General features: G+C 55.5%; 45 protein-coding genes, 5 tRNA genes and 1 other RNA gene. 31 read left to right on the plus strand and 20 right to left on the minus strand.

Annotated elements, in window-relative coordinates; all coding sequences use genetic code 11:
* The first annotated feature begins 167 nt into the window (after window positions 1–167).
* The 4 genes from Q4D85_RS14530 (at window position 168) to Q4D85_RS10505 (ending at window position 2716) form a co-directional block, all read left to right on the plus strand.
* Window positions 168–245: a hypothetical protein gene (locus Q4D85_RS14530; protein WP_368502293.1), complete on the plus strand. Its 78-nt coding sequence runs from the start codon at window positions 168–170 to the stop codon at window positions 243–245.
* Between the two features lie 165 nt (window positions 246–410).
* A complete protein-coding gene (locus Q4D85_RS10495) occupies window positions 411–638 on the plus strand; it encodes a hypothetical protein (protein ID WP_303200268.1) in 228 nt (75 codons plus the stop codon).
* Between the two features lie 159 nt (window positions 639–797).
* On the plus strand, window positions 798–1505 hold the full coding sequence (locus tag Q4D85_RS10500) for a 7-cyano-7-deazaguanine synthase (RefSeq protein WP_303200269.1): 708 nt from the start codon (window positions 798–800) through the stop codon (window positions 1503–1505).
* Window positions 1505–2716: an MFS transporter gene (locus Q4D85_RS10505; protein WP_303200270.1), complete on the plus strand. Its 1212-nt coding sequence runs from the start codon at window positions 1505–1507 to the stop codon at window positions 2714–2716. Before Q4D85_RS10500 ends, Q4D85_RS10505 begins: the two co-directional genes overlap by 1 nt.
* A 67-nt stretch (window positions 2717–2783) precedes the next feature.
* On the opposite strand, the gene Q4D85_RS10510 is transcribed toward Q4D85_RS10505, so the two are convergent.
* The 5 genes from Q4D85_RS10510 to Q4D85_RS10530 all read right to left on the minus strand — a co-directional run bounded on the left by Q4D85_RS10510 (window position 2784) and on the right by Q4D85_RS10530 (window position 10721).
* Entirely contained in the window at window positions 2784–6104 is a 3321-nt protein-coding gene (locus tag Q4D85_RS10510; RefSeq protein ID WP_303200272.1) for an arabinosyltransferase domain-containing protein, read from the minus strand.
* Window positions 6101–8110 carry a galactan 5-O-arabinofuranosyltransferase gene (locus tag Q4D85_RS10515; protein ID WP_303200273.1) on the minus strand — a complete coding sequence of 670 codons (2010 nt, stop codon included), beginning with the start codon at window positions 8108–8110 and terminating at the stop codon, window positions 6101–6103. The genes Q4D85_RS10510 and Q4D85_RS10515 overlap by 4 nt, the downstream gene beginning before the upstream one ends.
* 72 nt (window positions 8111–8182) lie before the next feature.
* The gene (locus Q4D85_RS10520; RefSeq protein ID WP_303200275.1) at window positions 8183–8944 is read right to left on the minus strand and encodes a decaprenylphospho-beta-D-erythro-pentofuranosid-2-ulose 2-reductase; all 762 of its coding nucleotides are present in this window, start codon (window positions 8942–8944) and stop codon (window positions 8183–8185) included.
* Between the two features lie 18 nt (window positions 8945–8962).
* Entirely contained in the window at window positions 8963–10390 is a 1428-nt protein-coding gene (locus Q4D85_RS10525) for an FAD-binding oxidoreductase (RefSeq protein WP_303200276.1), read from the minus strand.
* Window positions 10391–10496: 106 nt separating this feature from the next.
* Window positions 10497–10721 carry a hypothetical protein gene (locus Q4D85_RS10530; RefSeq protein WP_303200278.1) on the minus strand — a complete coding sequence of 75 codons (225 nt, stop codon included), beginning with the start codon at window positions 10719–10721 and terminating at the stop codon, window positions 10497–10499.
* 276 nt (window positions 10722–10997) lie between these two features.
* On the opposite strand from Q4D85_RS10530, the gene Q4D85_RS10535 reads away from it, so the two are divergent.
* On the plus strand, window positions 10998–11816 hold the full coding sequence (locus Q4D85_RS10535) for a hypothetical protein (RefSeq protein WP_303200279.1): 819 nt from the start codon (window positions 10998–11000) through the stop codon (window positions 11814–11816).
* On the opposite strand, the gene Q4D85_RS10540 is transcribed toward Q4D85_RS10535, so the two are convergent.
* Window positions 11813–12526: a hypothetical protein gene (locus Q4D85_RS10540; protein WP_303200282.1), complete on the minus strand. Its 714-nt coding sequence runs from the start codon at window positions 12524–12526 to the stop codon at window positions 11813–11815. The two genes, Q4D85_RS10535 and Q4D85_RS10540, sit on opposite strands and share 4 nt — an antisense overlap.
* Between Q4D85_RS10540 and Q4D85_RS10545 the strand changes: the two genes are divergently transcribed.
* Together Q4D85_RS10545 and Q4D85_RS10550 are read left to right on the plus strand one after the other, a co-directional pair.
* The gene (locus Q4D85_RS10545) at window positions 12525–12695 is read left to right on the plus strand and encodes a hypothetical protein (protein WP_303200284.1); all 171 of its coding nucleotides are present in this window, start codon (window positions 12525–12527) and stop codon (window positions 12693–12695) included. The genes Q4D85_RS10540 and Q4D85_RS10545 overlap by 2 nt on opposite strands.
* 34 nt (window positions 12696–12729) lie before the next feature.
* A complete protein-coding gene (locus Q4D85_RS10550) occupies window positions 12730–13185 on the plus strand; it encodes a GtrA family protein (RefSeq protein WP_303200286.1) in 456 nt (151 codons plus the stop codon).
* Between the two features lie 24 nt (window positions 13186–13209).
* Here Q4D85_RS10550 and Q4D85_RS10555 read toward each other — a convergent pair whose 3' ends face one another.
* Entirely contained in the window at window positions 13210–14127 is a 918-nt protein-coding gene (locus Q4D85_RS10555; RefSeq protein ID WP_303200288.1) for a glycosyltransferase, read from the minus strand.
* Window positions 14128–14356: 229 nt separating this feature from the next.
* Between Q4D85_RS10555 and Q4D85_RS10560 the strand changes: the two genes are divergently transcribed.
* The 4 genes from Q4D85_RS10560 to Q4D85_RS10575 are packed head-to-tail and all read left to right on the plus strand — an operon-like array spanning window position 14357 to window position 17752.
* Complete coding sequence (locus Q4D85_RS10560) at window positions 14357–15301, plus strand: metal ABC transporter solute-binding protein, Zn/Mn family (RefSeq protein WP_303200289.1); 945 nt, start codon at window positions 14357–14359, stop codon at window positions 15299–15301.
* 8 nt (window positions 15302–15309) lie between these two features.
* Window positions 15310–16023 carry a metal ABC transporter ATP-binding protein gene (locus Q4D85_RS10565; protein ID WP_303200291.1) on the plus strand — a complete coding sequence of 238 codons (714 nt, stop codon included), beginning with the start codon at window positions 15310–15312 and terminating at the stop codon, window positions 16021–16023.
* Window positions 16023–16892: a metal ABC transporter permease gene (locus Q4D85_RS10570; protein WP_303200293.1), complete on the plus strand. Its 870-nt coding sequence runs from the start codon at window positions 16023–16025 to the stop codon at window positions 16890–16892. The genes Q4D85_RS10565 and Q4D85_RS10570 overlap by 1 nt, the downstream gene beginning before the upstream one ends.
* Window positions 16889–17752, plus strand: a complete 864-nt coding sequence (locus Q4D85_RS10575) for a metal ABC transporter permease (RefSeq protein ID WP_303200295.1) — start codon at window positions 16889–16891, stop codon at window positions 17750–17752. The genes Q4D85_RS10570 and Q4D85_RS10575 overlap by 4 nt, the downstream gene beginning before the upstream one ends.
* On the opposite strand, the gene Q4D85_RS10580 is transcribed toward Q4D85_RS10575, so the two are convergent.
* From Q4D85_RS10580 to Q4D85_RS10590, 3 genes are read right to left on the minus strand one after another with little or no spacing between them, the layout of a single operon-like run.
* A complete protein-coding gene (locus tag Q4D85_RS10580) occupies window positions 17749–20481 on the minus strand; it encodes an IucA/IucC family protein (RefSeq protein WP_303200296.1) in 2733 nt (910 codons plus the stop codon). The two genes, Q4D85_RS10575 and Q4D85_RS10580, sit on opposite strands and share 4 nt — an antisense overlap.
* Window positions 20478–21221: a cyclase family protein gene (locus Q4D85_RS10585; protein WP_303200297.1), complete on the minus strand. Its 744-nt coding sequence runs from the start codon at window positions 21219–21221 to the stop codon at window positions 20478–20480. Before Q4D85_RS10585 ends, Q4D85_RS10580 begins: the two co-directional genes overlap by 4 nt.
* 32 nt (window positions 21222–21253) lie before the next feature.
* The gene (locus Q4D85_RS10590) at window positions 21254–21988 is read right to left on the minus strand and encodes a cyclase family protein (RefSeq protein WP_303200298.1); all 735 of its coding nucleotides are present in this window, start codon (window positions 21986–21988) and stop codon (window positions 21254–21256) included.
* Between the two features lie 105 nt (window positions 21989–22093).
* Between Q4D85_RS10590 and Q4D85_RS10595 the strand changes: the two genes are divergently transcribed.
* Window positions 22094–22786 carry a GNAT family N-acetyltransferase gene (locus Q4D85_RS10595; protein ID WP_303200300.1) on the plus strand — a complete coding sequence of 231 codons (693 nt, stop codon included), beginning with the start codon at window positions 22094–22096 and terminating at the stop codon, window positions 22784–22786.
* A 36-nt stretch (window positions 22787–22822) separates the two neighbouring features.
* Here Q4D85_RS10595 and Q4D85_RS10600 read toward each other — a convergent pair whose 3' ends face one another.
* A complete protein-coding gene (locus tag Q4D85_RS10600; protein WP_303200302.1) occupies window positions 22823–23629 on the minus strand; it encodes an ABC transporter ATP-binding protein in 807 nt (268 codons plus the stop codon).
* A 15-nt stretch (window positions 23630–23644) separates the two neighbouring features.
* Entirely contained in the window at window positions 23645–24514 is an 870-nt protein-coding gene (locus tag Q4D85_RS10605) for an ABC transporter permease (protein WP_303200335.1), read from the minus strand.
* 141 nt (window positions 24515–24655) lie between these two features.
* Here Q4D85_RS10605 and Q4D85_RS10610 point away from each other — a divergent pair, with 141 nt between their 5' ends.
* Window positions 24656–25843, plus strand: coding sequence for an aminotransferase class V-fold PLP-dependent enzyme (locus Q4D85_RS10610; protein ID WP_303200304.1), 1188 nt, complete (start codon window positions 24656–24658; stop codon window positions 25841–25843).
* Between the two features lie 55 nt (window positions 25844–25898).
* Here Q4D85_RS10610 and Q4D85_RS10615 read toward each other — a convergent pair whose 3' ends face one another.
* Entirely contained in the window at window positions 25899–26849 is a 951-nt protein-coding gene (locus tag Q4D85_RS10615) for an NAD(P)H-quinone oxidoreductase (RefSeq protein ID WP_303200305.1), read from the minus strand.
* Between the two features lie 72 nt (window positions 26850–26921).
* On the opposite strand from Q4D85_RS10615, the gene Q4D85_RS10620 reads away from it, so the two are divergent.
* A tRNA-Ser gene (locus Q4D85_RS10620) sits at window positions 26922–27006 on the plus strand.
* A gap of 42 nt (window positions 27007–27048) precedes the next feature.
* On the opposite strand, the gene hisC is transcribed toward Q4D85_RS10620, so the two are convergent.
* Entirely contained in the window at window positions 27049–28089 is a 1041-nt protein-coding gene (gene hisC, locus Q4D85_RS10625) for a histidinol-phosphate transaminase (protein WP_303200307.1), read from the minus strand.
* Window positions 28090–28209: 120 nt separating this feature from the next.
* Between hisC and Q4D85_RS10630 the strand changes: the two genes are divergently transcribed.
* From Q4D85_RS10630 to Q4D85_RS10640, 3 genes are all read left to right on the plus strand, one after another.
* Window positions 28210–28298, plus strand: a tRNA-Ser gene (locus Q4D85_RS10630).
* A gap of 487 nt (window positions 28299–28785) precedes the next feature.
* Complete coding sequence (locus Q4D85_RS10635) at window positions 28786–30363, plus strand: DASS family sodium-coupled anion symporter (RefSeq protein WP_303200309.1); 1578 nt, start codon at window positions 28786–28788, stop codon at window positions 30361–30363.
* A gap of 104 nt (window positions 30364–30467) precedes the next feature.
* Window positions 30468–30540, plus strand: a tRNA-Arg gene (locus tag Q4D85_RS10640).
* Between the two features lie 804 nt (window positions 30541–31344).
* Here the strand turns inward: Q4D85_RS10640 and Q4D85_RS10645 are convergent.
* Window positions 31345–32385, minus strand: a complete 1041-nt coding sequence (locus Q4D85_RS10645) for a prephenate dehydrogenase (RefSeq protein WP_303200311.1) — start codon at window positions 32383–32385, stop codon at window positions 31345–31347.
* Between the two features lie 38 nt (window positions 32386–32423).
* Here Q4D85_RS10645 and Q4D85_RS10650 point away from each other — a divergent pair, with 38 nt between their 5' ends.
* From Q4D85_RS10650 to Q4D85_RS10665, 4 genes are all read left to right on the plus strand, one after another.
* Entirely contained in the window at window positions 32424–32903 is a 480-nt protein-coding gene (locus Q4D85_RS10650; protein ID WP_303200312.1) for a tRNA adenosine deaminase-associated protein, read from the plus strand.
* Between the two features lie 75 nt (window positions 32904–32978).
* The gene (locus tag Q4D85_RS10655) at window positions 32979–33410 is read left to right on the plus strand and encodes a nucleoside deaminase (RefSeq protein ID WP_303200337.1); all 432 of its coding nucleotides are present in this window, start codon (window positions 32979–32981) and stop codon (window positions 33408–33410) included.
* An 87-nt stretch (window positions 33411–33497) separates the two neighbouring features.
* Window positions 33498–33737 carry a CsbD family protein gene (locus Q4D85_RS10660; RefSeq protein WP_047260905.1) on the plus strand — a complete coding sequence of 80 codons (240 nt, stop codon included), beginning with the start codon at window positions 33498–33500 and terminating at the stop codon, window positions 33735–33737.
* A gap of 90 nt (window positions 33738–33827) precedes the next feature.
* A tRNA-Ser gene (locus tag Q4D85_RS10665) sits at window positions 33828–33918 on the plus strand.
* 394 nt (window positions 33919–34312) lie between these two features.
* Here the strand turns inward: Q4D85_RS10665 and Q4D85_RS10670 are convergent.
* Window positions 34313–35482, minus strand: coding sequence for a type II toxin-antitoxin system HipA family toxin (locus Q4D85_RS10670; protein ID WP_303200313.1), 1170 nt, complete (start codon window positions 35480–35482; stop codon window positions 34313–34315).
* On the minus strand, window positions 35483–35710 hold the full coding sequence (locus Q4D85_RS10675) for a type II toxin-antitoxin system Y4mF family antitoxin (RefSeq protein ID WP_303200314.1): 228 nt from the start codon (window positions 35708–35710) through the stop codon (window positions 35483–35485).
* A 315-nt stretch (window positions 35711–36025) separates the two neighbouring features.
* On the opposite strand from Q4D85_RS10675, the gene Q4D85_RS10680 reads away from it, so the two are divergent.
* The 3 genes from Q4D85_RS10680 (at window position 36026) to Q4D85_RS10690 (ending at window position 40977) form a co-directional block, all read left to right on the plus strand.
* Window positions 36026–38497, plus strand: coding sequence for an MMPL family transporter (locus tag Q4D85_RS10680; RefSeq protein ID WP_303200316.1), 2472 nt, complete (start codon window positions 36026–36028; stop codon window positions 38495–38497).
* A 5-nt stretch (window positions 38498–38502) separates the two neighbouring features.
* On the plus strand, window positions 38503–39762 hold the full coding sequence (gene tgt, locus Q4D85_RS10685) for a tRNA guanosine(34) transglycosylase Tgt (RefSeq protein WP_303200318.1): 1260 nt from the start codon (window positions 38503–38505) through the stop codon (window positions 39760–39762).
* A gap of 186 nt (window positions 39763–39948) precedes the next feature.
* A complete protein-coding gene (locus tag Q4D85_RS10690) occupies window positions 39949–40977 on the plus strand; it encodes an ATP-binding protein (protein WP_303200319.1) in 1029 nt (342 codons plus the stop codon).
* Between the two features lie 138 nt (window positions 40978–41115).
* On the opposite strand, the gene Q4D85_RS10695 is transcribed toward Q4D85_RS10690, so the two are convergent.
* Entirely contained in the window at window positions 41116–41769 is a 654-nt protein-coding gene (locus Q4D85_RS10695) for a queuosine precursor transporter (RefSeq protein ID WP_047260911.1), read from the minus strand.
* 23 nt (window positions 41770–41792) lie between these two features.
* Here Q4D85_RS10695 and gluQRS point away from each other — a divergent pair, with 23 nt between their 5' ends.
* Complete coding sequence (gene gluQRS, locus Q4D85_RS10700; protein ID WP_303200323.1) at window positions 41793–42689, plus strand: tRNA glutamyl-Q(34) synthetase GluQRS; 897 nt, start codon at window positions 41793–41795, stop codon at window positions 42687–42689.
* Here gluQRS and Q4D85_RS10705 read toward each other — a convergent pair.
* Together Q4D85_RS10705 and Q4D85_RS10710 are read right to left on the minus strand one after the other, a co-directional pair.
* On the minus strand, window positions 42677–43858 hold the full coding sequence (locus Q4D85_RS10705; RefSeq protein WP_368502292.1) for a glycosyltransferase: 1182 nt from the start codon (window positions 43856–43858) through the stop codon (window positions 42677–42679). The two genes, gluQRS and Q4D85_RS10705, sit on opposite strands and share 13 nt — an antisense overlap.
* 21 nt (window positions 43859–43879) lie before the next feature.
* A tRNA-Ser gene (locus tag Q4D85_RS10710) sits at window positions 43880–43965 on the minus strand.
* 118 nt (window positions 43966–44083) lie between these two features.
* Here Q4D85_RS10710 and ffs point away from each other — a divergent pair.
* From ffs to Q4D85_RS10740, 6 genes are all read left to right on the plus strand, one after another.
* Window positions 44084–44180, plus strand: an RNA gene (ffs, locus tag Q4D85_RS10715) — signal recognition particle sRNA small type.
* A 311-nt stretch (window positions 44181–44491) separates the two neighbouring features.
* Window positions 44492–46393 (plus strand): VWA domain-containing protein, encoded by a 1902-nt coding sequence (locus Q4D85_RS10720; protein ID WP_303200326.1) that lies wholly within the window; start codon window positions 44492–44494, stop codon window positions 46391–46393.
* A gap of 212 nt (window positions 46394–46605) precedes the next feature.
* A complete protein-coding gene (locus tag Q4D85_RS10725; protein WP_303200327.1) occupies window positions 46606–47874 on the plus strand; it encodes an aminotransferase class I/II-fold pyridoxal phosphate-dependent enzyme in 1269 nt (422 codons plus the stop codon).
* 3 nt (window positions 47875–47877) lie between these two features.
* Window positions 47878–48444, plus strand: a complete 567-nt coding sequence (locus Q4D85_RS10730) for a suppressor of fused domain protein (RefSeq protein ID WP_303200329.1) — start codon at window positions 47878–47880, stop codon at window positions 48442–48444.
* Window positions 48445–48489: 45 nt separating this feature from the next.
* Window positions 48490–51159, plus strand: a complete 2670-nt coding sequence (locus Q4D85_RS10735; RefSeq protein ID WP_303200331.1) for a DNA polymerase III subunit gamma and tau — start codon at window positions 48490–48492, stop codon at window positions 51157–51159.
* A 72-nt stretch (window positions 51160–51231) separates the two neighbouring features.
* A complete protein-coding gene (locus Q4D85_RS10740; RefSeq protein ID WP_303200332.1) occupies window positions 51232–51543 on the plus strand; it encodes a YbaB/EbfC family nucleoid-associated protein in 312 nt (103 codons plus the stop codon).
* Window positions 51544–51963: the final 420 nt, after the last annotated feature.

Genomic DNA, 51963 nt, shown 5'->3' on the forward strand with positions numbered 1-51963 from the left:
CGTTTGGCGGGTGTGTGCGGTAAAAGCAAAGGTAAAACCCCGATCACCACCCGTACAGGCACCAAGCAGACACCCGACCAGACGTGGTTAACCGTAACTTCACAGCCAGTTGCCCTAACCGGTTATGGGTTGCTGATATTACCTATGTACTAACCACGAAAGGGTTTGTGTACACCGCTTGTATCACCGATGTGTTCTCCCGCAAGATCATCGGCTGGGCTTTATCAGATTCACTGCGTACGTGAGGCTTTGCCGTTGCAGGCTCTTAACCAGGCTATTGCTTTAGCGAAGGAAACTACTGGGCTGATTCACCATACAGGCCATGGCACACAGTACGTCAGTGTTGTTTACAATCAGCGGCTGAGAGAATCGGGGATTACCGCATCAACCGGCACAGCAAAAGGATTCTTATGACAATGCCCTCGCGGAAAATGTCAACGGCTCCTTATAAGAATGAACTCATCAATGCCCACAGATGGGTTGATGCTGTAGAAGTTGAAATCGCCACGTTCTGTTGGGTTACTTGGTGGAATGAAACCAGACTCGAAGAAAACCTAGGCTACCGCACACCAGTCGAAGTCGAAACGGAATATTGGAACACCCAACCACCAACAAGAAAAATTAAGGAAACAAAGTAAACGCCTAGGAACAAAACCTACGGCAGTTCAAAATTTTTCCATTTGAGAGATGTTTTAAGATAAAAATGGCAAAAGTTATTGAAAAATGTATCGATGTTGATTTAAAGTAGTAAATGTTCCACTCCATTTATTCATTTCACTACATATATTAAGGAGATTATGGATATGGAAAATCCTGTTGTTATTCTCTTATCAGGAGGGCCGGACTCTTCAACACTTGCCTACGACCTAGTCAAACGTCAAGGGAAGAAAGTTCTTGCGATTACCTTTGATTTTGGGGAGCGGGAAGCTAATGCGGAAATCGCTGCAGCAAAGAAAGTCGCAATGGATCTTGGCATTGAGCATCACATAGTCGACTTTTCCGCCCCCATGCGCGAGTTGTACGGCCTCCCTTTCCCTCAGTACCTTCGGAAAGCGGCAGGGCCGATTTTGACCAGTGAGCATGCCCCTGACCAATCGAAAGATGTGCAGCCATTTGGTTCCGCAATAGCACTGCTTATGGCAGCGTCATGGGCCCTGAAACAAGGTGCAAGCTCAGTTTATTACGGTGTACATTTCAACGACACCGTGTATAAAGATAACAATTCAAGCTACTTTGAATTGTTGGAAAAGGTCACGTCATCATGCGAAGGTGAAAGCTATGCGGTTCAATTTAAGACTCCATACTTGGAATTAATGAAGAGCGACGTAGTTGCATTAGGTCACTCACTTGGACTGCCGTTGGGAGATACCTGGAGTTGTGCTGCTTCAGACGAAACCCATTGCGGGCAATGCGATCCTTGTGTTGACAGGATTGAGGCATTTAAGCAATCTGGAATTGAGGATAGTACCGAATACGCAATGGATCTGTCGGCTACGGCTAAATAATGTTGCATAGATTTTCTTGGTCGTTTTGGTACCTAGTGATAGGGCAAGCGCTTCAGTCGCTTGCCCTATCAGCATTTTCATTAGGGTTGATTTTTCTTGGGTTTGAGGAATCGAACCCGACTGGAATCGGACTTGTTTTAGCGATGCGTACGTTGCCTACCATGATGATATCGCTAGTCGGAGGTGTAATTGCAGATAAATATGATCGGGTTAAACTTGCCAGTCGTACTTTAATAGTAAGCGCATTACTGCAGTTTATTCTTGCTTTTTGCTTGTTGCGGTATGGGCTGGGTTGGCAAGTGTACGTAATTTCTTTTATCACTGGTCTGGTAAGTGCCTTTGGTGCGCCTAGTTTATATGCGCTTTTGCCATCCATAGTGCCAGCAGAAAACAATGTGCGAGCGAATGCTATAGCACGCGGTAGTCGGAATGTAATGTCAGTGATTGGACCATTATTAGTAGGCATCACTATCCCAACATTTGGACATAATTTCTTATTTTATATGGTGGCAGTATTGATGGGAGTATCTGGCGGCTTTATTAATAGTATCCGACTAACATCACCGTTAGGTATAAAACAAGGTTCTGACGAAGCCGTTCCTTGTCAAAAGCTAGGACTTTCTGGACTTAATAAAAAGTACCCATGGTTTGTTTTAGCAATCTGCTTTTGGTCAGCGTTGCTTTTTCTGGAATCGGGAGCGGCCGCTGTAACATTACCGTTTGTATTTTTAGAAACCTGGACTCAATCCCAATGGGCGTTGACTTTGTCAGTAACATCCTTGGGGTACATTATTGGTGCTATATACTTGTTGCGTTTTCCGGCTAGAAGTCAGTTGCTGTCGTTATCATTTTTGGTCTTTCCACTTTCAATTTTTCCATTCCTTGCGGTTTATTTGGAACTTTCGTTTCCAATAATTCTTGTTTGCTGCTTAATTGCCGGTATAGGTTTGGAAGTATCTGGTTCATTGTGGGGTTCTGTACTGCAAACGCATGTGAGTCAATCAGAAATTGGTCGAGTCTCTTCGATAGATTACGCGATTTCCTTTGGGTTGGTACCAGTTGCTTATATTGTTTATGGGATGCTTAGCGACGTCTACTCAGGTGATATAGTATTGGTTGTTTCAGCTGGTGTGATAGGTATACTTAGTTGCAGTGCCGCATGGTGCGGCAGGGAAAGTCGTTTATTGGATTTTTCCTCCCGCAAACCGTAGAAAAGCACAAACAAAAACCGCCTGGCCACGGCAATCAATCATCGTGACCAGGCGGTGTTTGTGGTGGTTAGTTGTATTCCTTCTTATCGGTATCGATATTTTGGTGACCTGGGTTCCACAACCCGGAGCGGGTTATAGATTCGTGGTCGATGATTGCGCCATCCGGAATATCGCCCACCGAATTCGGGCGGATCTGGTAGCGTTCAATGGAACCCCAATCCCGCAGCCAGTCGTCCTTGGCGTAGGCCGGGATTTCATAGGAATAGTTCACGGTCTCAGCTGTGCCCAAGACGCCACCGCCGTGATAATCCTGGAAGCTGGTGCCGCTGCGCTTGCCCTTGTAGTCCGGGATAATGCGGTACGTCGGGATTTCCGCCACGCCCGCATAGTGGTTAAATGGCCGCTGACATGGGAATTGCAGCGGAACCGACCAGTCGAGCAGGCCAGGTGCTTCCGAACCGACCGTATTGCTTAAGGTATCGAGCTTCGGCACCCGAGGTGGGGTGAATGCCAACCATTGCTCCTCGTCAAGGGAGGAATCGACGGCATGGATGCGGATAACGTCCGCTTCATCCGGCAGGTCGGATAGCGGAAGCCTGAGGTTACGCCACTTGCGCATCGGCCCGATGTCGAGCATTTGGGTTTCGCCGAGCTTTTCGACGCTACCATCAGCGTTCGACTTGCCGTATTGCAGCACAAGTTTCTGGCCCTCTTGCTCCACCCCGTCCGCGTCGACACCCTCGATGATGCCAGCCGCAGATACGACCACCAGCGGAGACTCCTCAGTTTCTTCCGGAAGCTTGTACCAATCGGTAGTGGTCTGGGCGTAGAACTGGCGGCCCTGCGTATAGGAACCGACCACCGGGACGGTGTCCGGGTCGAGATTAAACGGCAATGTCCACGTGGAGCCGTTAACACCCTTCTCGCTGCGCCGCCCGCCGTCAACATTGAGCAGCTCCGCGGAACTGACCAAATTAGGGAGCTGGTTCGTGCCCAGCTGCGGCAAACGATTCGGTTGGAACCCTCGGGTTTTATCGTTGGTGAGGGAACTGCCCAGCGAACTATTCAGCGGGCTTAAGAAGGACTCATTGGTGTTGGTTTCCACCAGCACATAGTCAGCCAAACCGCAGGCCTTATTGGCCACGCTACGCACATTGCCCAGGCCGACCGAATACGCCGGATACTGGTCAATGAACGCCTTGGCGAAGGAAGCGAGGGAGAACAACACCGCGATCGCGCAGAAGAAGGCGATTGGGGCGGCGAAGAGATTCGCGAACCGGCTCGGACGTCGATCTTTGCGCTTGTAGGCGGTGGAGGCGTCGACAAGCTCAGTGGCCAAACCGCTGCGGAACGACTGCACCACGCCGATAATCAAAACAACCAACGACACAACCATTAGCACGGTCGAAGCCTCGATAGCTTTGAACTGAATCGACTTATCCCACCACGGAATGCCGTAACTAGAGACGTACCAGAATCCGTTGGTGCCGGATAACGCGAAAGCGAACACAAAGAGCAGACCACCGAGCACCAAAGTACGGGCATGGCGGGAACGGGTGGCGATTTCGCTCAACGCGATCGCGCCCAATGCGCCCAGTGCGGCGGCGATCCCCGCCCACACGCCGAAGTGGTGGGTCCACTTGGTGGGGGTGAAGCTCATGAAGAATAACGTGCCGAGGAAAACCATCATCAGCCGCAGAGCCGGGCCCTTGTTCGAGCCGGGAACCTTGCCGTTTTTCAGCATGGAAGAGAAGATGAAGATCACGCTCAAAAACGCCATGAGCACCGCGAAGCGGCGCGAGAACGAACCGTCAACCGCCTGCTGGAACAATACTTCGTAACGTACCCACTCCTGGTACCACTGCAAACTAGGGCCCTTATCGCCACGAACGTGGATCGACTCCAAAACCGTCATTAAGGTTTGATCGCCGAAGACAGCTAGGAAAACCGCAGTACCGGCAGCCGCAAACGGAGCAAGCAACGCCGTCCACCCAGCAATGAGAGCGCCGCGCGGCGACGCATCCGTTATGCCGAAGTACCGCAACCTACGGTGCATCACGCGAATAAGACTGGACAAACTCACCAGCAACGCCGCAACCGCCATCAAACCCGTCGGGCCACAGGCTAGCGTGAACGCGGCGACGATGGTTCCCACCGCAGCCGGGAAGAGCCGGTGCTGTTCAATTGCACGCTCGAACGAAACCCACGCAACCAACGTGCCAAGCGCGATGATCGGTTCCGGCCGCAGGCCGTTGTTATAAGGCAACCAGAACGCCAAGAACATCAACGCCGCGGTCCAATGCGCCGCCTTGCGGGCATTGATGCCGTCACCCAGACGCGGCAAAATCTCGCGGGAAACGACTAGCCAGATCAAAATGCCCGAAATGAGCGAAGGCAACCGCATCCAGGTAGAGGCGGTGGACACCGTGGTCATCAACGCCAAGAAATCGTAATACGGCGCACCGAACGGTGACTCCGGAACACCAAACCACCGGTAATAATTCGCCATGTAATCCGATTCCAGCGACACCCGAGCCATGGTCATAATGAAGCCGTCATCGGAAGTATTGGCGCCGAAGAAATACCACGCCACCAAGACGCCTAAAACTACGCCATCAACCAGGCGGGGTTTAAAGAAACCGGCGGGCCAGAACTTATAGCCCCCTTCGCCATCAAGCCGGTCAAGCCGATACAAAGCAACCAGTGCGATGAGCAGGAAAAATGCGCCGCCGAACATGGTTGCGTACTTCCACATAGTCGGGGAAGAGGTGTAGCGGGAATTGATCTCAACATCGACGGTGAGCCCGGCGTCGATAAGCGACTTAGCGTCACCTTCTAACTCCGTATAAATGCCGGTGATCTGCGGACGCTTATCCTCTTCTTCCTCGCTGGTCACGTACAGCGGCTCGCCTTCCGCGTCCACCGCGCCGGGGATTTCCACCGTCGTGGTCTTCAGCCCGGAGGTGATATTCAGCACCGAATCAGGAGCTAAAGCAGCTACCTCTTCCGCCTCCAATTGGAAATACACCGTGTCACGCACCAAAACATCGATGGCGCCGTCGAAAGAGCGGACAAACAAGCCGCGTGACGTCGACTTTTCGCTATCCGGCGGCAAGGTACCCACCAGTAGATTTTCGTCTTCCCGCAGCGAGTTAATCGCGGAAATCGGAACGCTCAGCCTGATTTTCTCCGGCGCGTAAGACTCCAACGGGGCGTTGACGGAATTCAAGGAATCATTCTGCGGCCAATGCAAGGAGGATTGCACCTGGCTGACCGGCATAAACGGGGTGAGGATAAACAGCAGAAACCCCATGATGCCGCTGACAATGGCGATATTGCGTAAACCGCTGTGCGTAGTCGCCCGGGCAGGCGTCGTGGTAGTGGTCATGACCGGGTCACCACCACGAATGGGCCGATCTGGGTGGCATCCCACATGGTGCCCGATCCGAGGAATACCTCCGGATTAAACCGAACACCATGGAACCGAACATTGGGGTTATTAGGATAAATATCCTCCGCTAGGTCGAAAACCCAGCCAGTGCTGTCTTTACTACTGTTCATATCTTCGATTGTTGATTCAAGATCGGCGCGGAACACGAATGCCTCGGGGGCCTTCCATTCCGCTTCGTCGAGCTTTTCGACGAACGATTGCGGGGTCTTAAACTTATTCCAGCTACCCAACGCCCAGCTGGTGATCGCCTCGTTTCGACGATCAAACTCACCCAACGGATTCGCATAATGGCTGGTAAAGGCCTGGAAACCTCGGAATGGGTGATAGGACATGAAGTTGCGTTCATCCGTCAAGATCACGGTGTCGCGCGGCAGCTTGCCCCGCTTCTTAGCGATATGATCCGCCACTTCCGCGTAATACTGGGTGGAATCAGGTGGATACAGATCCGCCCGCTCGCCGTAACCATCCGTATCGGTATATGCCCGGTCGATAGCATCAGCATTATCGTTCGGGATATTCTGCGCATACGCTAACCCAGCCGCCATGAGAACCGCCACGAATACAACGGTGATGGTGCGCGACGTCTTAACATCGAACGCTTCCGGGAACAACCGGTGAATGCTGTAAATTCGCAGCTCGGCGAAACCTAAAACACCAGCGGTAGCTAACTGTAAGGCCACCACCACGTCCAACCGGAAGCCCAGCAACGTGGTGCCCGTGACGGTAAAGGCCATGGATAATGCGACCCAACCGTAGAACACCATGAGGCCGATGCCTAACATGCGCACGTCGTAATTGCTGGCCCGCATGATCATGTACACCAAACCCACCAGGCATAAAATGCCAATCAGTGTGGGCGCCAACATCGGTAATGGAACCTGGGTTCCCTCCAACGGCAAATAATGAGCCGCAGTGGCACCGGAGGCAGGATGGCCGTCCAGGATCGCCAAAACGTATGGCCCCCACCAGATCGCAGCGATGGCCATCGATGCCACACCAATAATTATCAATCGGATAATCGGAGTGGCGGACTTCATCAAAACAGCAGCGTAAAGCGCGGCGATCACGATGGTGCTCAAGGCAACGACGGCCGTATATAGCGTGTAGGCGGAAGCCGACATGCCAAGGTAAATAATCAACCCAACCATGGCCAGGTTGCGGCCAACCAGGGCGCGGCGCGCCAGAATGCACGCGGCAGGCACGCCCAATGCGATGATCGCCGCATAGGGTTCCTCCGCGCTCATGACCAAGGTGATGGCGACGCTGACCAAGGCGATACCGGTCGCTACAGGCAGGCTACCGACAAGGCGTTGCCACACCGGCACCAATACGCAACCGGCTGCCGCGATAGACATCAGTGACCACGGTTGGAATACTTCCCAGCCGGGAATGTCCAAAACATTGGCGACACGCCCACCGAACCAGAACCACATTCCTGGATAAAAGGTGGGCAGGTCGATGTAATTCATGTCCGATAAGGCCCAGGAATCAGCCAACCTGGTCATGAACTGGGTGCGGAAACCCTGGTCAACCGTAATGCCATCCAAGTACAGCCGAGTCGCCGATAGCGGAATAGCGGTGGAAGTGACCACCAAACCAGCCGGGGAGAGATAACACAACACGTAGGTAAGCGCGGTGCGCCAGAACGGTCGCTGTGTTTTCTTTTTCTCATCCATCACCCACAACACGACCACCGTGGCGACCGCGGCCAATAAGATGATGGTGCTAAAAGTCGCCAACGCGCGGCTGACCATGGATGGGCCGAACGCCGGCAAATTGGTGGTCTTGAGGACAAACCAGCAAGCCAAAGTGAAAACCAGGCCGCCCAAAGCCGCCACCACGATCCCTAGCAGCGTGTGTTTCACGCTGGGCAAATCGGGGTGGTACTCATCACGATGCGTGATGGCTCCTGGTTGCTCGTGACTTGATTCCTGAACAGTCATACCCATAAGTCTCCCATATCACACAGGCCAAAGCCCCCTTGGACAATGCCAAAGGGGGCGAAGAAACCGAAACTAGAACGGAAGTTTGCGGAAAATTGCCTGTGGAATGAACTTGAATGCCAACGAAACGTACTGGAAAAGGGGGTGCACGAAGATGGCGTCTTTCTTATTCAATACGGCGGCGACTACGGCCTTGGCTACGTCGTCACGCTCGACAGTCAGCGGTGCCTCGCCCGCATCGGCGGACATCTTGGTGCGAACCTGGCCCGGGCGAACCACGAGGACATTCACGCCGTGTTCGCGCAGCGCCTCACCCAAATTCACGTAGAAACCATCCATGCCAGCTTTCGCCGCGCCGTAGACGAAATTGGAGCGGCGAACCCGCTGGCCAGCGACTGAGCTAAGCGCAACGATGCTGCCGTGGCCTTGAGCCTTGAACTTTTCGCCCAACAGCACACCAACCGACACCGGTGCCGTGAAGTTTGTCTCAGCGGAGTCAACAGCAAGCTTCTGGTCCTGCCACAACGCTTCCTGGTCGCCGAGCGTGCCAAAGGCCACGATGGCGACGTCCACATCGCCGTTGGCGAAGGCCAAGTCGATGGTTTCTGGGTGGGAAGCGAAATCGGTGGCGTCGAAATCGATAACCTCGACGTCCGAAGCGCCAGCGGTTTTCACCTCAGCAACAGCGCTTTCGATCCGGGGGGAATCCGGACGGGCTGCCAGGATAACCTTGGCTGGCCCGTTTTTAAGAAATTCGGTGACGATGGACAGGCCGATTTCGGAAGTGCCACCGAGCAGAAGAATATTTTGGGCTTGGCCCACAGCGTTCAACATAAGGAGAAAACCTTTCTATTAATGCAGCTCAAGGCGGCGAGACATGTCGGAGGCGAAAACGCCGGTCGGGTCGATGTCGTTACGAATCTTGAGCCAGTCGGCCATGCCCGGATACATCTTGTGGAAGTTCTCGGCAGAGGTGCGGGACTCTTTAGCCAGATACAACCGGCCACCGAATTCCATGACCCGGCGGTCAAGATCATCAAGGAAATGGCCAAGACCCCGCTTGATGGGGAAGTCCACGCACACATTCCAGCCAGGCATTGGGTAGCTCAGCGGCGCACGGTTACCGGGGCCGAAAAGCTTGAACACGTTAAGCGCGGAATAGTGGCCGGAGCGTTGAATGTCCCGAATGATGTCCTTAAACGGTTCCACCGCATCCATAGGCACGACGAATTGGTACTGCAAAAAGCCCTTGGAACCATAACCCCGGTTCCACTCGCCGATGAGATCCAACGGCTGGTAGAACTGGGTGAGGTTTTGTACCTGGTTGCGGTAGGTGCCCGATTTCAGCCACCACAATTCACCAATAGCCATCATGGAGAGCTTGTTCATAGTGAACGATGGGAAAATATCCGGCACGGTGACCAATTGCGGCGCATTGAATTTCAGCGGGTCTTTAGCCAGCTTCGGATTTAATTCCTCCAACTGGGCCAGGGTTGCCAGCGAACCACGCGAGATGGCGGAACGGCCAAGCTTTGGCTCCGGCGAGATGGCGTCGAACCATGCGGAAGAATATGTGTAATTGTGCTCCGAACCGTCGGAGTGGAACTCGATGGTTTCGTCCAGATTGGCGGTCAGATCGCCGTCCGCGATGAAATAGGCGGTTTCGGTCTTGGTCATCTTGATCCGGGCCCGCAGGATAATACCGGTCAAGCCCATGCCGCCGACGGTTGCCCAGAACAGCTCGCCGGTTGGGTCGTCGTCGGAACCTTCCGGCTCAAGGTGCAGCACGCGGCCGTCGGCGACCAGCAATTCCATGGACACGACGTGATCGCCGAAGGAACCTGCCGAGTGGTGGTTTTTACCGTGAATATCCGGGCCGATAGCGCCGCCGATGGTGACCTGCCGGGTGCCGGGTAGTACTGGTACCCACAACCCATAGGGCAGGGCGGCTTTCATCAGCTGATCCAGGGTGACGCCGCCATCGACATCCACGATGGCCGTTTCCGGGTCGATGGAGTGGATGTTATTGAGCTGCTGCATGTCGATGACAAGGCCGCCCGCGTTTTGGGTGGGGTCGCCGTATGAGCGTCCCATTCCGCGTGCGATGACGCCGCGTTTGAGGTAGTCCGGTTTATCGGCGTTGTCCTCGGCGACGAGCGCGACAGCGCGGATGATTTCCTCCACATCTGGGGTAGTGAGAACCTGCGCGGTGGTGGGGGCGGTGCGGCCCCAACCAGTTAATTTCTGGGCGCTGGTTACAAGTGGGGAGTTTTTGGTCATGAGGGTTTTATCCACCTTCAAATCTGGAAAATGGTTAGAAACTTATCTCGCTCAACCCTACCGATATTTGGTGTGCGACTGGGAAAGAAGCGACGTTGCAAAACGGTTACAAATCCAACATTTCGCGTATTTCCGCTGGTAATTCCTCTTGGCTCGTGATGGTCGGGCCATCATACGTGTTGAGTATCTCATAAACGCGCACCCGAGATGCTGAGTCCAATAAGGGAAGCTCTTCTGCTATCAGCCGCGTCATGTGCTGGCTCATGGGTAGGTTGGTGTGCTCCGCCGCGATGTGGCCGGGGGTTTTCTTCTTTTTAAATAGACCGAACATGCATCAAGTCTATTTCAGTCACCAGGTGGGCGTCGATAACGGTATTTGCTTTTCGACGCGCTTCGGTTCCAACACACCAATCATTTCAAAGATTCCCAAACCCCGTCGCCCCTAGACATTCATCCATACATGCATGTAGCAGGGATGATATGCAACAGGGTATTTGGGTTTTTCAGGGAATTGTCACACGAATTATTAATTAATAAGCGCACGTTAAGAGGTATTTAACTTGTATCCGTCCGTCATAATTCAAAATTTACCGCTACCCTAGGGGCTATGTCCATGCCAGTCAAGAGCAATTTTTCTACCTCATTGGGTGCGCTACGTGCTAAGAAGGCGTTAATCCTTCAGGCAACGATCGCCACTCGCGGTGAGGAGATTATTCGTGATGTAGGCATTGGTGGCGATGCGACAATTGCCGACCTGGGGAAGACATTAAGCATTTGCTTTGGTCTATCTGAAAGTGAAAAAAGCTGCTGCTGTAAAAATGATGAAGAACTGATTGATGGAACCCGGTTGGACCGCTGCTGCCAGAACCAGGGCGATCAATTGCTATTCACCGTGCAGCGCCACGATATTGCCGTGCGGCTCGTGGACGTAGTGGACTGCGACGATAGTGCAATGTCCGCGCTGTGCCTGGGCGGAACGGGAAGCCTTTACCAACCATTTGAACTTACCGACATCAACGCGACGTTGACGGGTGGCGATACCATGGCGCTGATCCGCCCTGAAGTGGTTCGCCTGATTGAGGATTCAGGCATCGAAGACTTTGTGCCGCTGCTGCGGGCACTGGATTTCTCCCATGCCACCCCGGTCGCCCCGGATGTGGCGATGGTGTGCGCGGTGCTTCCCGTGGAGCGCTGCTTAGAAAGCCGAACCGCGTTTTGGGCAACCGTGTTAGCCCATAGCTGCATGTGCGACGATGAGCTCACCGATCGCATAATCGAAAGCATCGTTCGGGCATTGGGTTGGCGCAGCACCGCCGATGAGGTGCGGCATAGGTGTCGAACCTCACTCCGTCAGCTTTTTCAGATCGGCGGTATGCGCTGCCCGGTGGAACGCATCGATATTTATCGGGAATTATTGCGGCGCTAAAACTCCATTTTTTCCCAATCCAATTGGGCAAACTCCGGTGCGTTATCCAGCCAATACCGCATCATTTCGGCAACCTTCGCCCCACCCGTGACGAAGGTGCCGTAGTGATCGTCGGCACTACCTGCACGATATTCCAGCCGCCAGGAAACCTCATCGTGGTTGTTGGAAACTTCGTCGATGTCCTCCACACAGGTTTGGATATAGTTTTCATCATTGGTGGCGTCGGAGAGAATGAAATACGGATTCACAGCTTCGTTGTCCACAATGTAGTCGAAGTTGTATTCCAGGGCTGCCCGGGAAAGCGCCGGGACGCCCCATTCGGCCGCTTGGACGTGGTAGCGGGGGTCTTCGTCGCCGTAGAGCAGGACAAAATTATCGCTTGCATCCGCCAAACCCAGCCCATGTGTGAGTGCAATCTGAATGAGATAGCCGCGGGCGGCATCCTGCGAAGAATACGTCACCGGCACGCAGATCACTCGATCGCCCGCCACGCTGGCACTTTCAATGAGGGCGGCGTGGGGTTGGGTAGTTAGCTGTTCGATGTCGTTGGTTATCAGTGCTGCAACCGCATCAAGCTCCGGGGTGGAGTTCACGGTTTCTGCGAAATAGCGGCGCAGTAGCACCGGGTTGTGGGCAAGATCGCGGGGGCCAACGGCAACCTCGCCGTCATCTGTACGTTCCGGGGCGAAAAGGAAGAAATCGTAGCTCATGGCATTTATTCAAGCACAGCGGTCTAACATGGAGTTTTTTCTGCCGTTACCAGCGAAAACGGTAGAAAGCTCGGACTTTCGCTTTTCGACGCTTTCCGGCTATCGTGGTTGGTCGCTGAAATGGAATGACTGCGTTGGGCGAAGCGGCCGGGGAGACGTCGAAAAGTAATCATTGCGCGGGGATACTGCTAGGGTGTGTTTTCATGACTGATGCTGCAACATCACAAAATTCGTCGTCGTTGAAAACCCAGTTATCGCGTTTTATCGCGGTGGGAGTTGTCGCGGCGATCGTCGACTTTGGTTTGACGCTGGTGCTGGATTACCTGCTCGGCGTGCCGCGCGCCTGGGCGAAGGCGCTGGGCTGGGTCGCGGGAACGATCACCGCGTACATTATGAATTCCAAATGGACGTTTACCGCCCAAACCTCCGCGAAGTCCGGCGCGGCGGTGGCGGTGCTGTACTTATCGACGTTCGCGGTTCAGAACTTTTTGTATTGGGTTTTGGAAGGCCCACTCACGGCTACCGGAATGCCAGGCGGCGCGGTGGATACCGTGTCATTCATAATCGCCCAAGGCGTGGCCACGGTAACGAACTTCGCGGTGCAGCGGGCGTTTATCTTCAACGATAAAACCGCGGCCGCCAGCAACCCTACCGCCTAGTTTGCGCGGTCATCGCATTCGCCGTTACGGCCGGTAGAACCGTTCTTTCCGGCCTTGGCGATGCAGTTTAAACCATTCAATAAAACCACGCGGGTCTTTCTTCTGCACCAGGAAAAACCAGCCGAAGCGGGCGTATTCCTGCGGCAAAAGCCGCCGCATGCCGGGCTGATTCATCAAATAGCCGCGATTACGGTAGGTGAAATAACGTTTATTGTCGTTATCGGGGTATTGGGTGTGCATGCGACCACCTAAAATCGGCTTAAACTCATCCGAACCATCCGGGTGCAGATAAGCGGTAGTCAGGCAGGTGCCGAAGCGCAGTCCGGAACGCACGAGCCGCCGATGGTATTCCACTTCGTCGCCCCGAATAAACAGCCGCAAGTCGGGCACCCCGATAACCTCCATCGCGGCGGCAGAGATAAGCGCGCCGTTAAACAGGGATGCAATCCCGGACAACAGATCGTCGCCGGGGTTTTCCGGGTCGATAAGTTCGCTGCGCAACCGACGCCACTCCACGCCCCGGCGCAGCGGAAACGCGAGTTTTTCCGGTTCCGACAAATTGCACACTACGGGCGATACCTCATCAAGGCCGTGACGCTGCGCGCATTCCTGCAAGGTGGCCAGCACGGTTTCGTTCTCGGGGCGGCCGTCGTCGTCGGCGCACCACACCGCGTCGGCTCCCAACGCGAGGGCCGTGAGGAAGCCGTAGGCGAAGCCGCCAGCACCGCCGAGATTGCTTTTCGACGCCAGATACACCCCACGGTCACCCGCGACGGTTTCCACCAGGTTTTTCACCCTGTTGTCGCACCCGTTATCCACCACGATGATCCATTCGACGGGGGCGGTTTGATGTGCGACTGTTTCCAGTGAGGCACGCAGTAGCTCGACCCGATTGTGGGTGACGATGACGGCAGCAACCTTGTCGGTGGTGGAAAGACTCATGGTTTGTATTGTTTCACATCACGGGATGATTAGCGGGGTCACGGCTGGTGGTGGTTGTGTCGGATGGGTATACGCGGCGTGTAGCAAGGCATTCAGATCGATGAACATAAAAGTTGGTGAAAATTTTCCAGGTTAGGGCCAGTTTAGTGAAATAAAGCATTCATTGCCTACCCCCATATTGATTCATACGGGAAAAACCCGGCTTAAATGGCGTTTAAGCTGAATGGCTATGAGAATCAATTTCAAGAAAATCGGCGCTGTACTCGCAACAAGCGCATTGCTGACCGGCGTAACCGCATGCGCCACCGATACCGCTAAAGACACGGCTAAAGCCGAAGGACTGACCGTCTTCGCCACCACCGGATACATCGGCGATGCCGTGGCAAATATTGCCCCCGACGCAGACCTCACCGTGATGGTCGGCCCTGGCGGCGACCCGCACACCTACCAGCCAACCACCCAGGATATTGAGAAAATCAAGAATTCTGACGTGGTGTTCTGGACCGGTCTACACATGGAAGCCCAGATGATCGACCAGTTGGAGGCCCAAGGCGACCGCCAGGTGGCGGTGGGTGAGAATATCCCTAAAGAAAAGCGGCTGGATTGGCCGGAGCTGGGCGAGGGCGGCGAAAAACTCTACGATCCGCACGTATGGAATTCCACCGAAAACTGGAAGTACGTTGTGGAAGCGATCACCGAAAAGCTCGTGGCAGTAGATGAGAAGAACGCTGACACCTACAAGAAAAATGCGGAGAAGTTCACGAAGGAAATCGACGAAGCGGCCAAGTACGTCGAAGAAAAGATCAATACCATCCCAGAAGAAAACCGCATCCTGATCACCGGCCACGATGCCTTCAATTACTTTGGTGAGCAGTTCGGGCTGGAGATTCACGCCACCGACTTTGTCACTTCCGAATCGGAGCTTTCGGCAGCGGAATTGAAGGAACTCGGCGAGTTTATCGCGGAGAAGAAAATCAAGACGATTTTCCAGGACAACCTCGCAAACCCGCAGGCCATTAACTCGTTGCAAGAGACGGTCAAAGCCGCAGGTTGGGACGTAACCATCTCGGAGAAGGAACTGTTTGCTGATTCCTTAGGTGAGTCCGCGCCGACCGACACCTATATCGGTATCCTCAAATACAATGCAGATACCATCGCTGAAGCACTCAGCTAGGGCAATCAATGGATGCATTGACCATCAACGGGCTCACCGTTGCATACGGTGCGACCATAGCCGTTGAAGACGCCACCATTACCGTCCCCACCGGGGCGGTAATGGGGTTGATCGGCCCCAACGGTGCCGGTAAATCAACGGTCATCAAAGCCGCATTGGACTTGATTCCCAGCACGTCACGTGAGTGCTTGTTCTTCGGGCAACCCCTCGATAGCGTGCGAGATCGGGTCGCCTATATGCCGCAGGCCGCCGCAGTGGATTGGGACTATCCCATCACCGTGGAACAGGTGGTTGCGATGGGCCTGTATAGCGAATTGGGTTGGTTTAAACGCATGACCCCAGCCCACCGCGCCCGGGTCGCCGACGCGATGGAGCGGGTCGGCATCGCTGCTTTAGCAAAACGGCAAATCTCGGAGCTTTCCGGCGGGCAACGCCGCCGCGTCTTCGTGGCTCGGGTTTTGGTGCAGAAACCGGATTTCTACCTGTTGGATGAACCATTCGCTGGGGTAGATGCCGCCAGCGAAAAAGTGATTCGCGGCGTATTGCACGAATTGCGTGACGCGGGTGCGACCATCGCCATCGTCCACCACGACCTTTCGACGGTCACGGAATTGTGCGATCACGTGTGCATTCTTAACAAACATGTCATTGCCTGCGGCCCGGTGGACACCATGTTTAACCGGGACAATATCAACGCGGCGTTCGGGTTGGGGTTGTTGTGATGAGCCTGCTCGATTTTCTTTCGGAGTTCTCCTACCGGCGCATCGTATTAGGAACCGTGCTCATAGGCGCGTGTTCCGGCGCGATGGGGGCGTTTTTGTACTTGCGCCGTCAATCATTAATGTCCGACGTGATTGGGCATTCCGCCACCCCAGGTGTGATGGGCGCGTTTCTGATAGTGGGGATCACCGCCGCCGGTTTCGACGCCAGATCCATGCCGGTGATTGTGGTCGGCGCGCTGGTCACCGGGCTGTTGTCGGTGGTTTTGGCTAATAAAGTGGCAGAGACAACCCGAATCGGAATCGATGCCACGATGGCCGTGATGCTGTCGCTGTTTTTGGGCGGCGGGTTACTGCTGCTGCAAATCATCCAACGCTCCCGCATCAAAGGAAAAGGGGGCATTGAGGAATTGATGTTTGGCAATGCGGCGACGTTGACCAATCTCGATGTTGCGACGATTGCAGTGGTAACCACCGTGGTTTTCGTTATCGTGGCGTTGATGTGGCGGCCGTTTAATGTACTCACCTTCGACCCAACCTTGGCGCAGGTGAGCGGGGTGCGTACCCATCGGATTTCGCCGGTGCTGTTTGGCATTATCGTGTTAGCGATCGTTATCGGGGTCAAAGCCGTGGGGCTCATCCTCATGATCGCATTCGCGGTGTTCCCGCCCGCGGCGGCGCGACAATTCTCCCGCACAGTCGGCCAGATGGCTTTGTTATCTGGGGTATTTGGGGCTTGCGCGGCGGTGATAGGCACGTATATCTCAGTTGCGGTCGGAAAGGTGCCCACCGGACCGGTCATCGTGATCGTGTTAAGCGTTATCGTCGCTTTATCCATGGTGATTACACCTAGCCGAGGAGGAGTCGGATGAGCTTCGCCGTTTCCGTGTCATTACTGGCCGCAGTGGTATCCATAACAGCTGCCTTGCCGGGGGTGGTGCTGGTGTTGCGTCGACAAGCAATGCTGTCGGACGCGCTAGCACATGCGGTTTTACCCGGTATTGCGGTGGCCGCGCTCTGGGCATCGTCGCCGCGCTCACCGGTCCTCATCATCGGCGCGACCGTCGGCGGGGTCGTGGTAATGGCGACAACCGAGTGGCTTCGGGGCCGCAAACGGTTCACCGAAGATTCGGCCACCGGGCTGATTTTCCCGGCGTTTTTCGCCATCGGCGTGATCTTAATCTCCACCCGGTTCACCGCGACCACCATCTCCGAACACACCGTTTTGGTCGGCGATTTAAACGTCGCAGCACTGACCCATTTGGAAGTAGGGGGCTACGATCTAGGGCCCAAAGACATGTGGGTGGTGGGTGCCGCGGGGTTAATCACTCTGGCGGTGATCGTTTTAGCCCACCGGCCGTTGAGCATAACCACCTTTGATCCGGTGTTTGCACGCAGCATCGGCATCAAACACCGACTGCTGGATTACGTGGTGATGATCCTGGTGTCACTGACCGTCGTGGTTGCCTTCAACGCCGCTGGTGCGGTGTTAGTGGTGGCGCTCATGATCGTACCTGCGGCCACCGCGCTGCTTATCACCCATTCCCAAGGAATGATGCTGCTGGTCACCCTGGCGGTGGCGCTGATCAGCTCCCAAGCGGGGTTCTGGGTGGCGTATCACCTTGATACCGCCACCTCACCCACAATGGCGTTCGTCGACGGGCTGATATTCCTCGCCGTATGGCTCGTTCACCGCGGGCTTATCCGCCGGCAACCGGCGGCCGCCACCTAATCGGCCGTGGGCTGTTCCGTGGGAACCAGCGGATTGGGGATATCGACGTAGATATCCCCAGCCTGTGGGTCTAAAGACATCCGCACAAACGCCTTTTGTTTGATGGTCGGGGACAACAGCGCGTCAATATCCTCCTGCGGTGGATTATGCGTGGCGATCAGCTCGTCGACGATCATGCGAATGCGATCCCAATCGCAGGGGAAGCCCGCCAAATTGCCCAGGAAGGTGGCGTAATAGCCCTTATTACAAAACTCGGCGTGATCCTCGGTTAAGGTGACCGCGCCTTCTTCCAACGGAATGTCCGTCGCGCGTTCCTTCAACGCCCTAAGTCCGGAGAAATCCCGCAAGCCTAAGCCCGTGTAGGTGCCGGTGTCGTCGAAAAGCAGAAGGGCATTTTGCAAATGCGCCTCCAGCGCTATTCCGTGATTCCACATGGTGGGCAGCACCGTTTCAAGCAGGTCGCGGACGTAGCCCTCGGGTGGCGCTTCGTTGCGCAACGCCGTCGCGGAAATCGCCACCGTCGCCGAGCCAATATCCGCCGACCGGATAAGCGTGCTGAGGCTGCGGCTAATGCGGGGATCGAAAATCACGCCCCGGTAGGCGCAACCAGCGATTTCCGGCAGCACCGTCACCGCGGGATTGGTACGCGCCAAAAGCCGGGCAATATAATCCGCCACTTTCGGCGTTCCCAGCGCCGAATCCGCCGACATCGACCGACGGGTGGAGGTCAGCACCACGTCGATCGACGTCTTGATATATAGCCGCTTCCCCGAGGTCCCCCGATGATAAGTCAACGCGGTGCGCATGGAAATGGTCGGCAATACCGGCAATGTGACACCGAAGTCCACCACCTTTTCGCCGAACTGCGGGGCAATAATATGCTCCCACTGCCACGGGTGCACCGGGACGATACGCAGCGGCGTATCCGGCACCAGATCGGGAAATTCCCGCCGCAGAATAGCGGTGACATCGCCGGTCTCATTGAGCATCCCCACCGGCACCCCAATCAGCTTGAGGTGGGTGACTCGGAAATTCTCCGGCCCGTACAACCGGGAATCTTCCGGGCTAAAACCCCGCCGTAGCTTTGCTAACGGGTGGACGTTATGGCCGGTGATGGTCAGCGAATCTGCCAATACCCCCACAAAATCGACCGGAACTACCGGAAGATTCCGCCGTCGCTTTTCGACGACCTGCTTAACCTGCGCCAACGTTGCAATCGCATTGTCAATATCCTCGGCGTTGGGGTCCTCAGCCACCTGCTCCATCTCTTTAGCCGCAGCTAACCGGCTACGCACATGCTGCCGGGCCCACTCGGTTTCATCGATGCGTGGCGGCATGCTGATCGGATTATCAAACCACACATAGTCCTGTTCGGTCACCGCACCGGATAGCCGCATTCCCAACACCCGCTTCCGCGGCAGCCGGTGTGCTAAGCCATCGATCTCAATATCGGCCGGGTCGATCCCGGCGGCGTCGCAAAGCCCCAGAATCAGATTGCTAATCATCGGGTAGATCAGTTTTGCCCGAGCAGTGTCATAATCCGCGCAGATCAAAGCGGTGTCGGCCAAGAATCCCCAATCGCGCTGGCGGTAAAACGGCGAATCCGCCACGATGCGGCAGCCGCCGAAATCCCGGACCGTCACCGCATAGGGCATACCGTCGCGCAGCTTGAGCACCGTATTCTGCGGGTGCGGTTCCAGCGCCAGGCCGTACTCCGCCAATTCCAGTGCCGGAGTGATGAGAATATGCGCTAACCTGCCGAACCACTCGGCGGCAGTCACACCCGATTCGGCTAAGACCTCATGGAACAGCAGTTTCCCGGTGATCGGGTTGGTGGCCATGAGTGCCGCCACCGGAATCCCATCCGGCTCGGCACGCACGATCGCCCCTAATTCGTCCGAGACCCGCACCCCGGCCAAATCGTGGCCCACGGTAAACGCGGGAGTGTCGTCAACCGTGTACGGTGCGATGCCGCGTCGTCGAATAGCGGCGAGCGCCTCGCCCGCGATGATCGGACCTGCCAACGCCGCCCGCGAAATCCCCCGGATCGCACCGGTGAGCTGGAAACTCACCGAGGTTTTAATGTGGACGCAGCCGGTCTCGTCGGACACCCGCAAGGTACGCACACTCATCAGCGGTTCCGCCCGGGCGGTCGTCTCTAACAGCCGAATATCGTCCGAGAGCTGCACCACGTTCGCCAATTGCCACGGGTGCACCGGCACCACCACAAAACCCGGCGGCACTTCGGCCAACAGCCGCGCGGCCAAGCCGGGGATGTGTTCCTTAAACGCAGCGATCACCGAAATCCCGCTGTGCTCCGCGATGGTTTCCCGCACCGCCAAAAACGGCAAGGCGAAGCTTTCCACCTGCTCCGGCAGCACCTGCGCAAACCCGGGGCCTAATCCCAATGTTGTTTTCGCACACGGGTGCTTCGGGTGGCCTTCGCAGATGATTTGCTCTAAATTTCCAAGCTCAGTACGGCCTGCGTAGCGGCGCGCCACCCCGGCGCGGGCGCGGGCCAAGCCCACGACGCTATCGGCTAATTCCAAAGCAGTACGCTCAAAATTGGTGGCTGGCACCGCCAACACGGGGCGCACCGCTTCCAAGACTGCCACCGGGTCGGCATCCGGGGCGATGGAATCTACAACCGAGTAATCGGTGAGTAATTCCTCTTCCCGCAGCGCGGTAAGCAACCGGGACAAAATGGTGCGCTGGGCAGTGTCAGTCATACTGTCATTGGTAGCACGGCAACCGCCCGGACTGGGAACCCGGTGCCCAGCGCAGGTTTTGGCCAGGCCGCAATCAGCAGTGCCCCGGTTGCTGGCACCAGGTCAAGTCCGGTCATGCGTTCAATCTGCCACCGGCCTAACTCCAAGATTCGCAATTGTGCCGGAAACTCCTCCCGCGACACCATAACACCCGGGTCGGTATCAAGAGTTTCATGGCCGATGGCGGTGATACTTCGTTCAGTCACCAACCATTCGATAACTTGAGGAGTCCAACCAGGGCAGTGGGCGATGCCATCGGCGTCCTGATTAGTCATGAGCTCCGGATCGGGCCACCGTTTGGACCAGTCGGAGCGAAACGCCACGAAGGCGTGTGCCGGTATTTGGCCGTAGTGTTCTTCCCATCGCTCAATATCGGCGATGCTCGGCGTGAAGTCCGCGTCGGTGGCCACCTCGGCTGTGAAATCCAGGACCACCAGCGGCAGAAGCATCTCGGAAACGGGAATATCGTCCAGTCGCCGTCCGCCCACCACCGCATGCGCCGGGGCGTCGACGTGGGTTCCCCACTGGCCTACCAAGGAAAATACCGTTGCAAGGCAACCGAGTTGGGGGAGGTCTGGTATGTCGCGTCGTACCTCATCCGGATCGGTCGGGAATTTCGGGATTCCCGGGCCAAACCCATGACTGAGGTCCACGAACTGAAGGTGACGCAGCTGTTCAACGACCTGCCACAGATCCGACATGTCAGTACCTCCCATGGTGATGTGCGGGTGGTTTACACGATAGCGAAGGCGCGCGCCGGGAAGCCAGTGCCGTTTAATGGTTTCGGCCAGGTAGCCACGATGAGTGCACCGGTGGCAGGCACTTGGTCCAGGTTGGCTAACAGCTCAATCTGCCACTTATCGTGTTGGAGCAGCAGCAATTCAGCTGGGAGCGCGCCGCCGGACACCACGATGCCCTGGTCGGTGTCGGTGGTTTCGTGGCCGATGGCGGTGATGTCGCGTTCGGTAATGAGCCATTCGATAACGTGAGGAGTCCAACCGGGGTAGTGGGCGATGCCGTCGGCGTCTTTGTTGGCCACCAGCTCCGGATCAGGCCAGCGCTTGGACCAGTCGGAGCGAAACGCCACGAAGGCACCCGCCGGGATCTGTCCGTGTTGTTCTTCCCACCGCGTAATGTCGGCGATGGTTGGCGTGAAGTCTGCGTCGTCGGCGACCTCGGCGGTGAAATCCAGGACCACCAGCGGCAGAATCATTTGCTTGACGTCGATATTGTCCAAGGTGCGTGCGCCCGCCACGAAGTGTACGGGCGGGTCAACGTGGGTGCCCCATTGGCCGACGAAACTGTATTGGGTGACCTCAAATCCGTGTTCCGGGACGTTAAATAGCGTGGTCCGTTCTTCGTCGGGAAGCAGGTGGAACCGGGGCTGTCCGGCCTGGAAGGCGTGGGTGAGATCGACGAAGGTGTGCTCGGTGCGTAAGGTGTGGGCTAATTGCCAAAGATCTGTCATGGCAGACAACTTAGTCTAGGAATATTTGAACCGCATAGTCTAGCCCGGCGGCTATGAATAAAATTCTGGTTGCAGCGAATTTTCGGCATTGGCTAAGGTGGGGGAATGGATACTTTGGCACAGTTTTGGCCGCCGTTTGCGCTGACCATGACCGCCACGGACGGTGAGCGCTCTATCATTCTGCGGGTTGTTCGTGATGACGATCTGGTTGAATTGAGCGACATTACCGAAGCGGATATTTACGGCTCGGAAGTGCCGTCCTATGCTTTCGTGTGGCTCAATGCTCCGTATCCGGAGCGGGTTGCCGCATCTTTCCAATTCCGGTGGAATAATCGCGCGCAATTAAAACCGGAATCCTGGTCCTTGGATTTCGTCGCACGCGACGCCAATACCGGTGAGGTTATCGGTGGGATGGACATACGGGCGACTGATTTCGCAAAGACCCGCACCGTGGAAACTGGCTCTTGGGTGTTTCACAAGCACCAGGGATCCGGCTACGGCTCGCTTATGCGCCACGCATTAATCCAGCTCGCCTTCGATGTCTTCGGCGCCGCCCGGGTGGAAACCGGCTGGCATGAGGGCAATATCGCGTCTGCGCGGGTGAGCGAAAAACTCGGGTACAGCGTTTTCCCCACGGATCGAACCAGCCCGGTTTATGACGGATCGTTGCAGCCAGTCATCGGGGCGGCGCTGTCGCCGGAAGCTTATCGACGTTCAAACGTCGTCGTCACCATCGACGGCGTTCGCCCCGAACTGGGGGCGATGCTGGGCTTAACGCAGGCGGACCGACAGAAGTAGTACAACCACCGCCCAGGTGGCGGTGTTCTACACCACTTAGGGATTAGCCTGGGCCTTTTGCTTCTCTAAATCCATAAGGACCCGGCGCACGTGATTGGCTGCTCCTTCGCCTTCGTAGGCTTCGACGATATCGGGGATAGGGCCAGCCTGCCGGATTTCGCCATGATCCACCCACAGCGCGGTATCGCACAGCTGAGCCAAGAAGTCATTGGAGTGGGAGGCAAACACCAAAATGCCGGAACGCTCCACGAGCTCTTGGAGCCGGGTGCGCGCTTTGGCCATGAATGCGGCATCCACCGCGCCGATTCCCTCGTCGAGAAGCAAAATCTCCGGCTCAATGGAGGTAACCACACCCAACGCTAATCGGATTCGCATGCCGGTGGAATAGGTGCGAAGCGGCATGGCCAGATAATCACCCAACTCGGAAAACTCGGCGATCTCATCCATTTTCTGCTTCATCTGCTTCCGGGTCTGGCCTAAGAACAACCCCCGAATAACGATGTTTTCAAATCCGGATATCTCCGGATCCATTCCCACGCCCAGGTCAAAAACTGGTGCGACCCGGCCCCGAATGTGGGCGGAACCCCGGGTTGGTTCATAAATTCCAGACAGCAGGCGCAGCAGCGTGGATTTACCGGCACCGTTGTGGCCAACCAGGCCCACCCGGTCGCCCTCCCGAAGATGCAGATTGACGTTTTTCAACGCCTCCACCACAACGGTGTTGTCTTTATTCCGGCCGATGGCGCCACCGGCCGCCCCAAGGAATGCCTTTTTCATCGAACGGGACTTCGCGTCAAAAATAGGGAAGTCTACGCACGCGTTGTAGGTATCGATCGAAACCATTGAAAAACTCCTGCCTTAAACCCAGTAACTAACCCTAAACCGCCACTGGCGCATGGCCAGCATGGCCACCGCCAAACCAGCCACGGTGCACGCAAGCACCACCCACCAGTGATATGTTGGCAAGTCGGCTCCAATCAGCGGCGCACGCACCACCTCCATGTAGTGGTACAGCGGGTTAAGCTGCGCGAGTTTAGCCCGTTCCGAGATCGCCCCGCCTTGGTCTTTAAGCGTTTGGGTCATCCACACGATCGGGGTGACATAGAACAACAACTGCACTCCTGCTTCCAGCAGCGGGGCGACGTCGCGATAACGAGTGGCGATAATGCCGAAGAACATCGAAACCCACACGCCATTGGCGATCAACAGCAGCATCGCGGGGATCGCTAGCAATAAATCCCAGCCCAAGGCGCGGGGGAAAATAAGCATGAGGATTACCCAGATAACCAGGTTATGGCCTAAAAACAACGTTTGTTTCCATACCAACCGGTACACATGGACGGACAATGCTGAAGGCAATTGCTTAATAAGACCTTCGTTTTCGATGAAAACCTGGGCTCCTTCCTTGATGCAGCCTGAAATAAACGTCCACATGATTAAGCCAACTGTGACGTGGGGGAGAAATTCGGCTACCGGAATTTTAAACAAAACCGAGTACAACAGACCAAGAGCCAACGCCATCACACCGGTAGCGATGGTGATCCACAACGGGCCTAACACCGAACGGCGATAACGCTGTTTGATGTCTTGCCACCCCAAACTCAACCACAGTTCGTGTTGCTTAAAACCACGAAGCAAATCGTGCCATGCGGCCTTGAATGTCTTAGATTCTGACGGTTCTGGGTCCGAAGCGGCCGCCGCAGTGATACGGTCAATTTGATTCGACAATTTAGCCCTCAGGGCTGAGTCGAGCTTTTTGTAGTCTTCTTGATCCTGCACAAATGTTTAGCTTAGCTGGCTTGGTGCGCTAAATGGGCATGGAGGGCATACTATTTATGCGTTGGTTGTGTACACACTAAAGGAGTACTGATGGTCTTTGACGTTGCCCGCGTTCGAGGTTTGTACACCTCACTTGGTGATGGCTGGACATATTTGTGCGCCCATGCGCAGCCACAAATACCCGAGCGAGTGTCATCGGCAGTTGCACGCGGATTTCGGCTTTCCTCGGTCGTGGAATTCACAGATCCCTTTAAGAGCAACCACATGCTTACCCCCGAAGGAGGGCGATTGGGGGCAGAATCACAATTCGCCTCCGCGCGGTACGCGATCGCAGATTTAACCGGCACCTCGCCCGAAGCAATTGTGCTAGCCCCTAGCCTTGATGTTTTATATTCACGGCTGAATCAAGCGTTGCGCCCGGTGCTCCGCCGAGGCTCACTCCTTGCCTCCCGCGCCGACGTTCGACAGATCGAACACACCGATGTTCACTACGCCGAACCCGACCTCGGCAACGGCGAAGTCCCCGCATGGCAGTACGCAAAACTGGTCACCGGGGCGACCCGGCTCGTGACACTATCGGCGGTGCACCCGCAGTTGGGCACGGTGAATAACGTTGCCCGTATCGCGGAAAACGTCCGGGACCATTCCCGCGCCTGGGTATTGGTTGATGCCACGGGGCTCGCTGGGTTTTCCTCCATCGCGGTAGAAGACCTCGGCGTAGACATGGTGGCGGTCGACTGCACCGCTTTTGGCGGCCCGCAGGTTGCGGCCCTGGCGCTGCGGGATGTTTCCATGTTCCCCCGGATGGATATGAGCGCCTTTATCAACGACGTCGCGCCGGGATTGGCGGCCGGAGTGCCCGCCGCCGTCGACCACATTGCTAACTTGGTGGAACAAGATCGTGGGCGTCGCCGGGACCGGCTGATGACGAGTCTGGAAGAAGCAGGTGGTTACCTGCGCTACCTGGCGGATTACCTGGCCGATTCGCTCAATGCCATGACCCGCTTGCATGTCTTTGGCGTTACCGGCGAGGTGGCCTTTGGCTCCACTGCGATTAGGGTGCCGCGGGTAACGTTCTGCATCCCAGGCGTGCCGGCGGAGACGATCCACAACCGGTTGATAACCAACCGCATGGTCACCACCATTGCCTCTGATGATCCGGTGTTGACCTCAATGGGATTGGCGGAAACAGATGGTGCCATCACCGTTGGTCTTGGCCCCTATAACACCACGCATGACGTGGACCAGCTGGTGCGGGTGTTGGCGTCGTTAGCTTAAAGCTTTGCGCCCCGCCTAAGCTTTTCGACGCCACCTAGGCGGGCCGGTGATCACCTTAATCCATGGTGAGTACGAGTTTGCCCGTCACCTCGCCATTTTTCAGCATGTCATGTGCCCGCTGTGCTTCCGCGAGTGGCAGGGTGGCGTGAATCTGATGCTTAATCACACCTGATTCCAGCAGTGGCCATACATTCGTGATGGTGTCCGCAACGATTCTGGCTTTGTCGTCCCGATCGCGGGCCCGCAACGCGGTCGCGGAAATCGTGCCGCGTTTTGTCAGCAGTTTGCCGATATTCAATTCGCCCTTGACCCCGCCTTGCAAACCGATGGTGACCATATGTCCATCCATCGCCAGGGCGGTGAGGTTTTGATCCAAATACTTAGCCCCCATGATGTCGAGGATGCGGTCGCAGCTGTTTTTGAGCACCTCGGCGAAATCCTGTTCCCGGTAATTGATGAGGATATCCGCCCCCAATTTCTTACAGGTTTCCAGCTTCTCGGCGCTGCCTGCGGTCACCGCGACGGTTGCCCCCATGTGCTTTGCCAATTGAATGGCGAAAGTGCCGATGCCGCCCGCACCGCCGTGGATCAAGAAAGTCTGCCCAGCGTTAAGCCCGGTCAACATGCCAATATTCGACCACACGGTGGTGGCCACCTCGACGATGGCGGCAGCTTCGGCGAAAGAATAGCCCTGTGGGATCGGCAGCAATTGCCCCTCCGGGACGGCAACGAATTCAGCATACCCACCGCCTGCTAAGAGGCACGCAACTTCTTCGCCCACTGTGCGATCAGTCGTCCCCGGATCGACGATCACCCCAGCGCATTCTAGGCCGATGATGTCTGATTCGCCTTTCGGCGGTGGGTAGTGGCCCGCGGCCTGGAGGATGTCGGCGCGATTGACACCCGCGGCACGGACTTCAACGAGGACTTCGCCGGGTTGTAGGGTGGGGGTAGGCGCTTCGGTGAGCTGTAGTTTCTTCTCGTCAGTGACGGATATTGCTTTCATACTCACCCACGTTAGGTGAAATTCGGGCGGAATGCGCTACACTCTTAAAAGTCTGTTGCAAACCAGACATCAGGAGATATGGCAGAGCGGCCGAATGCACTGGTCTTGAAAACCAGCGTAGGGAAACCTACCGGGGGTTCAAATCCCTCTATCTCCGCAGGTTGAAAGCCATGGGTGAAGAAAACAAGCCCATGGCTTTTTACATTCTCTCCTGCAGCGACTTCCAGGCGGTTAACAAAGCGTCAGACTCGACCTGGTTGGTTACGGTGATCCGAAGTCCCTCATCGAAAGCCCGCACAATCACCCCCGCTTCCGCGAGCTGTGCCGCCACCGACTGGGCATCCGGCAGTGGGAGCCACACGAAATTCGCCTCCGACATAGCCGCGCCGAGTTGGGTGGCCACCCGATCACGCTGCGCAACTACCTCGTCGGTGCGCTCTAACAGCTCATCGCAAGCATTCAGGCTGGCAATAGCACCCGCCTGCGCGACCGCATTGACGCCAAATGGCAGCGCCACCTTATTGAGTGCTTCGATCACCGCAGGATGCCCACATGCATAGCCGACGCGGACGCCAGCAAGACCATATGCCTTTGAAAACGTGCGCAGCCCCACGAGGTTATCGAATCGCCCAATCAGCTCGGTGGCGATAGGGGTATCGTCGGCGCGGACATATTCGAAATACGCCTCGTCCAATGCCACGATGATGTGATCGGGGACCTGTGCCATGAATTCGAGAAACTCCGACTCGCCAACAACAGTTCCGGTGGGGTTATTGGGGTTGCAGACAAAAATTAGTCGGGTGCGCTCCGTAACGGCGGCAGCCATAGCAACCAAATCGTTGCGTCCGGCGTCGTCAAGCGGAACCGGCACCGGGGTAGCGCCGGTCACCTGCGTGAAAATCGGGTACGCCTCAAAACTGCGCCACGGAAAAATGACCTCATCGCCCGGCCCCGCAGTAATCTGCACTAACTGCTGGCACAGCGCTGAGGAGCCGCACCCGACCGCTACCTGCGACGGTTCAACCCCTAGATGTTCGGCGAGCGCAGTGACCAACTCCGTCGCCGCCATATCGGGATAACGATTGGCCCCAGCCGCCGCCTCGGCCATGGCGGTCACTGCTGCCGGGAGGGGCGGGTGGGTTACTTCATTGCTGGATAATTTGATCACATTAGGCCAACGTTTGCCGGGGACATACGACGGGATAGTGCGGACATCAGGGCGGATAAACGGCGCATTCATGCAACATATCCTAACCACTTCGCCCCTGGTGTGAAGCGTCCGCACCACCATTTTTATGGACATTTGGAACTAGGCGCTGGATTGAGTAATATTGGGCGGGATTCAATAATGAATCTAGCTGGAGACGTGCCAGAGCGGCCGAATGGGGCTCACTGCTAATGAGTTGTCCTTTTAACGAAGGACCGGAGGTTCAAATCCTCTCGTCTCCGCAGCTTAAACCCGTTTCGTGACATATACGAAACGGGTTTTTCATACGCACTTTTCCGCCTTTCCATCCCTTAACCCCCTTCTAAACGGTGCACATGCACTCAGGTTTAGGTCCAACGGGGCAAGTGCTAAACCCTCGTTAATGTCGGAAGGCTGGGTCGCTCCTTGATGGGTGGCGTTGCAAGACTGACGCGCCATCCAACGTGAGTTTTATCTAATGGAGGAAACCGGGTCTGGGAATACCTTAACATCAACCTTTTGCTCGCCCCTTAATAGGGGGATAAGGGCTTGGGGTTGGCATAAATTCGGCCGCAGGTAATGCCAATAAAGGCGGAAATTAGCGTAAATGTAGGGGCACAAAACCATATTTACGCTGTGGGGATTGTGGGTTTATGGGTACGCTAAGGGAGAAATAGGTTTTCAATAACAGCTTTTCTTGAAAGTGGGGCTGTTGCGGGAAGCTGTCTGTCCCAACCGAAGGTTACTATCATGAGTACCCCCATTACCCACGAATCCTCTTCGCATGCACTCGCCGAAGACGCTGAGATTCGTGACGTTTCCGAATGGCGCCGACAAATCACTGGCCTGGTTATCGGGCTGGGCCTAGCGCTTGTTATCTATCTAGTATTCCCAACCGGGGCGGCGGACGTTGTTGCCAAAGCCGACCCCGAACTCGACGTCAGCTATGAAGCGCTGCGGATAACAGCTGCCGTTGCCGTACTCATGGGTGTCTGGTGGATGACGGAAGCAATCCCGCTCGCGGCAACAGCATTAGTGCCGCTGATCGCGTTCCCATTATCGCAGGTGATCACGTTTAAAGACATTGCTGCGCCATACGCCTCGCCCACAATCTTCCTTTTCATGGGCGGCTTCATCTTGGCGCTAGGCATGCAACGGTGGAACCTGCATCGTCGGCTAGCGCTTAGCGTGGTGCTTCTGGTGGGAACCAAACCCAAGCAATTAGTGGCCGGTTTCATGATTGCGACTGGGTTCTTGTCCATGTGGGTATCGAATACCGCTACCGCCGTCGTGATGCTGCCTATCGGTGTCTCTGTGCTGCAATTGACCGCCGAAACGGTCGGCGGCATGCGCAACCAAAAACGCTTCGCCACCGGCCTGATGCTCGCTATCGCCTATGCCGCCTCCATCGGGTCGTTGGGAACGATCATCGGCACCCCGCCGAACACAATGCTGGTCGCGTACATGGCGGAATCGCACGATATCCACATCGGGTTTGCCCAATGGATGATCGTCGGTGTGCCATTAGCGGTGATTTATATGGCTATCGCGTGGTTCGCCTTGGTTACCATTTTTAAGCCCGAAGTAAGCTCCATCCCCGGTGGTCGCGAATTGATCCGCGCTGAATTACAGAAAATGGGCAAGATGGGAATCGGCGAAACCCTCACCGCCATTATCTTCGCCGGCGCTGCGCTGGCCTGGGTTTTTGTGCCACTGATCATTGACAAACTCGGGTGGAAAATTGAAATCAGCGACGCTGCCATCGGCCTTACCGCCGCAATGCTCATGTTCATCGTCCCCGCCGACGTGAAAACCGGCGTGCGCATCATGGACTGGAAGACCGCCAACGAACTCCCATGGGACGTGCTACTACTCTTCGGTGGCGGCTTAGCGCTATCAAAGATGTTCTCCGACTCCGGCCTATCCCTGTGGATCGGCGAACTGGCTAAAGGCCTCGGCGCGCTGCCGTTGATCCTGCTAATCTTCGCCATCGCTGCCCTGGTGCTGATTCTTACCGAATTCACCTCCAACACCGCCACCGCCGCTACCTTCCTGCCCATCATGGCGGGTGTTGCCATCGGCCTCGGGCTGGCGCACAACGGCGACCAAAACATCCTCCTTCTCACCATTCCGGTCGCACTGTCTGCCACTTGTGCCTTTATGCTTCCGGTCGCCACCCCACCAAACGCCATCGCGTATGGTTCCGGCTTCGTGAAAATCGGCGATATGATCAAGGGCGGCATCTGGCTCAACATTATCGGCGTTGTCTTGGTGACAATCGCCACGTACTTCTTGGCGGTGCCAGTATTCGGCATGGTGCTGGGGTAGCGGCGACACAGTGCTTTTCGACGCCTAAAACGCCGATCTAACTGCAATTTTGCCAAAACTGTGTAACGAGTGTATTGTTCTTTCTTGTTGCACAGCAACCCTAAGCGCCCGTAGCTCAACGGATAGAGCATCTGACTACGGATCAGAAGGTTGGGGGTTCGAATCCCTCCGGGCGCACACTTAAAAACCCCAGGTCAAACCTACAATGGCCTGGGGTTTCCGCATGCCTAAACCGCACATAGCACCAATGATATTGTTGCAAGTTGTTGCAGGTTGTTGCTTCTCGCAGGGAACACTGAAGGAACACATAAGGAACAGATTGGGAACAGATTTGGCGAGAAGGCCCCAAAACGCGTTTTTACCCCCGATGCGGTTGGACGAAACGGAATGGGTTAGACGGTTAGCTTCTATGCCGAAATGGATAACCATTTAGTTGCTAACGGTCGAGGTTCTTTCATCGACCCGTTCATATCGAAGCCCAGCCAGTGTTATGCGATTGGCATTGTAGTTCGCTTTTGCTTACCACCCCTTCGATAGTGGTTAGGGAAAACGTGAGGAATCGCGCCAACAAACATGCGATAATGGGGGGCACCACTATGAGGAAGGAGAAGCGTGATGAGTGAAGTTTCCAAATCCACGGACGCGTTGTATTCAGATCGCATCCGGTTACTCCAGGTCGATCCAGAACGCTATTTTCAGTTGTACCCTCGCCCAAAATTTGGCTTTCAACCAACGGAATCAGATTCTCACAGCGAAGAGAAATAACTAAAAGTACCGAGCCAGCGCATTCCCTGAAACCTAAAGATGTCTGCCAGCTTTAGGGTTGTAGCCTCCGTATCTAGAGTTATTTCAGCCACAAAACCCCGCTAAGCGGGGTTTTGACGTATGGGGCAAGGAGTAACCGCATTTTTCCTTCGCCGGATCCTTTTGCACCATTTTCTGAAAACTACTCACCCCTAAAAGGCTTTCAGCTTAACGCCGTTACCCCTTCCCGTTTTCCCACAGTGCTTCAATCCGCGCCCCGAGGCTTTCCGCCTGGATCAGCTGCCGTACCCAGCCGTCCGCGCCGGGGTGGAGACGAAATACTGGGCGGTTGGATACCGGGGTGGGGCTGACTGACTGTTCGACGTTGAGGCCGGAGCGGGCTTCGAATCTAATGCGGGATCGGTAGCCGTTATCGACTAGTTCTTCCAGTGAGGGGTGGGTTTCGACGAGGTGGGCGCGGGCGTCGTTAAGCAAGGAGAGTGCTTCGTCGAGGGCGTCGAGAAGCGCCACGCTGTTGGTTTCGCACATTGCGCGCACAAGCGACGGTGCGGAGCCGGCGACCCGGGTGGCGTCGCGGAAGCTGCCAGCGGCGAGGGAAAGCGCGAGCGCACCGCCGTTGTCGCCGATGATCGCGAGTGTTTCGGCGAAGATATGGGGCAGGTGGCTCACGCGAGCCACGGCCGCGTCGTGCTGTTGTACCCGGGCGGGGATAACTTCGGCACCTACTTTGGTGGCCATGTGAACAACGTCCACCCATAGGCTTATCCAGTCTTCTTCTAATTCATCGCCCATGCAGGCGGCGTGGTCGAAGGTGACAACCCACACTGCGCGCTGAAATAGTTCCGAATAGGAAGCCTCCCAGCCGGAATTGGCGGTGCCTGCCATGGGGTGCCCGCCGACGTAGCGGGCTTGCATATCGCGTGCTTTGACGAGGTCGTAGACTTCGCCTTTGACGCTGACAACGTCGGTAAAACCGCAGCTTGGTGAGTGTTCATTGATGGCTTCCAGGAGCGAATCGATCGCGGGCATGGGGGTAGCCAAAACGATGAGTGCATTGTCAGCTTCGGCCCGAGTGAGGGTTTCTATTAAGTTGTCGCTGACATCAAAGCCTTCTTTTGCGGCGGCGCGAGCGGCGGAGGGGGAGCGGTTAAATCCGTAGGCGATGACGCCTTCGTCGATAAGCGCGCGAAGTAGCGAACCACCGATCAGTCCGAGGCCGAGAATGCAGACGGGGCGGGAAATTTCATTTATGCTCACCTGACAAGTGTGACACATAACGACTACGGTTATTCGGTATGGAGCGTAATTTTGCAGTAACTGTTACCCGCGGCGAAGGTTCGTGGGAAGTCCGGCCGTTTAAAGACAAGTTTTCGTCGCTGGACACCTCTGTTCAGGCGGTGCGTAATCTGCGTGCCGAATCTGCTGCGTTTGCGCTATTGTGCGTCGATGACGAGTACTTTGTGATCGTGCGACCAGCACCAACGGGAACCCGACTGTTCCTGTCGGACGCGTCCATGGCTGCGGTGGATGATTTCGCCGCCGTGGTTTTGGAAGAAATAGGGGTGGAAATCCCGGATATTTCGGAAGCCGAATTTGCCGACACCGAAGGGTGGCCGGAAGGTGATTTCGACATTTTGGCTGACCTCGGGGTGGGGGAGCAGGTCTTGAGCATTATTTGCGACGAAACCGAATGGTGGGCTTCGGAGCAGCTTCAGCGGCTTGCTGAGGAATTGGGGTTTGAGGAAGAACTCAACCGCGCGGCGAAGCTGGACTAGTCGGTGGACACGCCCGCTTTTCGACGCCCCCAGGCGCTGCCACAGCCAACTTTTCAGGTTGACGCGGCGCAGTTGATGCGTCAGGCCATCACGGTGGCACGCACAACCCCGGTTGGTGATATACCGGTCGGTGCTGTCGTGTTTAACCCGGCTGGTGAGGTGATCGGCACGGGCACGAATCGTCGGGAAGCGGACGGCGACCCCACAGCACATGCGGAAATCATCGCGATCCGTGAGGCGGTCCGCAACCACACCGACGGGTGGCGACTTACCGACTGCACCCTTGTGGTCACCCTCGAACCGTGCACTATGTGCGCTGGGGCGATAGTGGGTGCCCGACTGAAGCGGCTTATATTCGGCGCATTTGAACCCAAAACTGGCGCATGCGGCTCCGTTTTCGACGTCGTGCGCGACAGGCAGGTATTACATTCACCCGAAGTGCACGGCGGAGTTTTGTCGGAAGAATGCGCAGCTCTCTTGGCAGATTTCTTCACGGATTTACGGTAGCTACAAAGTTGCTGTGCCCCACGCCACACCAGTTTTCGGTAGTGTGGGCTGATGTAAGTACACCAAATAAAACATAAGGAGTTACCAATGGGTGACATTGAAAATACCTTCGACGACCTCAAAGGCAAGGCAAAGGAAACCGCTGGCGACCTTACCGGAAACGAAAGCCTCGAAAACGAGGGCAAGGCAGATCAGGTGAAATCTGATGTTCGTTCCGCTGTGGAAAACGCAGGCGAACACATTAAAGACGCTGTTCACGACGCTGGCGAAGCCGTCAAGGACGTAGCTAACAAGGTGATTGGTTCCTTCAAGAAGGACGACGCCTAAACCGCTTAAAGGTTGTCATCGTTTGCAATCGGTGATGGGTCTGGCATGGGGATTTGCCCCATTTCGCCCCATCACCTAGGATTTTCAAACGGTGGCGTGTCCGAGCGGCCGAAGGTGCTCGCCTCGAAAGCGAGTGTTGGGTAACCCCCAACCGCGGGTTCAAATCCCGCCGCCACCGCCATTGTCATCAGTCGCGACATAGTTGACATATCAGTCGCGACATGGTGGACATAACCGGTGGTCTGTGTTCTGAGATAGGAACACAGACCACCGGTTATTTTGTGTTAAGGGCGTGTGTTGGGTGGGGGTTCGCGGTTTTCTTATCCTCACGGCCATTTGGTTTTGATGTCGCTTTTCGACTGTCAACGATGTCGCGACTGACCTGTCAACTATCATTCAGAAAACCCCAGAACAGAAATGTAACTATCTCATAAGCCCACACATCGCCGTTGTGGTCATCGGTCGCGACATGGTTGGCATGACCCATGTTCCTGTTTTTGAAAAGTCAGCCATACCAGGTTCTAGGTTTTGTTGTCAGTGATGGCGCGAGTGTCTTTAGCGTCAATTGATGGTTTTTATAACCATGCCTTCCTGCGGCTATGTAAAATTTTTGGAATATCCCGTCGCTGTCTAGTTGTTAGGGACAGATTTGCTAGTAGGTTCTCTGCCAGTTGTTCCGTGGCATTAAGGGCAGCATCGGCAACTTGGTTCACTATTATTTCCGGCAGCCCGATGGTTTTTCCAAAAGTAAGGAAACGTTTTTTGCTAAGCCCTTTTCGACTGCCGCCAACACTAAGTGCAAGATCGTTGTCGCCATAGATGAGAGTGGAAGGAATGTCATATATAGGGGTTGGCTCAAATCCGTTTCCTTTGTTGTAGAGGGAGAAATTTTTGGCGTGAAGGTCGCCGTTACCGCTTAGCCAAGCTAATGCGACTTGAAGGGCAACAGATCGAAGAGTCACGATCGGTGTTGCGCTTGCTTGGGCGAGACCAAAGGCTATTTCTTCATAGGAAACGTTATATTTGTCTGCTGGGTAGATGCCTAGAATTTGGGCCCCATCTTCGACTGGAATGCGATGACCGTCATAGGAATCGAAACGACTTACCAGTAATCCGGAACGTCCGGTCTTGTCATGGATTATGCGTGCGTTAACAAGCTCGTGGCGAAGCTGACGGGAATATGCAGATATGGTCTCAATGCAGGTGTATTCATTTTCCACTAGTTGCGGATACTCTGGCGGTGAGAGTTTTAAAATTGCATCTGCATTCTTTGATGTAACCGGAATAGCAATCGTTCGTGCTGATGCTTTGTCTTGCGCCCCGGCGATTGCAAACGGGTCAGGTATTTGGGAATGCGATAATACTGCGGAGAAATCCAGATTCTCATCGTCGGCGGTGATTGTAAATAGTGGTGACGGTAATGGTGGTATTTTTTCGGTTGGCAGAATCCTTACATTGCCAACTGGGGCAGTACCGACTCCAAGCAATAAACTCAACTCGTCATCGGCCGATGTCTTGAGCTGTCGTTTGAGTGTTGATAGTCGTCGTCCTTCTGGTAGAAGGCCGGTAAAAAATGGGGGCAGCGCACCGCCTTTGTAGAGTTGGGGGGTCGTTTCCACGGGAAGGGTGGTAGCTATGGGTTGACCGTCATAATCGGACAAATATTTGAATTCGATTCCATGATTTGTTCGGGTGAGGGTAGCTGCTAATACATCGGATACAAAGACGAATGCTTGGTTATTCATTTACGTATCCTTCCTGAGGTAGCCAGGAACTTGTTGGTTAACCGTGAGTGTTAGTCCTAAGGCGTCGACGAGTGCGAGTAGCTTGTCCAGGCGAAGTGTCGCTTTTCCTTTCTCGGCTTCCCGGACAAACCTTTCGGAAACGCCAGCGTAAGCGGCTATTTCGGCTTGTGTTAGGCGAGTTAATTTCCGTTTATCACGTAGTGTTGCTGCAATCTCGTTGATGTCCATCACTGCCATCCTTCCGGAATGATCGCTCCGTTTTTGATCGATTGTACAACGTGTGTCTATTGTTTTCGGCAGAAACGGAACGATCGCTCCGATTGCTTCGTGATTGAACTGGTGGTGTTTGGTGCGGTACCCAGTGGCTGCGGCGCTACGGCGGTGAGGGGTTGCGGCAGTGGTGGCGTCGAAAAGCGGCAGTGCTTAAAGCAACGGCCTAAACATCGCGTCGTAAGGTAGTAGCATGGTGGGCACGCAATCGATGTTTTTTAATCGGTTATTCATGTTTAGCTTAACGACTGTGGGAGAAAGGGGCGCTTCGACGTGGCGAAGTTGCTGTACCGCCTAGGCCGCTGGTGCTATCGCGCCAAATGGATCGTTATCGTGGCGTGGGTGCTATTGCTGGCAGCAATCGGTGGTTCAGCCTTTGCTTTCCAGGGTGGCTATAACGACATCTTTACTATCAACGGAACGCAAGCCCAAAAAGCAACGCACCTGTTGCTGAAGAACTTTCCCGGGATGAAATCGCCCATTGAGTCCACTGGCGTAACCATTGCTTTCAAAGCCCCAGCGGGGGAGAAATTAGAAGACCCAGATAATAGCGCCGCCATTGACCAGGTTATCGGCCATATTGAAAACAATCTTGAAGGTCTCACCGATACCCAGCGCTTCGGCAACCCGGTGAAGATAAGCCCGGAGCTGCAGCGATTCGTGTTCGACACCGCCACCAGCCAGGGGCTGCCGGAAGAGGTGGCTAAAAAAGATGCAGATAATCTCAGCTTGATCAGCCCCGACGGCAGCATTGGCTTTACGACGTTTAGCATCGACGTCCCCATTCCGGCAGACGTGACCAAACAACAACGCGAAGTCATCGCCGACGCGATGGACTTAGGGCGCGCCGCCGGGTTGGAAGTTGAGGCCGGTGGCCCCGCGTACGGCGACCCGATCGTTATCGAGGAAACCTCCGAAATTATTGGACTTGCGGTGGCCGCAATTATTCTCGTTCTCACCTTTGGTTCGTTAGTTGCGGCGGGATTGCCGCTGATCACGGCAGTGATCAGTGTGGCTATTGGTTCTTTATCCGTGACACTAGCAACCGCTTGGGTGCCGCTCAATAACATCACCCCGGTGCTAGCCGTGATGCTTGGCCTGGCGGTCGGTGTGGACTACGCCTTGTTTATCCTCTTCCGCTACCGGCACGAATTATCCCGAATGGGTAGGGAAGAGGCGGCCGGAATGGCGGTCGGTACCGCAGGCTCAGCGGTAGTATTCGCAGGCCTCACCGTCATTATCGCTCTTGTGGCATTGGTCGTGGCCGATATCGCGTTCCTTACCTACATGGGATTGGCAGCCGCATTTACGGTTTTTATCGCGGTGGTCATCGCGTTGACGCTCTTGCCCGCTATCCTAGGTGTGCTCGGCCACCGGGTATTCAAAGGCGAGATCAAAGCCATCACGCACCGCAGCCGTACCAACCCCATGGGGGAACGGTGGGTCAAGCTCATCCATAAAGCGCCAGCATTGGTCATCGCCATTGTGGTGTTCGGGTTGGGTGCGCTCACCATACCCGCTGGTCAGCTCCACCTTTCGTTGCCTTCCGACGGCCAATCGCCGAAGGAAACTACGCAGCGGAAAATGGCGGATATTTTATATGAAGGCTTCGGGCCCGGCGCGGACGCCCAGTTCTTGGTGGTGGTCGACGCCCATGACGTCAATCCTGATTCCAAAGCATTAGAGCCTCTGATCCGGGCGCAGCAACCGCTAGACCCGGAGGCGGAATTTGATCGCAATAAGGCGGCCGCCTTTGCCTCCTATATGCATGTGGTGCAGAAGTTCTCCGCAACCCAAGATGTGCGCCATGTGCAGTTGATTGGTGTTTCCGACGATGGTTACGCCGCCCAGATGCTGCTGACGACGGATAAGGCGAATATCGATCCGGCAACCAACCAGCTGATTTCGGCGCTTAGGATCAAGGAAAAAGAAGTAACCGCCGCAACCGGAGTGGATTCGGGTATCACCGGTCTGGTTCCGGTGCAGCAAGATGTGGTCAATCGCTTAAGTAATGCCATGCCGCTGTATCTTTCCATCGTGGTGGGTTTGGCGATTGTGCTGCTGCTGATTATCTTCCGAAGCGTATTGGTTCCAATAATCGCCGGTGTTGGTTTCTTGCTGTCTGTGGGTGCAGCCTTCGGCGTCACGGTGCTGTTCTGGCAACAGGGCCTGTGGGGTGTGGTGGGTACTCCGGCGCCGATCATTGCGTTCTTGCCGATCTTCCTCATCGGCGTGTGCTTCGGTTTGGCCATGGACTACCAGGTGTTCTTGGTGTCGGCGATGCGTGAGCATTACACACATTCCGGCGGCCAGGGTGAGGGCAAATATAACGGCACTGAGGCGTCGGTTATCCACGGTTTCGCCAAAGGGGCGCGCGTGGTGACTGCGGCGGCGTTGATTATGATCGCGGTGTTTATCGCGTTTATTGGGCAGCCGATTCCGTTTATTAAGATTTTCGGTTTCGCCTTGGGCGCTGGCGTATTTTTCGACGCATTCTTGGTGCGCATGGCGTTTGTGCCGGCTGCTATGTTCTTAACCGGGCACGCAACCTGGTGGATGCCCAAGTGGTTGGATAAGATCCTGCCGCGTCTCGATGTCGAGGGTGCAAAATTGGAGGAGGAATTCGCCCGGAATCACCCCGAGTTGGTGAAACCAAGGGCAATTCATACTCAGCCGGTTCGGGCGGCAAGGCCGACGAAGATTGGCGCGGTATTTACCCAGGATAGCGATAGCGGGTTACACTAACCGGCATGGAATCACGCGTTGATACAACTTTTAGTCTCACAACCGAATTAGAACCGGGTCCCGGTAAACATGGACGTACCGGCACGATCCATACTCCGCATGGTGATATTCATACCCCGGCGTTTATTCCGGTGGGAACGAAAGCAACGGTGAAAACACTCACCCCGGAGCAGGTCAAAGAAACCGGCGCGCAGGCGGTGCTGTCCAACGCCTATCACCTCTATTTGCAGCCTGGCCCTGACATTGTTGACGAGGCTGGCGGGGTCGCCGCGTTCGAAAACTGGAATGGGCCAACCTACACCGATTCCGGTGGTTTCCAGGTGATGAGTCTCGGGGTCGGCTTTAAAAAAGTCTTGGCAATGGACACCGCCGGGTTAACTGAGGGGGATATCCGTGCTCGCCACAAAGATCGCTACGCCAAAGTGGATGAAGAAGGCGTTGATTTCCGCAGCGTGGTTGATGGTTCCAAACACCGATTCACGCCAGAAATCTCCATGCAGATTCAGCACAAGCTCGGTGCTGACATCATGTTCGCATTCGACGAATTAACCACGCTTGTTGATACTCGGCTGTACCAGGAACAGTCCGTGGACCGCACCCATCGATGGGCGAAGCGGTGCCTTGATGAGCACGATCGGCTCACCCGGGAACGCGCCGACAAACCACTGCAATCCCTGTGGGGTGTGGTGCAAGGTGCCCAGTACGAGGACTTGCGTCGGCAAGCGACCCGGGGGCTTATCCAGCTATCCGACCAAGCGGAGGCGGAGGGCAAACGCGGCTTCGGTGGTTTTGGCATCGGTGGTGCGTTAGAGAAAGAAAACTTAGGCACCATCGTCGGCTGGGTGTGCGATGAGCTGCCGAAAGACAAGCCGCGGCACCTTCTGGGTATCTCGGAACCCGATGACCTTTTCACCGCCATTGAGGCAGGTGCGGATACCTTCGACTGTGTGGCACCGACCCGGCTGGGGCGGCGGGGTGGCGTGTACACCCTAGACGGTAGGATGAACCTCCTGAATGCGCGGTTCAAGCGTGATTTCACGGGCGTGGATGAAGAGTTCGGTGGTTATGTCTCCGAGAATTATTCCCGCGCATACATCCATCATTTGCTTAAAGCAAAGGAATTCCTTGCGGGTACGTTGTGCACCATGCATAACGTCACCTTCATGGTGCGGTTAGTCGATAACATCCGCGCCGCTATCGACGGCGGCTACTACGAGGACTACAAAGCCGAATTCATGGGCCGTTACTACGCTAAAAAGAACTAACTCGAAAGCTACTCGAAACCTACTCGAAAATCCGGTTTCGAGTAGAACATGGGCATGAGCTGCGATGATGGGGCTACTCGAAATCTACTCGAAAAATTTTCGAGTAGAATGACGATATGTTTAACGGTGACATTCGAGCGTTATGTGAGACCGAAGAATCGCAGTGGTTAGAGCGGAAGTCTTTCCGTGTCAGATGAAACTAAGCAACTACGTACTGATCAGATTTTGGAGTTACGGTACTCCAAGGGGGAACAACAATTTGACGTTACTCCAGCTCCCACCGCTGAACGTGACGATTTAGATGACAAAAAACTAGCAGCGTTCGCCACAGTCATTGGGGCTTCTTCCGTCGACTCGGTACTTAATGCGCGCAGCCTGCTTACTCGTGAGGGAAAACCCACCGTTGCGGCGATTCTATGTTTTGGCAAAAATCCACAACGATATTTTCTTAATGCCTATATTCGAGTGCTGCGGTGGGGCGAAAGTGATCGGTTGCCGGGAGCTTCGCAGCAATTGCTTTTCGACGAACGGTTTGAAGGCACCTTGGAAGAACAAGTCGCAGATGCTGCAGCGCGTATTGATGAGCTTTTGCCAAAAGTCAAACGATTGTCAGCTAACGGAAACTTTGAATGGCAGAGCGTTATTCCTCGTGATGTTTGGTTAGAAGGGCTGGTTAATGCCGTCATCCACCGGTCGTACAGCATGATTGGCGACCACATTCGTTTTGAGATTTATCCAGACAGGATTGAGGTTTCTAGCCCCGGCCGATTCCCTGGGCTAGCGGATCCACGCAAGCCATTATCGATCGCTCGATTTGCCAGGAACCCGTCAATAGCCCGTATTGCTGCTGAGCTTCGCATCGGGCAAGAACTGGGTGAGGGTATTAAACGAATGTTTTTTGAAATGCATCAAGTTGGTCTTGCGGAACCGGTGTATAGCCAAAACGGAAATGTCATTTTGACGTTACGAGCCCAACGACGAATAAATGATGCAATGTTGGCGGAACTGCCGGTTAATGCGGACACAGTGCTGGCGGTGTTGGGAAATAGTCAGCAACCGTTGGGTACGAGCGAAGTGGCGGCTATTGCCAAGTTGAGTGTGCCCACCACGCGCCGGGTGTTAGCGGCGTTACGGGATAAAGGCTTGATCGCATGGGAGGGTAAAAGCCCTAAAGATCCACGCGCTGTGTGGCGAGTAAAGCCGCCTCTGAAATAAGAGATTTGTGTTCTACTCGAAACCTACTCGAAAATCCGGTTTCGAGTAGAACATGGGTATGAGCTGCGATGATGGGACCACTCGAAATCTACTCGAAAAATTATCGAGTAGATTGTGGCGTCGAAAAGCGGTGAGGTTTTACGCAACCTCGCCGAAGTTTTCCTTCTTTTCTACCCACTTAATCACTTGGAACGTAATCGGCATGACGAGCACCTCAACTGCGGTTTTCCACAGGAAGCCAACCACCACAAAATTCACGGTGTCGGAAACAGTTGTAATCCCGATAACCGGTGCGGCAATGAGGCAGAAAATCAAAGTATCACCGAACTCACCCACCACGGTTGAACTGAGAAGCCGCTGCCACAGCTTGCCTGCGTTTCGATCTTTCATGCGGGTAAGCGTCCAAGCGTTTAACAATTGCCCCACAGCGTAGCCCGCCAAGGACGCGAGAACGATCCGCGGCACCAGCCCCAACGTCGCCGCGAACGCGTCCTGTCCCTCGTAGAAATCCGCCGCTGGCAGGGCGATGGCGATATAAAACGCGGCGACGGCGATCAGAGTCACGAAAAACCCAGTCCAAATGGCGCGCCGGGCAGCTTTGAAGCCGTAGCATTCGCCGATCACATCACCGATAACATAGGCGGCGGGGAAGAGGAAGAACGCGCCATCTGTTACCAATGGGCCAATCATTACCCCTTTAGTGGACGTGATGTTAGAAATCAGAAAGATAGCCACAAACAGCGCCAAAAGGATTGGGTAGGCACTATTGCGTACCGGAATATAACGACTCATGCGGAAGATTCTACGATGGATGCATGGTAGAAGCGTTAACCGAAAGCACAATTGGTGCGGGCCGGTATGCCCCCAGTCCCAGCGGCGACCTGCATTTTGGCAACCTCCGAACCGCAACCTTGGCGTGGTTGTTTGCCAGGTCTACCGGCCGGAATTTTTATATGCGGGTGGAAAATATCGATACCCAACGCAGCTCCGAAAAATCGGCGGAACGGCAGTTGAAAGATTTGGCGGACCTGGGGTTGGACTGGGACGGTGAGGTGCTCTACCAAACGGATCGGTTCGATGCCTACGAAACGGCGTTGGAACATCTGCCGCACTACGAATGCTACTGTTCCCGCAAGGACATCCAGGACGCCTCCCGCGCCCCACACGCCATCCCTGGCCAGTATCCAGGAACGTGCCGCGACCTTGATGCGGATGAACGTGCGTTACGACGCGCCGCACTCGCCGCCGACAACCGCGTCCCCGCGTTGCGCCTGCGGGCGGAAGTGTCACAGTGGCAGGTTTCTGATTTTTACGCAGGTAGAGTCGTCGGTGAGGTTGACGACATGATTTTAAGGCGCGGCGGTCAGCAACCTGATTGGGCTTATAACTTGGCAGTGGTTGTGGACGACGCATACCAGGGCGTTGACCAGGTGGTGCGTGGTGATGATCTCCTGTCCTCTGCACCGCGTCAAGGGTATTTGGCGCACTTATTGGGGGTTGCTGCCCCCGAATATGTGCATGTGCCGCTGGTGCTTAACACCCGCGGGCAGCGTTTGGCTAAACGCGATGGTGCCGTCACGTTGCGCGACCTTGACCCCCAAGATGTGTTTGCCCGAATCGCGGATTCTTTGGGGTATATCGCCCACAGTCCGCAGCAGCTCCTTGAGCTTTTCGACGCCCACAAAATTCCATTGGAACCTTACGTGTGGTAGGCCTCCACGAGTTGATCTACACAGCTATCAAAGGTGTACTGCTGTGAAATTTCCGTACCGATCGGGGCGTTCCCTAAGAGATCGTCGATGCGTCTGGCTAATGCTTGTGGATTGCGCGCCGGGAACAACTGGGTGGTGCTTATGGCAAACTGACTTGTCGCTGACAGCGGAGCTTCCGCGATAATCGGTGTGACTCCGCACCGCAATGCCTCCATGCAGCTCATGCCCTCCACTTCGATAAAAGCCGGGTGAATATAAAGATCGGCGGCAGTGATTGTGGCGGTTAAGGTGGGCGAATCGAAAAATTTGAACTGCGGGGCATGCCGCAACGTACCTTCGTCGATAAGCTTGCGCGATAGGCGTTGCAAACTTTCCTTGGTTGGGCCCTGCCCTGCGAAAATTAGTTGAATATCGTGTTTGGCCTTGGTGTAGCGCATCGCTTGCAGCAGTGTCTTTTGGTCTTTCTCTCGGGAAAATCTACCGACACATATCACTGTCCACCGAGCTGGCGACTCGGGAATCTCCGGTAAATCCTCAGGCAGCGGTTCTATTTTCACGCCATTGGAAATTACTTTCAGCGGCGCGCGGAAGCCCGCTTCTTGTAGCCGGATCCGCACATTCTCTGAAGGGCACTGCACCCAGGCACACCGATCAAAAATAAATCGCTGCCATAGTCGTAAAAACATTTGGTTGAGTGGTTTGAACTGTTCAAGATATACGGAAGCGGTCATGTTTTCTGGGTGCAAATGGTACGTCGCCACACATTGTGTGTCTAACTTTTGCGCATAATGCGCGGCCATTGCCTGTAATAAGAAGGGTTCTTCCAAGTGGACTATATCTGCCCACGCGACAGCCTCGCGTACTGTTTTTCTACGTGTCTTGGCGAAAATATACCCCTGCGAACTAATCAGTGGTTGTAACAAGGGGACTTTTAACACCGGCAAATTGAAATCCCCGCCTGCCGCTAAGGTGCGAACCTCAAAACCCCGCTCTTTTAGAGCGGCGATTGTTTGGCGTGCGGATGCCGCGAGGCCATTTCCCCGGCTTTCGAGACTGTTTATGACGAAGAGAATTTTAGTAGGTTGCACACCAAAACTATCGATAGAGATACCTCTATTTGTTACTTGCTGCTGAAGGTTATTTGTGTCATAGAATGCGAAAAACCCCACTTAACGTGGGGTTTTATTCTGCGGAGGATGTGGGATTTGAACCCACGAGGGGCTTTCGCCCCGCACGCGTTCCAGGCGTGTGACATAGGCCGCTAGTCGAATCCTCCAGCGCACAACAAGCTTTTGTGTACCTCGGAAACTTTACACAGTGCGCTATGGAACTTACAAATTATGGGGTTAAACTGCGGGAATTGGGCTTTATGTGGATTGTGGACTAATGTTTGGGGCAGGACTTCGCATGGCGTTTATCCCGTGAACTCCCCCAGGGCAGGAATGCAGCAAGGGTCAGCGGGCTCTGGCGGGTGTGTGAAGTCCCTTTATTGTGTACGGGCTTATGTGATTGGCCTAGCTGGGGGTCGGCAATGCGGGGCGGGTTTGGTTCGCCGGGCGTTATATGTGGTCAAAGTCATAGTATGTGGCTGGCGGTTACGTCGGCGCCGAAGGGCTAGCTTTGAAAACGTTTGCAGGCCTGCGATGTTGTCGCATCGTAGGTTGCTGTTGTATGGGATGGTTATCGGTTATCCGTGCGACGGGTTGCGCCCAAAAAGCGATAAATCCATTGTGGCTAGAACTTCCGATTTATAGTCTGGAATTATAACCATTGCAGCCGATAGCTTATGAGAGGAATCCGTTATGTCGTTTCGGCGGTGTATCTGTGTGGGGGCGTCAGTGGTGCTGGTGGGGTTAGCGGCACCGGATGCGGTGGGGGTTGATAAGACATTGGAACCGACGGTAGTGGTGTTGGATGCGTCAGGGTCGATGACGGAGATGGATGTTGATGGGATGAGTCGCATGGATGCGGCGAAGCAGGCGGTTGATGGGTTTTTGTCGGGGGTGCCGGATGGTTCGCCGTTGGGGTTGGTGACCTATGGGACGGGTACGGGTTCCTCGGAGGAGGAGAAGGAAGCAGGGTGCCAGGATATTAGTGTGCTTGCCCGTCCGGGGGAGAAGCCGGTTGGGGTATTGAAGTTTGATGTAGATGGGTTGGTTCCACGTGGGTATACCCCGATTGGGAATTCGTTGTTGAAGGCGAATGAGTTGTTGCCGAAGGAGGGGGCGCGGTCGATTGTGTTGGTGTCGGATGGGATTGATACGTGTGCGCCGCCGCCAGTGTGTGAGGTGGCGAAGCAGTTGAAGGATCAGGGGACTGATCTGGTGGTACACACGATTGGGTTTAAGGTTGATGATGCTGCGCGGGCGGAGCTGGAGTGTGTGGCGAACGTGACTGGGGGAACGTATGCGGATGCCTCAAGTGCGGAGTCGCTGAAAGCTACACTAACCCAGGCGACGAAGCGCAAAGCGGTGGGGTATCAATTACCGACTGAGACTGTGGAGTTTTCCACCAGTCAGACTGATGCGCCCACCATCGAACCCGGCACACTAACAAACCCCAACCGGATAACCGCGAAACTGCCTATCACCATGTCTGAGGATACTGAGGATTTCTATGCCAAGGTCTCGATCCCTAAGGGGCACCGGCTGCATGTGGGGTTCACGGCGGTGCCAGAAGTAGGTACAACCGGCTATTTGTCTTCCTTTACCTATTTTCCGGATTTATTTCCGAAGGAACACTCATCGTGTTATGAATGGCGCGAAGAAGCGGGAACCACTACCGGTGGACGTCCAGTGTCGGGTTATATCATTAGCCGAGTGGAAGGGAAGGGCTGCGATAACGCATCGTATTTCCTTAAATTGGAGGGAAGAACGAAAGACGCGCCAGACAACGTTGACATGTTCCTTGCGGCGGTTCCAGAACCCACCGATCTTGGCGATGATTTCAATAAAACGCCGAGTAAGGAGCGTACAACCGCTGATCTTGGCGCTCCTGCGGATTTAAGCCACGTGACCCCCTACACACCGTTGAACTTCCCGGACCCGGATGTCCCAGAGGTAGAAGGAACAGTTGAGGCGGAGATCGTCGAAGGGGAAACGCAGTATTTCGCAACCCCGATCGGCTGGGGGCAAGCACTGGATGTCACCGTAGAAGTTGTGGACGATCCCCGTGCCAACCAAGTTGACGAAACTCATGAAAAATCGGGTCGCGCGCTAGAGGTGTATGTCAGTAATCAATTGATGCAACCCCAAGATGGTGGCCGGTACCCTATCGGTAAAAATGAACTGAAGCTTCAGGATATTGGCACCAAGATCGTCACTGGAACTACTACTCCGATCTCGTATGCGAATATTACAAGCAACAGTTCAGCGTGGCTGGGTGGTCGGCACTATGTGCAGGTCGATTTCGTCAGTAACGGACGAAGCGCCACAGTGGGAGATACCGATGCGTCGACCGAGCTACAGCCGGTGAAGTACCGGATCAATTTCCATCGGGTTGGCAAAGAAGTCAAAGGCCCAACGTTTGCCGAAGGTGCCCCGGCTACAGCCGCACAAACCACCAGTGCAACCCCAAGCGCACAGCCTGCGAAATCGGAGAAAGCCGGGATCGGTATGGTGTGGTGGTTTGTGATAGGAGCGGCGCTGTTATTACTGGCAGCGGTGGTGTTTGTCCTATCGCGCTTAGCCAAGCGTTCGGCATAATGCCCCGCGGTTTGGCGGAGATCCGTTAGCTCGGTTGCACACGCGTGCGTGGGCTAACGTTTCCGCTTTTCGACGACCAACCGGGGGTAGAAAATAGCGTGTTCTAGTGCAGCTTGCACATAACCCCGGCTAGAGTTTTGACAAGTGGGTTAAACCAGGCTTAAAGCCTAGGTGCCCGTTTCACGTTGATCCATTTGAAGAAGGTGAACGACATGTCACTGCTCGATTTTGATGCTGACCAATTAGCGGCGTTTCGTGAGGAGATCACGTCCAAGTACAACGAGCTTAAAGCCCGAAATCTCAAGCTCGACCTCACCCGCGGTAAGCCTTCTTCGGAACAACTGGATTTTTCCAATGCCGTCTTGTCCCTGCCGGGGGATAACTACACCTCGAAAGATGGAACCGACTGCCGCAACTATGGTGGGTTGAATGGCATTGCCGATATTCGGGAAATCTGGGCCGAGGTGCTTGGGCTGCCGGTGGAAAACGTCATCGCGGGCGACGCCTCCAGCTTGAACATTGAATTCGACCTGATTGCCTGGTCCTATGCGCTGGGGAATAACGATTCACCACGTCCGTGGTGCCAAGAGGAAAAAATAAAGTGGCTGTGTCCGGTGCCCGGCTACGATCGGCACTTCACCATCACGGAGCACTTTGGCTTCGAGATGGTTCCGGTACCTATGACCGAAACCGGACCTTGCATGGAAACCGTGCGGGAATTGGTGAAAGACCCACAAGTTAAGGGCATGTGGACGGTGCCGGTCTACGGCAACCCGACCGGAATCACCTTCACTGAGGACGTATGCCGCGAATTAGCTGCGATGGAAACGGCTGCGCCGGATTTCCGGATCATGTGGGACAACGCCTATGCCGTGCACACCCTTACCGACGAGTTCCCGCCGGTCTACGATGTTCTGGCGTTCGCCGTTGAGGAGGGCAACCCTAACCGGTTCTGGTTTTTAACCTCCACCTCTAAGATCACTCATGCTGGTTCTGGGGTGTCGTTCTTTGCATCTTCTGCCGAGAACCTCAAGTGGTACCAGATGCACGCCAATGTGCGTGGAATTGGGCCAAACAAAATCAACCAATTGGCACACGCCCAGCTTTTCGGCGACGCCGAAGGGGTTCGGATTCTCATGCGCAAGCACGCCGGTTCGCTGGTGCCGAAATTCGCCCGGGTGCTGGACATCCTGGACAAGCGGTTGTCAGAATACGGCGTGGCTTACTGGACGAAACCAGAAGGCGGCTATTTCATTTCGGTAGATGTGCTCGATGGCACTGCCGCCCGGGTGGTGCAATTGGCCAAAGAAGCAGGCATTGCCTTAACCGCTGCTGGCAGCGCATTCCCGCTCAAACAGGACCCAAACGACCGCAATATTCGGCTCGCACCATCCCTGCCGCCAGTGGAGGAATTGGAAGTAGCGATGGATGGGGTAGCCACCTGTATCCTGCTTGCCGCCGCAGAAAAGGCGGCACAGTAGCCGATGGATATTGCGGAGTCAGCAACGTGGTTGGAGGGGCTGTTCGATGGGGACATGGAACTGCATGAATCCCAACATGAAAAAGCCGCCACCCCGGTGCTGGCGACGTTTCAACACGACGATGTTGTCATCTGTGCCACGGTCGGATTCAACGAGGTAGACACCGGTCTGGAATCGGCGGGCATGGACGTGCGCTGCGAATTGGTGACGCAGACTCGCGCGTCGAAAAGCGAAGCAATGCGCCTTCTAGATGCCGCAACCCAAATGTTGGTGCGGTCGAACGGCGTGTTAACCGCCCAGCCGGGCACCCTGCTGCCGGGCGTCGGCGACGTGATTGACTTGCCCGAACACATAACCGTGCGGCACGGGCTGCTCATGTCGCCGTTTCAATGGGGGCCGCAAGTTCCCCAAGTGATCGAAGATGATCGCTGGACGCTCTTGCTGCAGCTTTTGATGCTTACTGAGGAAGAATTTCACTACTGCGTCACCTACGGTCCGGAAGAACTGCTGGAAGAAATGGCACATTCCACAATCGATTTATCGGACTGGTCCCGAGTGCTGGAATACTAACCCGCATTGAAGCTGCGGCAGGGCCAGTTACGGTAGGGTTAAACCGTGGCTTTATATCGGAAGTATCGCCCCGGTTCCTTCGGCGAACTTGTCGGGCAAGAACAGGTAACCGTGCCGCTATCCGCAGCACTCAACAACGGCAGAATCAATCACGCCTACCTCTTTTCCGGCCCGCGCGGCTGCGGCAAAACCTCATCCGCGCGCATCATGGCGCGCTCCCTCAATTGCGTGGAAGGCCCTACCGCCACCCCCTGCGGCGTGTGTAATTCCTGCATATCGCTAGCCCCCAACGGCCCAGGAAACCTCGACGTCACCGAACTCGATGCCGCAAGCCACAACGGCGTCGAAGACATGCGTGAGCTGCGCGATCGCGCAATGTTCGCCCCCGCCGAATCCCGCTACCGGATTTTCATCATCGACGAAGCGCACATGATTACCAATCAAGGCTCCAACGCGCTATTGAAAATCGTCGAGGAACCACCGGCGCACCTAATCTTCATATTCGCCACCACCGAACCGGAACGAGTCATCGGCACCATCCGGTCCCGTACCCATCACTACCCATTTAGGCTCCTAACCCCCTCCGCCATGCGGGGGCTGTTGGAACGCACCGTCGCTAGCGAAAACGTCCAAGTCGAGGACTCCGTCTATCCGCTGGTTATCCGCGCCGGGGGCGGTTCCCCGCGCGACACACTATCCGTATTAGACCAGCTAATCGCCGGCACGGGCCCCGAAGGGCTCACCTACGAGCACGCCCGATTGCTGCTCGGCGTAACCGACGATTCGCTTATCGACGCCGCCGTCACCGCGCTCGCCCACGACGATAAAGCCGGGCTGTTCCTCGTCGTTGATGATGTGATCGAAGCCGGGCTTTCGCCCAGGAAATTCTCCGAGGACCTACTCGACCGGTTGCGGGATCTCATCATGTTGCAAGCCGTTCCCGACGCGCTTGCCGCCGGGCTTGTCGACGCCCCGACCGATCGGGGTGAGGTGCTGAGCAGACAAGCCCAGGCATTCGCCCCCAACCACTTGCCGCGCATTGCCGCCACACTTAACGACGGCATCGCGGGGCTGCGGGGCGCTACCAGCCCGCGCCTGTTGCTGGAAATTCTGTGCGCAAAGATGCTCCTAGGCGGTGCCCAACAGCCGCAGGTTATCAGCGCACCAGCAGCCGCCGGGACACCTGCCGCCACTGCACCTGCCGCCCCGGCAGCCGCCCCCGCCGATTCACCGGCCACGGCCACCCCGCCGAAATACGAACGCCCCTCGGTACGCCGCGCCCGGGAAGAAGCGGAAGCGAAAGCCAAGGCGGAAGCCGAAGCCCGGGAGGCGGAAGCGAAAGCCCAGGCACAATCAGAAACTGCACCAGAGCCGACCGTCGCGCCTGCCGCAGAGCCCGAGCCACAGCCAGCAGAAGAACCCAAAGAGGTAGCCACAGAACCGAATACTCCGGAACCGGTCGTGGCGGAAGAACCACCGCAACCTGCCCCAACTGAGCCGGTGGAACAACCAGCTATGGATCCAATCGCGGATATCACGAAGGCTTGGTCGAAGATCATCGCCGAGGTGAAGCGCACCAACGAGGTCGCGGGCATTCTGCTCACCGGGGCAAAACCATTGGGAGTTAAAGAGGACACCCTCATCATCGGTCATAACACCGGTGCATTAGCGGCCCGATTGAATTCCACTGACCACAACGGCTTCATCGCCGATGCGGTTAAAGAACTGACCCAACACCCATTCGCAGTGGAATGTGTGATTGGCACAGACCCGAAGCGGCATGGTTTTGATATTCCGCAACCGCAGCCAGTCTGGAATCCGCACGCACACACCGATGCACAACCCGCTGACGCCGAGCCTGCCGATGAACCTCAGGAGCCTGAGAGAGAAACCAATAACGAAACGATAGAAGAGGCGCTTCCGGCAACAGAGCCAGCCGACACCTGGGGCGAACCCGCGCCCATAGGCGAGGAGAAAAAGACGCCGCCTCGCACCGAAGCGCCAGCGCCACCAGCTGGTGAGACTCCGGCACCTGAACCGGAAACGGCACCAACACCTGCTGATACCTGGGGCGAACCGGCACACATCGGTGCAGAGGATGATACTTCCGTATCCCAGGTGGAAACCGCCATTTCGGACATGGCACCTGCCAATAAACCCGCCCCGCAGCCGGTAGTGGCCGCAGCTTCGGAACCTGCTGCAGCAGAAAACGTCGATAAGCAACCCGCTGAGGAGCACCCCGCTAAGTATGAGCCGACGGGATTTGTGCCGCCTGTGCTGCCCACCGGTTATCAGCAATCAGCGCAGCAGCCAGCAGCCACACCGCAACCGCAACCTACAGCGAACGCGCAGCCTAAGCGCTCCCGCTGGCAAGAGGCAGCCGAACGCGGCGCGGCTAAACTAGCGGCGCAAGCCAACGCGCCACGCTTTGCTGATGGAACTCCAGCGCCGCCCGAGCCGGTGGGCTGGGACGACGCCCCGCCACCGGACGACCCATATGGCTATCCGCCCGATGAGGGCATGCCAGCACCAACTGCTACCGTGACAACCACTGCGGCGACGGAGCCTGCGGCGGCTGAGGCGTCGACAAGCGAAAGCGAAGAGGCAGAAATGATGCAACAAGCCGCAAGCGAAGTGGGCACAAAAGACCACCGTAGCGCCATGACCGTTGCTATGGATCTGCTTGAACAGGAACTTGGGGCACGCGCGCTGTAACTGCACAGTCGATTGCGCTACCGGTACACTAGCAACACGATAGACGTTTTATCTTAAAGAAAGGCATAACTCATGGGACAACCAGACATGTCACAATTGCTCGCCCAGGCACAAGAAATGCAGGAGAAACTGCATCAAGCGCAGGAAGAGATTCTCAAATCACACGTGATCGGTCAAGCCGGTAATGGCTTGGTTTCTGTCGCGATGGCCGGTTCCGGCAAAGCCACCGCCGTTACCATCGACCCGAAGGTAGTGGACGCCGACGACATCGAAACCCTGCAGGATCTTTTAGTTGGCGCATACAACGACGCCCACGATCAGCTTGCGCGCCTTGCTGAAGAAAAGATGGGGCCGCTCTCCCAAGGATTCGATGGAATGTTCTAAGATTCCTCATACTTTTGCCTCCGCCGCATGTAGTGCGAACTCAATGCTGCGGAGGCTTTTACTATTGCCCAGACAGCGTTCAAAGATAGCAAAATAGCGACTAGCTGGAGATGTTTTGCATAAGGCTTTGCATGATTTTAAATTGTGCGCAATGGGTTAGGTGGCAGAAGTGCTGTGATTTTGCTTAGATTTTCCTTTTGGTTAAAGTGGGTGCGATTACCGGGTATCTGCGCAGGTCACGGACTGTAAGGGGTAAATTTTGGGGGCAAAAATCGTCAATATGTAGATTTCTCTATACCGGTAGCCAAGATGCAGTTACACTGTGGCATTGACTTACGTCGATGTAATTAGAAGTACAAACGTTCTAAGGAGTGTTGTTGTGTCTCAGTCGTCTAATGTGTCTGTTGAGCATTCTGCGGT

Origin of the sequence: Corynebacterium sp. (assembly GCF_030532965.1) — a bacterium.
Lineage (GTDB): Bacteria > Actinomycetota > Actinomycetes > Mycobacteriales > Mycobacteriaceae > Corynebacterium.

Excerpts from the sequence above, each read along its gene's own strand:
- Q4D85_RS10535 (WP_303200279.1), top strand. The coding sequence starts at position 10,998 with ATGTCCATGCCAGTCAAGAGCAATTTTTCTACCTCATTGGGTGCGCTA.
- Q4D85_RS10500 (WP_303200269.1), top strand. The coding sequence starts at position 798 with ATGGATATGGAAAATCCTGTTGTTATTCTCTTATCAGGAGGGCCGGAC.
- Q4D85_RS10555 (WP_303200288.1), bottom strand. The coding sequence starts at position 14,127 with ATGAGTCTTTCCACCACCGACAAGGTTGCTGCCGTCATCGTCACCCAC.
- Q4D85_RS10570 (WP_303200293.1), top strand. The coding sequence starts at position 16,023 with ATGAGCCTGCTCGATTTTCTTTCGGAGTTCTCCTACCGGCGCATCGTA.
- Q4D85_RS10730 (WP_303200329.1), top strand. The coding sequence starts at position 47,878 with ATGGATATTGCGGAGTCAGCAACGTGGTTGGAGGGGCTGTTCGATGGG.
- Q4D85_RS10525 (WP_303200276.1), bottom strand. The coding sequence starts at position 10,390 with ATGACCAAAAACTCCCCACTTGTAACCAGCGCCCAGAAATTAACTGGT.
- Q4D85_RS10550 (WP_303200286.1), top strand. The coding sequence starts at position 12,730 with ATGACTGATGCTGCAACATCACAAAATTCGTCGTCGTTGAAAACCCAG.
- Q4D85_RS10560 (WP_303200289.1), top strand. The coding sequence starts at position 14,357 with ATGAGAATCAATTTCAAGAAAATCGGCGCTGTACTCGCAACAAGCGCA.
- Q4D85_RS10650 (WP_303200312.1), top strand. The coding sequence starts at position 32,424 with ATGGAGCGTAATTTTGCAGTAACTGTTACCCGCGGCGAAGGTTCGTGG.
- Q4D85_RS10505 (WP_303200270.1), top strand. The coding sequence starts at position 1,505 with ATGTTGCATAGATTTTCTTGGTCGTTTTGGTACCTAGTGATAGGGCAA.
- Q4D85_RS10600 (WP_303200302.1), bottom strand. The coding sequence starts at position 23,629 with ATGGTTTCGATCGATACCTACAACGCGTGCGTAGACTTCCCTATTTTT.
- Q4D85_RS10740 (WP_303200332.1), top strand. The coding sequence starts at position 51,232 with ATGGGACAACCAGACATGTCACAATTGCTCGCCCAGGCACAAGAAATG.
- Q4D85_RS10515 (WP_303200273.1), bottom strand. The coding sequence starts at position 8,110 with ATGACTGTTCAGGAATCAAGTCACGAGCAACCAGGAGCCATCACGCAT.
- Q4D85_RS10530 (WP_303200278.1), bottom strand. The coding sequence starts at position 10,721 with ATGTTCGGTCTATTTAAAAAGAAGAAAACCCCCGGCCACATCGCGGCG.
- Q4D85_RS10580 (WP_303200296.1), bottom strand. The coding sequence starts at position 20,481 with ATGACTGACACTGCCCAGCGCACCATTTTGTCCCGGTTGCTTACCGCG.
- tgt (WP_303200318.1), top strand. The coding sequence starts at position 38,503 with ATGGAATCACGCGTTGATACAACTTTTAGTCTCACAACCGAATTAGAA.
- Q4D85_RS10545 (WP_303200284.1), top strand. The coding sequence starts at position 12,525 with ATGGCATTTATTCAAGCACAGCGGTCTAACATGGAGTTTTTTCTGCCG.
- Q4D85_RS10495 (WP_303200268.1), top strand. The coding sequence starts at position 411 with ATGACAATGCCCTCGCGGAAAATGTCAACGGCTCCTTATAAGAATGAA.
- Q4D85_RS10575 (WP_303200295.1), top strand. The coding sequence starts at position 16,889 with ATGAGCTTCGCCGTTTCCGTGTCATTACTGGCCGCAGTGGTATCCATA.
- Q4D85_RS10520 (WP_303200275.1), bottom strand. The coding sequence starts at position 8,944 with ATGTTGAACGCTGTGGGCCAAGCCCAAAATATTCTTCTGCTCGGTGGC.
- Q4D85_RS10725 (WP_303200327.1), top strand. The coding sequence starts at position 46,606 with ATGTCACTGCTCGATTTTGATGCTGACCAATTAGCGGCGTTTCGTGAG.
- Q4D85_RS10610 (WP_303200304.1), top strand. The coding sequence starts at position 24,656 with ATGGTCTTTGACGTTGCCCGCGTTCGAGGTTTGTACACCTCACTTGGT.
- Q4D85_RS10720 (WP_303200326.1), top strand. The coding sequence starts at position 44,492 with ATGTCGTTTCGGCGGTGTATCTGTGTGGGGGCGTCAGTGGTGCTGGTG.
- Q4D85_RS10585 (WP_303200297.1), bottom strand. The coding sequence starts at position 21,221 with ATGTCGGATCTGTGGCAGGTCGTTGAACAGCTGCGTCACCTTCAGTTC.
- Q4D85_RS10595 (WP_303200300.1), top strand. The coding sequence starts at position 22,094 with ATGGATACTTTGGCACAGTTTTGGCCGCCGTTTGCGCTGACCATGACC.
- hisC (WP_303200307.1), bottom strand. The coding sequence starts at position 28,089 with ATGAATGCGCCGTTTATCCGCCCTGATGTCCGCACTATCCCGTCGTAT.
- Q4D85_RS10670 (WP_303200313.1), bottom strand. The coding sequence starts at position 35,482 with ATGAATAACCAAGCATTCGTCTTTGTATCCGATGTATTAGCAGCTACC.
- Q4D85_RS10590 (WP_303200298.1), bottom strand. The coding sequence starts at position 21,988 with ATGACAGATCTTTGGCAATTAGCCCACACCTTACGCACCGAGCACACC.
- Q4D85_RS10635 (WP_303200309.1), top strand. The coding sequence starts at position 28,786 with ATGAGTACCCCCATTACCCACGAATCCTCTTCGCATGCACTCGCCGAA.
- Q4D85_RS10565 (WP_303200291.1), top strand. The coding sequence starts at position 15,310 with ATGGATGCATTGACCATCAACGGGCTCACCGTTGCATACGGTGCGACC.
- Q4D85_RS10540 (WP_303200282.1), bottom strand. The coding sequence starts at position 12,526 with ATGAGCTACGATTTCTTCCTTTTCGCCCCGGAACGTACAGATGACGGC.
- Q4D85_RS10660 (WP_047260905.1), top strand. The coding sequence starts at position 33,498 with ATGGGTGACATTGAAAATACCTTCGACGACCTCAAAGGCAAGGCAAAG.
- Q4D85_RS10695 (WP_047260911.1), bottom strand. The coding sequence starts at position 41,769 with ATGAGTCGTTATATTCCGGTACGCAATAGTGCCTACCCAATCCTTTTG.
- Q4D85_RS10675 (WP_303200314.1), bottom strand. The coding sequence starts at position 35,710 with ATGGACATCAACGAGATTGCAGCAACACTACGTGATAAACGGAAATTA.
- Q4D85_RS10655 (WP_303200337.1), top strand. The coding sequence starts at position 32,979 with ATGCGTCAGGCCATCACGGTGGCACGCACAACCCCGGTTGGTGATATA.
- gluQRS (WP_303200323.1), top strand. The coding sequence starts at position 41,793 with ATGGTAGAAGCGTTAACCGAAAGCACAATTGGTGCGGGCCGGTATGCC.
- Q4D85_RS10615 (WP_303200305.1), bottom strand. The coding sequence starts at position 26,849 with ATGAAAGCAATATCCGTCACTGACGAGAAGAAACTACAGCTCACCGAA.
- Q4D85_RS10510 (WP_303200272.1), bottom strand. The coding sequence starts at position 6,104 with ATGACCACTACCACGACGCCTGCCCGGGCGACTACGCACAGCGGTTTA.